Below are 56,931 nucleotides of genomic sequence, written 5' to 3'. Positions count from 1 at the left end.
GACGGACCGCTGGTACGAGGCCGAGGTCCTCGTGCACAACCCGGTGACGAGCTACCGCTTCTTCATCGACGCCCCCGGCGGCTACCTGTGGCTCAACGGCCGCGGGGTGTTCGCCCGCGAGGTGCCCGACACCGCGGACTTCCGCCTCACCGTCTTCGACCCGGCACCGTCCTGGATGACCGACTCGGTCGTCTACCAGATCTTCCCCGACCGCTTCGCCCGCGCGATCGCGGACAAGCCGGTGCCCGAGTGGGCCCAGCCGGCCGAGTGGGGCGACGAGCCGGTCGGCTCCGGGCCCGGCGTCGGCTCCCAGCTCTACGGCGGTGACCTGCCCGGGGTACGCGAGCACCTGGACCACCTCACCGACCTCGGCGTCGGCACCGTGTACCTCACCCCGATCTTCCCGGGGCGGTCCAACCACCGCTACGACGCCACGAGCTTCGACCGGGTCGACCCGCTGCTCGGCGGCGACGAGGCGCTCATCGAGCTCTCCCGCGCCGTGCACGAGCGTGGCATGCACCTCATGGGCGACATCACGACGAACCACACCGGCTCCGGGCACGAGTGGTTCACCGCCGCCCAGGCGGACCGCTCGAGCGAGGAGGCGTCCTACTACTACTGGACCGACGACGCCCCCGGGTACGTCAGCTGGCTCGAGCACGACTCCCTGCCCAAGCTCAACTACGCCACCCCGGCCCTGGCCCGGGCGATGATCGAAGGCCCCGCCTCGGTGATCGGGCGCTGGATCGCCCCGCCGTTCTCCCTGGACGGCTGGCGGGTCGACGTCGCGAACATGACCGGCCGCTTCGGCGACCAGGACGACACCCACGAGGTCGCCCGGACCATCCGGGACACCATGACCGCGATCAACCCCGACGCCGTCCTCGTCGCCGAGCACTTCCACGACTCCGGCGCGGACATGATGGGCGACGGCTGGCACGCGAACATGAACTACTCGGCGTTCACCCGCCCCGTGTGGTCCTGGATCGTCGCCCCCGACAGCCCGGTCCCGGCCATCGGCCTGCCCACGACCCTGCCGCGGCGCTCGGGCACCGCCATGGTCGCCGCCATGCGCGACTTCGACGCCGTCGTGCCGTGGAAGGTGCTGGCCACGCAGTGGAACATGCTCGGCTCGCACGACACCCCGCGGCTGCGCTCGCTGGCGGGCTCGGCGGCGATGGTCGAGGTGGCCGCGACGCTGCTGTTCACCTACCCCGGCACCCCGGTGGTCTTCGCCGGGGACGAGGTGGGCGCCCTCGGCATCAACGGCGAGCACGCCCGGGTCACCATGCCCTGGGACGACCCGGAGCGCTGGGACGCCGCCACCTTCGAGGTGTACCGCCGGCTCATCGCGCTGCGCCGCTCGAGCGAGGCGCTGCGCAGCGGCGGCCTGCGCTGGGTCGTGGTGGCCGACGACGCCGTGGCGTACCTGCGTGAGTCACCCCAGGAGTCGGTCCTCGTCCTCGTCGCCCGCGCCCCCTGGGCCGGCGCGACCCTGCCCGGGACCCTCGTGGCCGACGGGACCGAGGCGAAGAACCTCTACGGCGGCGCCCCGCTCACCGCCACCGACGCCGGCCTCCACCTCCCCGGGGACGGCCCGGGCGTCCAGGTCTGGCGGCTGCGGTAGATCTGCGGCAGGACCGCGGCATGCCCGCGGCAGGGCAGCGCCGCGGTGGTCGATATGGTTGACCCGTGCCACACACCGACGCAAGCCGCACCCACAGCGCCACCGGCTACACCAAGGCCGACCGTGCGCGATGGGTCAAGGAAGCACCCAAGAGCAAGTCCCGCACCCCCTTCGAACGGGACCGGGCGCGCATCGTGCACTCCTCGGCGCTGCGCCGGCTGGGGGCCAAGACCCAGGTGCACGGTCCCGAGTCGGACGACTTCATCCGCACCCGCCTCACGCACACCCTCGAGGTCGCCCAGGTGGGCCGCGAGCTGGGCAAGGCGCTGGGCTGCGACCCGGACGTCGTGGACACCGCGTGCCTGGCCCACGACCTGGGTCACCCCCCGTTCGGACACAACGGCGAGCGGGCCCTGGCCGACCTCGCCAAGGACATCGGCGGCTTCGAGGGCAACGCCCAGACGCTGCGGCTGCTCACCCGGCTGGAGGGCAAGGTCTTCTCCGAGGACGGTCGCGGGGTCGGCCTCAACCTCACCCGCGCGAGCCTGGACGCCTCGGTCAAGTACCCCTGGGCCTACCGTCAGGGCCCGCTGCGCTTGGACGGGCGCCCCACCCACAAGTTCGGCGTCTACGCCGACGACCTGCCGGTCTTCGAGTGGCTCCGCCAGGGCGCGCCCGACGGCGTGAAGTGCCTCGAGGCCCAGGTGATGGACCTGGCGGACGACATCTCCTACTCCGTCCACGACGTCGAGGACGGGATCGTGGGGGGACGGTTCGACCTGTCGGTGCTCGCCGCGGACGAGGAGCGGGCGCGGGTGATCGACGCCGTGCAGACCTGGTACGGGCACCTCGTCTCACCCGAGGGGCTCCGCGAGGGGATCGACCGGCTCGACGCCGCCGGGCTGCTGGTGCAGGGCTTCGACGGCTCGCGCCGGGCGATGGCCACCCTCAAGGACACCACCAGCTCGCTCATCGGCCGGTTCGCCAAGGCCGCCGAGAAGGCGACCCGGGCCCAGTACGGCGACGGCCCGCTGACCCGCTACGCGGCGACCCTCGTGGTCCCCGAGCACACCCTCGCCGAGATCCTCGTGCTCAAGGGCCTCGCCGTGGCGTACATCATGGCTCCCCGCGAGGCCGAGCCGCTCTACATCCACCAGCGCGAGCTCATCGCCGACCTCGTCGAGGTGCTCACCGAGCGGGCCCCGATCGCCCTCGAGCCGTCCTTCGCGGCGGACTGGCGCGAGGCGGGCGACGACGCCCGCCGGCTGCGGATCGTCGTCGACCAGGTCGCCTCGCTCACCGACATCAGCGCCGCCCAGTGGCACGCCCGCCTCGTCCAGCCGGGACGCGTGCGCCGCTGAGCCGCGCGAGTTCCCGGCGCCTCTCAGGACGACGCCATCCACTCGAGCATGCGGCGCTCGACCTCTGCGTTGTCCACATCCTCGATGTGCTGGCTGAGGAACCAGCGGTGCCCGTAGGGGCAGCGCAGCGTGGCCGTGCGGTCTCCGTGGAACTGGTCCGCAGGCGCAGCGACGGATCGTGCGCCGGCCGCGACGGCGCGGGCGTAGGCGACGTCGACGTCGGTGACGTTGACGGTGAACGAGGCATGGGTGGGTCCCTCCGGGTCGGGGGCTGCCGAGCCGAAGTCGGGCATCGCCTCCGCGACGGTGAACGTCGAGGTTCCCAGGCGCACCAGGGAGTGCATCACCTGCCCACCCGCCTCGAGGGTGGAGACCACCTCGGCACCGAAGGCCAGGGAGTAGAAGGTCAGTGCCTCGCGGGAACCAGCGACGGAGATGTTCGTGTGGAGGGTGCTCATGTGTGCGGGGATCGGATCGACCACGGTGTGCTCCTGGGGCGGTGACGGACGAGCTGGCCCTGCCAGTCTCTGTCGGTCGTGCATGGCATTCTTGGAAGAATGCGACACCGTGCTGCGCCGACCGGCGCCTGGTCCCCGAGCGCCGGCGTCGGCGGCATCGTCGACCCGGCGGCCGCTCGACGAGCGTTCACCCTGGAACGCGTGGAGCCCGCACCCGATCTCGCACCCTTCGTCGAATGGCACTGGGTGGTGCGCTGGGACCTCGAGCCCGGGACGGCGTTCGCGCAGACGATCGTCCCGCACCCGTGCGTGAACCTCGTGGTGGAACCGCACCTCTTCGCCGCCCACGGGACGCCTGCCGGACTGTCCACCCGGCACCTGCGCGGGCGTGGGGCCGCCGTTGGGACCAAGTTCCGACCGGCGGGATTCCATGCCTTCTTCGGCCGACCCCTGACTGAGCTGCGGGCCCGGGTGGTCCCGGCGACGGTGATCTTCGACCCGGTGGCAGCGCAGACCGCCGCGCGGCTCGACATCACCGACCACCGCGGCACTGCGGCGGTGCTTGAGGCCGTGACCGCCCTGCTGCGGAGCGCCGACCCCGCCCTCGACCCCCGCGTCGCGGTGCTCAACGCCCTGGTCGCCGACGTCGTGGCAGCGCGCCTGGGGTCCCACCCCACGGTCGAGGACCTCGCCGCCCGGGCCGGGGTGTCGGTCCGCACGCTCCAGCGTGACTTCGCGACGTTCGTCGGGGTGACGCCCAAGTGGGTGCTGCAACGCCATCGGGTGCACCTGGCGGCCGAGCGCATCGCCGCCGATCCCCGCTGCGATCTCGCCGAGCTCGCCACCCAGGTCGGGTACTACGACCAGGCACACCTCACGGCCGACTTCGCCGTCGTCGTCGGCCTCGCTCCGGGAGCGTACGCGCGTCGGTGCGCAGAGCAGATGGCCGGGGCGCCCGGCGCCTCCGCAGGCACCTAGACTCAGGGACGTGGCAGGCCTGATCAAACGTGAAGATGTCGACGCCGTCCGTGACAAGGCGCGAATCGAGGAGATTGTCGGCGAGCAGGTCACCCTGCGCTCCGCCGGCGTCGGATCGATGAAAGGGCTGTGCCCCTTCCACGACGAACGCTCCCCGTCCTTCCACGTCCGCCCGCAGGTGGGCCGCTGGCACTGCTTCGGCTGCAACGAGGGCGGCGACGTCATCTCCTTCGTGCAGAAGATGGACGGGCTCGGCTTCTCCGAGGCCGTGGAGTACCTCGCCGGTCGGGTGGGCATCACCCTGCGCTACGAGGAGGGCGGCGGACCTCGGCGCACCGAGGAGCCGGGCCGGCGCCAGCGCCTGCTCGAGGCGAACCGGATCGCTGCCGCGTACTTCGCCGAGCAGCTGCTCACCCCCGAGGCGGCCGCGGGGCGCGCCTTCCTTGCCGAGCGCAGCTTCGACCGCGGCGACGCGCTGCACTTCGGTGTCGGCTACGCCCCCAACGGCTGGGACAACCTGCTGCGCCACCTGCGCGGCAAGGGGTTCACCGAACCCGAGATCGCGGCGTCGGGCCTGATGAGCGAGGGCAACCGTGGGGTGTACGACCGGTTCCGTGGCCGCCTGGTGTGGCCCATCCGCGACGTGACCGGGGAGACGATCGGTTTCGGTGCGCGCAAGCTCTACGAGGAGGACCAGGGCCCCAAGTACCTCAACACCCCCGAGACCGCCCTGTACAAGAAGTCGCAGGTGCTCTATGGGATCGACCTCGCCAAGCGGGACATCGCCAAGAACAAGCAGATCGTCGTCGTGGAGGGGTACACCGACGTCATGGCCGCGCACCTGTCCGGGGTGACCACCGCCGTGGCGACCTGCGGCACGGCCTTCGGCTCCGACCACGTGCGCTTCACGCGCCGCCTGGTGGGCGACACCAGCTCGGGCGCCGGCGTCCAGCTCGCCGGGGGAGGGTCCTCCGGCGGGGAGATCATCTTCACCTTCGACGGCGACGCGGCCGGTCAGAAGGCCGCCATGCGCGCCTTCGGGGAGGACCAGAAGTTCTACGCCCAGACCTTCGTCGCGGTCGAGCCGAGCGGCATGGACCCGTGCGAGCTGCGTCAGGCGCGCGGCCCGCAGGCCGTCCAGGCGCTCGTGGCGGGCCGTCAGCCGCTCTTCGAGTTCGTCCTCAAGACGACGCTGGCCACCTTCGACCTGGAGACGGCGGAGGGCCGGGTGGCTGCGCTGCGCTCGGCCGCTCCCGTCGTCGCCGGGATCCGCGACACGGCGCTGCGCCCCGAGTACGCGCGCATGCTCGCCGGCTGGCTGGGGATGGACGGAGAGTCCGTGCGCCGCGCCGTGCACGACGCCGGGCGGGCCACCGCGGCCACGGCCCGTCCACCGGCGGGGACCACGGCGGGGACACCGGCGGGCGGCGACCGCGGTCAGCTGCCGGCCGGCCTCGCCGGGGAGGGGTTCGCCCGGCCCGGCCACACCGACCCGATCGCCCGGCTGGAGCGCCAGACGCTCGAGGTGATCCTGCAGTACCCGCAGATGGTCCCGGCGGCCCTCGTCGACGACCTGCCCGGTGACGCGTTCACCGTGCCGGCCTGGCGGGCGGTCCACGAGGCGATCCGGGCGACCGGTGGGTTGGCGTCGGCGGCCGGACGCGGCGACTCCGAGTGGGTGGCGCTGGTCGCGGAGGAGTCGAGCGCGCCCGTGCTCGCGCTCGTCAACGAGCTCGCGGTGGCACCGCTGCCCGAGGACCGCCCGGGAGCGATCGAGGACTACGTCCGCGGGATCGTGCGGGCCTTCCTCGACCTAGGTTTCACCCGCAAGATCGGCAACGCCCGCAGCCGCCTGCAGCGCATCGACCCGGTCGGAGAAGCCGAGGCCTATACCCAGGCATTCACCGAGCTGCTCACCATCGAGCAGCAGCGGCGCGAGCTGCGCGAGCAGGGTGGCGACTAGCAGCGCTCAGCTGCTCGGTGAGTCCTCGGCGCTGATCACGCCGCGCTCGATGAGCTGGCGTCGTGCCTCGATGATCGGCGCGACCGCCTCGGCGCTCCAGATGTTGCCGCCGTTGAGCATCCCTTCCGGCTCGGGGAAGCCCTCCGGGGCGACCCGGATCCCGGCGACCCACATGCGCAGCAGGGCGGGCGTGACGCCGAAGGCGTGCGCGAGCGCCGGGCTGTCGTACACCCCGTGGAAGGGCTGCGGGGGAGTTTCACGGATGCGTTGGGGGGCTCGAGCGACATCGGTCATGGTCTAACTCTCCCAGACAAGACGACGAATGCTGTCATGCGTCCGCGGACGGCTTTCCCCGGACCGGACGTGCCGGCGGTGATCGGTGCCTCCCCGGGCGTCTTCGTGTTGAGGGTCGGCGGGGCGTGGGAGACGATGAGGTGATCGGGATCGCGAGCGGGGCGGGCCTCGTCGAGGCGCCCTCCGAGCCCGCGGAGCCTGCCGCCAGATGAGGAGCCCACCATGATCCCTGCAGCAGATGTCCGCGCGCTCGCCGACACCGTCACCGGTCACGTGGCCGTCCCGGGCGACGCCGACTACGCCGACGGCGCCCTGGCCTTCAACCTGGCCACCCGGCACGCGCCCGACGTGGTCCTGCGGGCGAGCGGCGCCGCGGACGTGGCGGCCGGCGTCCGCTGGGCGGCCGGTCGAGGGCTCCCCGTCGCGGTCCTGGCCACCGGGCACGGCGCGACCGATCCGATCGTCGGCGGGCTGCTCATCAGCACCCGCGACATGCAGGGCGTCGAGGTGGACCCCGTCGCCCGCACCGCCCAGGTGGAGGCGGGAGCGCGGTGGCGCGACCTGCTGGCCGTGAGCGTCCCGCTCGGGCTGATCGGGCTCAACGGATCGAGCACCGACGTGGGCGTCGTGGGGTACACCCTGGGCGGCGGGCTGCCGGTCCTGGGGCGAGCCTTCGGCTTCGCCGCCGACCACGTCCAGAGCTTCGAGGTCGTCACCCCCGACGGCAAGGCCCGCCACGTCGACGCCGAGACGTCCCCGGAGTTGTTCGCGGCGCTGCGCGGGGGGCGGGGCAACTTCGCGATCGTCACGTCCATGGTCTGCGGCCTGGTCCCGCTGGAGGAGTTCTACGGCGGCGGCATCATGTTCCCCGGCGCGGACGCGGCGCAGGTGCTCAGCGCCTTCGACGCGTGGTGGCCCTCCCTGCCCGAGACCGCGTCGCCGTCCCTCGCCCTGCTCCGGCTGCCCGACCTGGAGTTCGTCCCCCAGCCGCTGCGCGGACAGTTCGTGGTGCACCTGCGATTCGCCTTCGCCGGCGGCGCCGACGAGGGAGCGGCCCTGCTCGCACCGATGCGTGAGGTGTCGTCGCCGCTCATGGACATGGTCGGCCCGATGAGCTATCTCGACATCGACATGGTGCACATGGACCCGGTCGACCCGATGCCCTACGAGGAGGGCGGCCTGCTGCTGCGCAGCTTCGACGACGCGGCCCGGAGCCGGCTCCTCGAGGCGGCCGGACCCCAGGTGGAGTCTCCGCTGCTGATGGTCGAGGTGCGCCCGCTCGGCGGCCGGCTGGCCGGCCCCCCACCGTGGGAGGACTCGGTCTCCGGGCGCGACGCCGCGTTCTCGCTCCTGGCGATCGGTCTCATGGCCCCGCCGGTGGCCGACGCCGTGCCTGCGGCGATCCGGGGCCTCATGCAGGCGATGGAGCCCTACGGGACCGGGGGGACGATGGTGAACTTCCACGGCAGGCCGGGGGACGCGGCCGACCGTGCGCGGGCGTGGTCCCCGGAGGTCTACGCCCGGCTCAGCGCGGCCAAGACCAGCTACGACCCGACCAACATGCTGAGGTTCGGCCACGGGATCCCCGTCGGCCCGTAACGGGGTGGATGGCCCCACGACGAAGGCCCCGACCTGCTGACGCAGATCGGGGCCTTCGTGGAGTGCTCCCGCGACTGGACTCGAACCAGTGACAATCCGATTAACAGTCGGATGCTCTGCCAACTGAGCTACGCGGGACTGACCGAGGAAAACTTTATCAGGCTTCCGGAGGTGCTCCGGACGTGGAGCGCAACCGGTCGAGCGCCGCCCGGATGAGCTGGGCCGACCTCGCAGACCCTACGTCGGCTCCGGGGTCCGGCACAACTTGGGTGAACAGGTTGCCCTCGGGGTCGCGGCGCACCGCGACCCGCGCAGACAGCCCGTCCGGGAGGTGCACGGTCTCGGCCAGGACCACCGAGTGCTGCACGCGTTCGCGGAACACCCGGGCGAAGGTGGTGCGCTCGGGGTGGGCCAGGTGCAGCGGCGTCGGCTCCGCAGCGTCGACCCAGCGCACCGTCAGGGCGGACTCCTTCGGGTCCCAGCCGGCGCGGTCGACCCGGCACCAGGGGGCGGACTCCGCCGGCGCGGGCGGGGACTGCGGAGCGGGGACCACGACGAGCATCTGCTGGGTGGCCACCGCCCAGGCGCCGTCGCTGAGCAGCGCGGCGCCCAGCGTGGAGTCGCCGGAGGGCAGCACCAGTGCGCGTCGGACCTCGGGCGGCAGTGAGTCTTTGCGTGCGAACAGTCCCATGCGTCCACCGTAACGGCACGGGGCTGCAGGTCCGGCGCGACCCGACGCGAGAGGCCCCTGCGCCGGCGGGAGCAGAGGCCTCACGGGGTGCCCCGTGCCGGACTTGAACCGGCGACCAGTCGATTATGAGTCGATTGCTCTGACCAGCTGAGCTAACAGGGCGCGCAGCAGAGTGTATCCGGCGGGAGGCGGAAGTGGTCTGCGGGTGGAACGATCGTCCGATGCCGACTCCCTCATCACCCACCGACCACGCCCGCGACCTCCAGGAGTCCGCGGGGTTCCGGCGCGCCGCGCGCGCCGGCTACGCAGTGAGCGGGGTGCTGCACATCCTCATCGGGTGGATTGCGATCCACCTCGCCCTCACGACGGCCTCGGGGTCCTCGTCGGGGGGCGGCTCGGCCGACCAGGAGGGTGCGCTCGCCCAGCTGGGCGAGGCGCCGTGGGGTGCGGCCCTGCTGTGGTTCGCTGTGGCCGCGCTGCTCGCCCTGGCGGCGTGGCAGGCGACCGAGGCGGTCGCGGTCTCGGGTGCGGGCAGTGCAGGCGCGCGGGTCAAGGCGGTCGCCAAGGCCGTGACCTACCTCGCGCTGGCCGTCCTCGCCTGGCAGGTCGCCCGGGGCGTCGGCTCCGGATCTGAGTCGGGGACCGCGACGCTCATGTCGTCCGGGCTGGGCCGGGCGGGTGTGGCGCTGGCCGGCGCGGTCGTCGTCGGCGTGGGTGGCTATCACGTCTACAAGGGCCTGAGCCAGAAGTTCACCGAGGACCTGCAGGGTGGGACCGGGGGCACGCTGGGACGCGGGGTGATCGCCGTCGGCGTCGCCGGGTACGCCGCCAAGGGGGTGGCGCTCATCGTCATGGGGGTGCTCTTCGTCGTGGGCGCGGCCCAGTCCGACCCGGAGAAGGCCGGCGGCCTCGATGTGGCGTTGCGCACCCTGGTGGAGCTGCCCTTCGGCACGGCGGTGCTTCTCGTGGTGGCCGTGGGGTTCGTCGCCTACGGGCTCTACTCCTTCGCGCGGGCCCGGTACGCCCGGATGTGACAGCAGCAGGTCGCGTCATGGAACAATATCCCCATGGCTATCCGAGAGATCCGCGTCATCCCCGACCCCGTCCTGCGCACCCCGTGCGAGGAGATCACGGTGATCGATGACCGGGTCAGGGGTCTCGTCGAGGACCTCGTCGACACCGTCGACCACGACGGCCGCGCCGGACTGGCCGCGAACCAGATCGGCGTCAGCCTGCGCGCCTTCTCCTGGAACATCGACGACGAGGTCGGCTACGTCCTCAACCCGAAGATCGTCGAGCTCTCCGAGGACGAGTACCAGGACGGTGACGAGGGCTGCCTGTCGGTCCCGGACCTGTGGTACCCGACCAAGCGTGCCTGGTACGCGCGGGTGGAGGGGACCGACCTGGACGGCAACAAGGTCGTCGTGGAGGGCACCGAGCTCATGGCGCGCTGCCTCCAGCACGAGGTGGACCACCTCGACGGGTACCTCTACCTCGACCGTCTCGAGCGGGCCACCCGCAAGAAGGCCATGCGGGAGCTGCGCGCGTCCCTCTGAGCGGTCAGCCGGTGGATGGACACGCTGGTCATCGGGTGTGATCTACGGCATGATGTGGCACAGCAGTATCGAATCCGTGAAGCTTGTGAAGTCGCCTGGGTGCAGAGGTCGTTGGGGAAGACGAATCTCTACTCTGGGAGGGACAACATGGCTGGTGCTAGCACCCGCGGTGTATTTTTCGTGCACTCGTCTCCGCGAGCGCTCTGCCCGCACCTCGAGTGGGCAGCGAGCAACGTCCTCGGCACCGCCGTGACGCTCGACTGGATCGAGCAGCCTGCCGCGCCCGGACTCTACCGCGCGGAGTACACCTGGCAGGGGCCTCAGGGCTCAGGATCGCGCCTGGCCTCGGCCCTGCGCGGCTGGACACATCTGCGCTACGAAGTGACCGAGGAGGCCAGCTACGGCTGTGACGGCTCCCGGTGGAGCCACACCCCCGAGCTGGGGATCTTCCACGCCGCGACCGACGCGGCCGGCAACATCGTCGTCCCCGAGGACCGTGTCCGCGCCGCCCTGGACTTCGCCCACGACCCGCGCCGGATGCGCGACGAGCTCGACCTCGCCCTCGGCCAGGCCTGGGACGACGAGCTCGAGCCCTTCCGCTACGCCGGCGCCGGCGCGCCCGTGCGCTGGCTGCACCGCGTCGGCTAGGGGAGCGCCGCAGCATCGGCAGACGACGAAAGGGGTGGACCCGGCCGGGTCCACCCCTTTCCTCGCGCGTCCAGGTCAGGCGTTCGTGACCACCAGGGCCACGTTGTGCCCCCCGAAGCCGAAGGAGTTGTTGATCGCCGCGATGTCCCCGGCCGGCAGCGCGCGCGGGGTGTCCCGGACGAGGTCGAGAGCCAGCTCGGGGTCGGGGTTGGCGACGTTGATCGTCGGCGGGGCCTGGCGGTGGTGCACCGCAAGCACGGTGAACACCGTCTCCAGCGCGCCGGCGCCGCCGAGCAGGTGACCGGTCATGGACTTCGTCGCCGAGAGCGCCACGCGGTCCGCAGCGGCCCCGATGACGGCGCTCACCGAGCGGGCCTCGATGAGGTCGCCGACGACCGTGGAGGTCGCGTGGGCGTTGACGTGCACGACGTCGGCCGCGGTCACCTGGGCGTCCTCCAGAGCCGCACCCATGGCGCGGATCTGCCCGGCGCCGGTGGGCTCGGGGGAGGTGATGTGGTAGCCATCGGCGGTCAGGCCGATGCCAGCGATCTGGGCGTAGACGCGGGCGCCGCGGGCGGCGGCGTGGTCGGCGGCCTCGAGCACGACGACCGCCGCGCCCTCCCCGATGACGAAGCCGTCACGGTCGACGTCGTAGGGGCGCGAGGCGCCCGCCGGGTCGTCGTTGCGCAGGGACAGGGTGCGTGAGGCCGCGAAGGCGGAGATCGGCATGGGGTGCACGGTCGCCTCGGTGCCGCCGGCGATGACGACGTCGGCCCGGCCCGAGCGGATCATCTCGACGCCGTAGGCGATCGCCTCGGCGCCGGAGGCGCAGGCGGAGACGAGGGCGTGGGCGCCGGCGCGCGCGCCGAACTCGAGGGAGACGTACGCGGTGGGGGAGTTGGGCATGAGCATGGGGACCGTCATCGGCAGCACCCGCCGGGCGCCCTTCTCACGCAGGGTGTCCCAGGCGTCCAGGGTGGTCCAGATGCCGCCGATGCCGGAGGACACCACGGAGCCGATGCGGTCGCCGTCGAGCTCGGGGGAGCCCGCGTCGGCCCAGGCCTCGCGGGCGGCGATGATGGCGTACTGCGCCGAGGGGTCCATCCGCTTCATCTCCGGACGAGCGAGCACCTCCTCGGGCTTGACCTTGATGGTCGCCGCGAAGTTGACGGGCATGCCGTAGGTCTCGGCCCAGTCGTTGTCGAGGGTGCGGGCACCCGACTCGCCGGCCAGGGCAGCCGTCCAGGTCGATGCCACGTCGCCGCCGAGCGGCGTGGTGGCACCAAGGCCGGTGACGACGACGTCTCGAACGTTGGTCATGGGAACTCCAGGGGGTCGTGGACGGTGCCCGCGCGGGGCGGGCGGAGCCGGTGGCGTGTCAGGTGCCGCTGGGACGGGACCGGTCGTTCGGTCCCGTCCCAGCGAGGTCAGGCGTGGATCAGGCCTGGGCGCCGGTGATGAAGCTCACCGCGTCGCCGACGGTGGCGAGGTTCTTGACCTCGTCGTCGGGGATGGTGACGGAGAACTTGTCCTCGGCGTGGGTGACGATGGTCATCATCGACAGGGAGTCGATGTCGAGGTCGTCGGTGAAGGACTTCTCCGAGGTGACGGAGTCGGCCGGCAGGCCGGTCTCCTCGGCAACGATCTCGGCGAGGCCTGCGAGGACATCAGCTTCAGTGAAAGCCATGGTGTTTCTCCTTGTGTGTGGTGGTGACTGAGGGGCGGGAAAGAAGAACGTACGGGGGCAACCTACGGCAGGACGACGACCTGGGCGGCATAGACGAGCCCGGCGCCGAACCCGATCTGCAGGGCGAGGTCGCCCGACTTCGCGGTGCCCTCGCGGAGCAGGCGCTCCGCGGCGAGCGGGATCGAGGCGGCCGAGGTGTTGCCGGTGTCGGCGATGTCACGCGCCACGACCACCGTCTCGGGCAGCTTGAGCTGCTTGATGAACTGGTCGATGATGCGCATGTTCGCCTGGTGCGGGATGAACACCTGGATCTGGTCGGCGGTGACACCGGCCGCGTCGAGGGCCTGCTGGGCGATGACGGGCATCTGGAAGGCGGCCCACTTGAAGACGGGCTGGCCCTCCTGGCGCAGGGTCGGCCAGCCGAGCTCGGGGTTCTCCCGGAGGTCGGCCCAGGAGTGCGTCTGGCGGATGGTCTGGGCCTTGGACCCGTCCGAGCCCCAGATGGTCGGGCCGATGCCGGGGAACTCCGAGGGGCCCACGATCGCCGCACCCGCGCCGTCGCCGAGCAGGAACGAGATCGACCGGTCCGTCGGGTCGATGAAGTCGCTCATCTTCTCGGCGCCGATCACCAGCACGTTCCGGGCGGCTCCCGAGCGCACGAGCGCGTCCGCCTGGCCGATCCCGTAGGCGTAGCCGGCGCAGGCCGCCGAGATGTCGTAGGCCGCGGCGGGGGTGGCCCCGATGCGGTCGGCGATGATGGCCGCCGCGGAGGGGGTCTGGTGGAAGTACGTGACCGTCGAGAGGATCACGGCGTCGATGTCTGCGCCGGTCAGCCCGGCGGCGTCGAGCGCCTTGCGGGCCGCGGCCTCGGACAGGTCGAGCAGCGAGGTCTGCGCCCCGGCGCGGCGGCGGGTGATGATGCCGGTCCGCTGGCGGATCCACTCGTCGGAGGAGTCGATCGGGCCGGCGATGTCGTCGTTGGTCACGACGAGCTCGCCGCGCTCCGCGCCGATCCCCAGGATCCGGGAGAACTGCGGGCCGGTCGACTGCTTGAGCTGGATGGTCACTTCGAGTCCTCTTCAGGCGAGCGGGTGGTGGGCAGGGCAGCGGAGTGCCGGGCGACGAGGTCGCGTGCCGCGTCGAGGTCGGCGGGCGACTTGACGGCGACTGTCTCCACGCCGGGCAGGGATCGGCGGGCCAGGCCCACGAGCACCCCGCCGGGGGCGAGCTCGAGCAGCCCGGTCACCCCGAGGCTGATGAGCTGTTCCTGGCACAGGTCCCAGCGCACCGGGGCGACGATCTGGTGCGCGAGGCGGTCCAGGACGTCCCGGCGGTGCCCGTACGCCCCGCCGGCACCGCGGACGTCGATCTGGGCGTAGGTGGCGCCGTCGGCGTTGGACAGCAGCGTCAGGGACGGGTCGGCCGCGGGCCAGCCGAGCGCGACCGGGGCGAAGGAGTCCAGGGCGGGCTGCATGAACGGGGTGTGGAAGGCGCCGGCCACCTGCAGGGCGATGACCCGGGCCTTGGCCGGCGGGGCGGCGGCCAGGGCGGCGAGGCCCTCGAAGGACCCGGCGGCCACGACCTGTCCGGTCGAGTTGACGTTGGCGGGGAAGAGCCCCGCGGCCTCGATCGCGGCGAGGACCTCGGCCGGGTCGCCGCCCACGACGGCGCTCATCCCGGTCGGTTCGGCGGCCGCGGCCTGGGCCATGAACCGGGCCCGGGCGGTGACCAGGCCGACGGCGGCTGCGTCGTCGAACACGCCCGCCACGGCTGCTGCGGCGAACTCTCCGACGGAGTGGCCCGCGGTGACGTCGACCACGCCGGCCGGCGCTGCGCCGTCGAGCACGGCGCGCAGGGCGACGAGGGAGGACGACACGATGAGCGGCTGGGCCACGGCGGTGTCGCGGATCGCGTCGGCGTCGGCGGTCGTGCCGTGGGCCACGAGATCCGTGCCGGACGCCTGGGAGAAGGCGGCCAGCTGGTCGGCGACGCCGGGCAGCTCGATCCAGGGGGCGAGCATTCCGGGGGACTGGGAGCCCTGTCCAGGGCAGACGACGGCAAGCACGGTCTAACTTTGCCCGATCCGATAGGGGAGCAGGCCGTCACGACCCGCACGAAGTGTTTCTCTGGTACTTGTGCACAACCTACAAGACCCTCGTCTCAGCGGCTCGCAGCGAGGCGTCCCACGGCCAGAGCGACCTGGAGCACGAACGACTCCCGGGCGTCCAGAGGGTCCCAACCGGTGAGCTCGGCGACCTTGCGCAGACGATAACGCACGGTGTTGGGGTGCACGTAGAGGTCGCGGGCCGCGGCCTCGAGGGAACGCCCGGTGGCCAGGTAGGCCGACAGGGTCTCCAGCACCGACCCGGTCGCGTCGAAGAGCGGCTTGTACGCCTGGCGGACCAGGGTGCGACGGGCCTCGTGGTCGCCGGTGAGCACCCGTTCGGGGAGGAGCTCGTCGGCCAGCACCGGGCGTGGGGCCTGGGGCCAGGCGGGCGCGGCGCGCAGACCGGCCAGCGCGGCCGCGGCGGAGCGTGGGGCGTCCTCGAGGCTTGCCATCTCCGGGCCGATGATCACCGGTCCGGGGCCGAACCGTGGCAGCAGCGAGGTCGCCACGGCCACGAGGTCGCCCTCCCCGCCGAGCACGAGCACGATGCGGTCGCCCTGGATGCCCACGAGCACGTCCGCGGCTGCGCGCCGGGTGGCGCGGCGCAGCTCGGCCGCGCGCACGTCGTCGAGGGGGGAGGCGGTGGTGCCCACCATGACCAGGACGGAACCGCGCCCGCTCCAGCCCAGCGCCGCCACGCGCGAGCGCAGGGAGTTGTCGCTGTCGCCGCGGATGATCGCGTCGACCACGAGGGCCTCGAGCCGGGCGTCCCACGCGCCGCGGACCTCGGCCGCGCGGGCGTAGACCTCGGCCGCGGAGAAGGCGACCTCACGGGAGTAGCGCAGCACGGCCTCGCGCAGGTCGCGCTCCCCGCCGGGGGCGGCGAGCCGGTCGCTGTGGGTCTCGACCACCTCGACGACGATCCGGACCAGCTGGAGGGTGTGCTGCAAGGAGATGGACCGGGTGAGGTCGGTGGGGGCGGCTGCGAAGATGTCGCTCACCGCGTGCGGGGACGCCGCGGGGTCGGCGTACCAGGTGACGAACGCGGTGATGCCGGACTGGGCGACCAGGCCCACCCAGGACCGGTCCTCGGCCGGGAGGTCGCGGTACCAGGGGAGCTCGTCGTCGAGCCGGCGCAGCGCCGCGGCGGTGAGCAGACCGCTCCCGTCGCGGACCCGCTGCAGCGTGGTGGCGGTGGTGGGTGTCGTCGCCGCGGTGGCATTCGCGTTGTTCCCAGCGGATGGCATTCCCCGAGCATACGTGGTCGATTGTGGGGAACTCACAAAAACGAGGTGGACCTCGGCTTATGACTTTCCGCTCAATGCGGTCGCTGCTGCGGTGCAGAACGTCGCGAGCGGCTATCGTCGGCGTATGGCACTTATGCCCAGACTCCGTCAGCTCATGCGCCGCACCACGTCGGCCTCGACCATCGGCGCGCGCCGACCGACCACGGGAGACCGCCGCGGCGACACCCTCCACGAGGACGCCCTGCGCGCAATGCTGGTCGATGATCCCAACAACATCCGCGCCTTCCAGGCGCTCTCGGAGGTGGTCCGACGCCGAGCCGCGGAGGGCACCCAGGCCGATGACCCGCTCTCCGCCCCGGCGGACGAGCACGCCAAACAACGCGCCGCGGATCTCGCGGTGTGGGCGCTCGCCGAGGAGCTCGCGGGGAACCCGCGGGCCTGGTACCCCCTCATCGAGCTCGCCCGTCTCTCTCTGGTCGACGACCAGGACGCCGCGATCCGTCGCCTGGCCACGGCCGCTGACCGGGACCCGTCCGGGCAGGGGCTCGCCGACTCGATCGCCGTCCTGCGCGAGGCAGGGCTGCCCGTGGAGGCGCTCGGCCTCGGTGTCGGCCACTGGCGGGCCAAGGACCACACCCCTGAGGTCGGACGTCAGGTGGTCCTCGCTGCGCTGGAGGCGGACCGGCTCTTCGACGCCCGCCACCACCTGGCGACCCTGGAGGCCCACCCGGACGCCGAGGCGGTCGCTGCCGTGCGCGCCGAGCTCGAGACCGAGATCGCCCACGTCGAGCAGCAGATCCCCGGGACCTGACCGCGCGCCTGGGCACACCAGGCACACCACGCACACCAGCAAGCATGACGAAGGCCCGGTTCCATTCTCTGGAACCGGGCCTTCGACTGTGCTGCTAGCCGATCAGGAGTCGCCGCCGGCGTTGCCGGAGGTGCCCGCGTTGACGTCGTGCAGCTGGTACATCTCGATCGCCCGTGCCGGGGCGTCGGCGGCCACCTCGCCGCGGCGGGCCAGCTGCTGCAGGACCCGTGCGACGACGGAGGGACCGTCGATCTTGAAGTGGCGGCGTGCGGCGGCGCGGGTGTCGGAGAACCCGAACCCGTCGGCGCCCAGCACCGCGTAGTCACCCGGGATCCACTGGCGGACCTGGTCGGGGACGAGGTGGTCGAAGTCGCTGGTGGCCACGAACGGCCCCGATGCGTCCTTGAGCTTCGCCGTGAGGTAGGCCTCACGCTCGGGCTCGGACGGGTAGAGGAAGTTGTGCTGCTCGGCGGCGAGGCCGTCGCGGCGCAGCTCGTTCCAGCTCGTCACGGACCACACGTCGGCCTGCACGCCCCAGTCCTTGGCGAGCAGCTCCTTGGCCTCGATCGCCCACGGCACACCCACGCCCGAGGCGAGGATCTGCGCCCGGGGGCCCTCGCCGTCGCTCACCGCGACGCGGTGGATCCCGCGCAGGATGCCCTCGACGTCGACGTCGTCCGGCTCGGCCGGCTGAGCCATCGGCTCGTTGTAGACGGTGAGGTAGTACATGACGTTGGGGTCACGTGACTCGTTCTCGCCGTACATGCGCTGCAGGCCGTCGCGGACGATGTGGCTGATCTCGTAGCCGAACGCCGGGTCGTACTGGACGATCGCGGCGTTCGTGCCGGCGAGGATCGGGGAGTGGCCGTCGGCGTGCTGCAGGCCCTCACCGGTCAGCGTGGTGCGGCCGGCGGTCGCGCCTATGATGAACCCACGGGTGAGCTGGTCGCCCGCGGCCCAGAACTGGTCGCCGGTGCGCTGGAACCCGAACATCGAGTAGAAGATGTAGAACGGGACCGTCACCTCGCCGTGCGTGGCGTAGGACGTGCCCACGGCCTGGAACGCGGAGGCCGACCCGGCCTCGTTGATCCCCGTGTGCATGATCTGACCGGACTCGGACTCCTTGTAGGAGAGCATGAGGTCGCGGTCCACGGCGAGGTAGTTCTGGCCGAGGGTGTTGAAGATCTTGGCGCTCGGGAAGATCGAGTCCAGGCCGAAGGTGCGCGCCTCGTCCGGGATGATCGGGACGATGCGGTGACCGAAGTCCTTGTCCTTGATGAGGTCCTTGAGCAGCCGGACGAACGCCTGGGTGGTGGCGATCTCCTGAGCTCCGGAGCCCTTCTTGAGGATGTCGTACTTCGACTCGGCCGGCAGGGTCACCGGGGCGGCGACCGAGCGGCGCTCGGGCACGAACCCGCCCAGCCCGGCCCGGCGGTCCAGCATGTACCGGATCTCCGGTGCGTCGGCGCCCGGGTGGTAGTACGGCGGTGCGTACGGGTCGGCGTCGAGCTCGGCGTCGGTGATCGGGATGTGCAGGGTGTCGCGCAGCGTCTTGAGGTCGGCCGGGCCGACCTTCTTCATCTGGTGCGTGGAGTTGCGCCCGGCGAAGCCGGACCCGAGCCCGTAGCCCTTGATGGTGTGGGCGAGGATGACGGTCGGCTGGCCGGTGTGGGCCGTCGCCGACGCGTAGGCGGCGTAGATCTTGCGGTAGTCGTGCCCGCCGCGCTTGAGTGCCCAGATGTCGTCGTCGGACAGGTTCTCCACGAGCTGCTTCGTCCGCGGGTCGCGACCGAAGAAGTGCTCACGGATGAACGCGCCGTTCTCCGCACGGTAGGTCTGGTAGTCGCCGTCGGGCGTCTCGTTCATGAGGTTGACGAGCGCACGGTCCTTGTCGGCGTTGAGCAGCACGTCCCATTCGCGGCCCCAGATGACCTTGATGACGTTCCAGCCGGCGCCGCGGAACTGCGCCTCGAGCTCCTGGATGATCTTGCCGTTGCCACGGACCGGACCGTCGAGGCGCTGCAGGTTGCAGTTGACGACGAAGGTGAGGTTGTCGAGCTGCTGCTGGGCAGCGAGCTGCAGCATGCCGCGGCTCTCCGGCTCGTCCATCTCGCCGTCGCCGAGGAAGGCCCACACGTTCTGCTGGCTGGTGTCCTTGATGCCGCGGTTGTTCAGGTAGCGGTTGGTCCACGCCTGGTAGATCGCGGACGAGGGGCCGAGGCCCATCGAGACGGTCGGGAACTCCCAGAAGTCCGGCATCTGACGCGGGTGCGGGTAGGACGGCAGCCCGCCGCCGGCGTGGGAGTGCTCCTGGCGGAACCCGTCGAGGTCCTCGGCCGTGAGGCGGCCCTCGAGGAAGGCGCGCGAGTACACACCGGGGGAAGCGTGACCCTGGAAGTAGATGTGGTCGCCACCGCCCGGGTGGTCCTTGCCGCGGAAGAAGTGGTTGAGGCCCACCTCGTACAGCGTCGCCACGGAGGCGTAGGAGGAGATGTGTCCACCGACCCCGATCCCGGGGCGCTGCGCACGCGTGACCATGACGGCCGCGTTCCACCGGTTCCAGCTGCGGTAGCGGCGCTCGAGCACCTCGTCGCCGGGGAAGTACGGCTCCTCGTGCACACCGATGGTGTTCACGTAGGGGGTGGTGATCGACGTCGGGATGGCGACGTTGCGCTCCCGGGCGCGCTTGAGCAGGTTCAGCAGGACGTAGCGGGCGCGAGGGCCACCACGGTCGTCAATCAGCCCGTCGAGGGACTCGACCCATTCTCCGGTCTCGGAGGGGTCGATATCGGGGACCTGGCTCAACAGACCATTGATCAATGGTCGCGTCTCGTCATGCGTAGCCACCAGCAACCTCACATCGTGTTCAGAGCTGGGGCGGTGTGCCCCATTGCTCGCCTGGACCGGTCGTCGAGCGTCTGAGGGCAGCGGGTGTCTCTGCTGCGCGCAAAGGGTTCGTCAACTCCGGTCGTTCCGACCATTCTCAACGCTTGGCCGAGGGGAAAGCCACTCCTCGGCGTCAGGATGGGACGTGACGTTCGTGACATCGTTGGCAGGTCAACGATTCCGGCCACCAGATCCGCGTCCCCGTCCCGCTCCGCGGGCACCCTCCGGGCCCCTGGGCGAGGGGGCGGCGGCGCAGAAAACGGTCCGTGCGGACGACGCGTCGGCGTTTCGCGACCGATTCCGGACGCGACGTAGCGCACAGTGGGCTACGTTTGCCACCATTGATCCATCCGGCGCGGTCAGCGCGACCGGAACCTGCTGTGAAGGGAAGAACATCACCGTGGTAGCGACCGCTGAGCCTCAGGATGCGAACCGCCTTGGCTTCGCCTCTGGGCTCGTTGTCCAGGAGTTCGGGTGGGCCGAGGACGTCGACGACGCCCTCCGGGACGCCATCGAAGAGATCACCGGCACCGATCTGGTGGACGAGGAGTACGACGACGTCACCGACGGTGTCATCGTCTGGTGGCGCGAGGACGACGGCGACCTCACCGACGCCCTCGTCGACGTCCAGACCGTGCTCGACGACGGCGGGGTCATCTGGATCTTCACCCGCAAGCCGGGCCGCGACGGGCACGTGGGCCACAGCGACATCCAGGAAGCCGCCACGACGGCCGGGCTGCACGCGACGACCACGTTCTCGATCGCCGCGGACTGGTCGGCGACCAAGCTCGGCAACCGCGGCCGCGGCAAGTGACCTCGGTTCTTCCCGAGGTGACCCTCGCCGTCGGCGACGCGGCGCCGGACTTCACCCTGCCCGACACCCACGGCACCCCGGTCCGCCTCGCTGACCTGCGGGGCGCGACGGTGCTCGTGGTGTTCGTCCCCTTCGCCTTCTCCGGCAACTGCACGGCCGAGCTGTGCGAGCTGCGGGACAACATCGAGGAGTTCGAGACCGCGGGCGTCAAGCTCGTGGTCGTCTCCTGCGACGCGATGTACTCGCTCAAGGCGTGGGCCGAGCAGGACGGCTACAGCTTCGACCTGCTCTCCGACTTCTGGCCGCACGGCGAGGTCGCCCGCGCCTACGGCGTGTTCGACGCCGAGCGCGGCCTGGCGATCCGCGGCAGCTTCCTCATCGACGCGAGCGGGACCGTGCGGTGGGCCGTGGTCAACCCGCGCGGTCAGCGGCGTGACTTCGCCGGGTACCGGGCGGCGCTGGCCGGGTTGTGACGTCCGCTCGGGACGGCGCTGCGCTGACTGCGGCGGTGCTGACGGCGGCGGTGCTGCTCGCCGGGTGCGCGGGCGGAGCGGATCCGGTGCGGTCGGAGTTCGCCGATCGCACCCCGCTCTCGTCCTGCGGTGAGCTGAGTCTCGGCCAGGGCGAGAGCGTGCCGGCGCCGGCGTGGGACTGCCTGGAAGCGGGGGTCGCGGCCGGGGCCGAGTTCGTGGTGACGACTCCCACGACCGAGGGAGACACCCTCACGTACTACTTCCGAGTGGGCCCCTCGATCGCCGGGGTGGAGATCTTCGTCGACGCAACCCAGGACAATTTCGGGTCGGGGAAGTGGGACCGCCAGCTGTGCACGGGGGAAGACTTCCCGGTCGTCATCGCCGGGTGCGTGGCGACGTTCGTGCCGGTGGAGAGCTGATCGCGCAGCGCATGGCGTCCGGCCTGTGGGATCGTGTGGACCTCCGCTGGTGAGCGGGTAGGCTGACATCCGCTGTCCAGGGCTTGTAGCTCAGTTGGTTAGAGCGCCACGTTTACACCGTGGATGTCGGGGGTTCGAGTCCCTCCGGGCCCACCGTTGAAGAATCGTCGGGATCGCACCACGATCCGCCGCCTGTGGTGGACGCGGGCCGCCAAGTTCGCCACCGCCTAGAGTCTGCACATGCTTTCCCCCCGCCCCCTCCGACGGCCTCAGCGTCGCGACGTCGTCACGGCGGCGCTCTGCTGGGCGGTCGCGGTCGGGGCGCTGCTGGCCGTGTCGCTGGTGGCCGGCGTGGATCCGGAGCTCTCCGACGAGATCCCCGGTCGTGGCACCGGGACCTGGTGGGTGACGGTCGTCGCGCTGACCGGTCAGGCCGTCGCACTGGCCTGGGTGCGTGCGGCGCCGAGGGCGGTGCTGCCGCTCGTCGCGGGGATACCGCTCGCCGTCTCGTGGATCGGGTTGGGCGGGGCCTTCGGCCTGCTGTCGGTGGCCCTCATCGCGGCGACCTATCGTGCCTTCACCGAACGGCCTCAGCGTGTGACGCGCAGCGGCGGACTCTCCGCAGCGGCCCTGACGCTCGCCGCGTACGTCGTCACCGGGGTCCAGGACGCAGAGCTCGCCGTCGGTGTGGTCGTCGCCTGGGCGTTCGCCCAGGCCGCCTTCGTGGTCGGAGCGCCGATGCTCGTGGCGCTGCTTGTCTCCTCCCGGCGTGACATCCAGGAGGCGACGGACCGCGAGGTCCGTGCGCTCGCCCGTGAGCACGACGCCCTGGTGCGGGAGGCGCGGGCGCAGGAACGCACGGCGATGGCCCGCGAGCTCCACGACATCGCCGCGCACCACCTCTCCGGCATCGCGGTCATGGCAGCGGCGATCGAGCGGCAGATCGGCACGGATCCTGAGGTGGCCCGGGAGGGGGTGCGGCAGGTGCGGAGCCAGAGCACCGCGGTGCTGCGCGACCTCCGACGCCTCGTCGGGCTGCTGCGTGAGAGCGATGCGGGGGAGCTCTCGGTCGAGACGCTCGGCGGGATCGTCGAGCTCGTCGCGCAGGCGTCGGCGCACGGTGCACCGGTCGAGCTGGAGACTCGCGCTGGAGAGGAGGGCCGCCCGCTCGGTGCGGGCGTGGGACCGCTCGCCCAGCTCGCCGCGTACCGGCTGGTCCAGGAGTCGCTGGCCAACGCTGCCCAGCACGCGCCCGGTGCCCGGTGCCGGGTGACCGTCGACGACCGTGATCCAGGGTCGGTGCTGGTGACCGTCCACAACGAAGCGGCAGCTACGGCGCCGCTGTCGCGACCCGGCGGAGGGTTTGGTCTCGTCGGCATGCGTGAGCGCGCCGAGCTCACCGGGGCGGACCTGCGGTACGGTCCGACGATCGACGGCGGCTGGGACGTGTCCCTGCGGCTGGGACGAGACACCACGGGAAGCCCTGACGCCACGGGAAGCGAGGACCACGGATGATCCGCATCATCATCGCCGACGACCAGGCGCTCGTGCGTGCGGGGCTGTCGGCGCTGCTCGGTGCCGAGCCGGACATCGAGGTCGTCGGCGTCGCGGCCGACGGCGACGAGGCCGTGCGCCTCGCCCGCGAGCTGCGACCCGACGTGGCCTGCCTCGACATCCGGATGCCCGGGCGCGACGGGATCCGGGCCACCCGCGACCTGTGCGGCCCCGACGTGCCCGACCCGATCCCGGTGCTGGTGCTGACGACCTTCGATCTCGACGACTACGTCTTCGGAGCGCTGGAGGCCGGGGCGTCCGGCTTCCTCCTCAAGGACGCCGACCCGGTGGTCATGGTCGAGGCGGTGCGGTCGATCGCGGCGGGCAACGGGACCCTCGACCAGACGTTGACCCGCCGGGTGCTGCGGGAGTTCGTGGACCGCCGCCGCACCCAGCCGGTCACCGCGCAGCGCGGCTCCGAGCTGCTCACCGCGCGCGAGACCGAGATCCTCCTGCTGCTCGCGCAGGGGATGTCGAACGAGGAAGTGGCCCAGGAACTCGTCGTGGAGGTCTCGACCGTCAAGTCGCACCTAGCGCGGATGATGCCGAAGATCGGGGTGAGGTCACGCCTGCAGGCGGTCGTGTGGGCCTACCAGAACCGCATCGTCACGGTCCCGGACGCGGTCGACGGCCCGCTTGCATCGAAAGACGCAAGCCGTGAGGTTCCCTCGTAAGCGGCTCGATGCCGGCTGCTGCCCGCTCCTAGTGTCGAGAGCGACGGGATCCGCCCCGTCGCTCGCGACTCTCAAGGAGTGCCGTCATGGCCGCCGCAGCAGTCTTCGCCCCGTCGTCCCTCGCCCCTCCCGGCACCCACACGGCCGTCCGGCTCGTGCAGGTCCGCAAGACGTACCCGAACGGACTCGGTGAGACCGAGGCGCTGCGCTCGGTGTCGGTGGCGCTCCAGCCGGGATCGTTCACCGCGGTCATGGGGCCGTCCGGGTCGGGGAAGTCCACCTTCCTCAACTGCGCTGCCGGCCTGGACACACCCACCAGCGGCCAGGTGATCGTCGGCGACGATGACCTCACCGCGATGTCACCCGACGCTCTGACGCGCTTCCGGCGGCGACGCGTCGGCTTCGTCTTCCAGGCCTACAACCTCATCGGGCACCTCACCGTCGCGGAGAACGTGCAGCTCCCGCTGCTGCTCGACGGCCGGCGCCCGGACCCCGTCTGGCAGGACCAGCTGCTGCACGCCGTCGGGCTGCAAGGGATGGAGGACCGGCTGCCCGGTCAGCTGTCCGGAGGCCAGGCCCAGCGGGTCGCGATCGCCCGGGCCCTGGTCACCCGGCCCACGGTGGTCTTCGCCGACGAGCCGACCGGTGCACTCGACTCCCGCACCGGGGAGCAGATCCTCGACGTGCTGCGGGGCACCGCACAGAGCCTCGGGCAGACGCTGGTGCTCGTCACCCACGACGCCCGCGTGGCCGCGGTCGCCGACCAGGTGCTGTTCCTGGCCGACGGGCGCGTGGTGGGGCACCTCGAGTCACCGACCGCCGAGCAGATCACCACGCTCCTCCTGACGCTGGGGCGGTGATGACGATGTGGTCCTTCGCCCGTTCCTCCGCCCGCGCCCACCGAACCAGCATGCTGGGCAGCTTCGTCATCGTCCTGCTCGCCTCCGCGCTGCTGACCGCGACGGGGGTCCTCATGGAGTCCGGGCTGCGCACCAGCCTCGGGTCGAGCCGGCCCGGCGGAGACGGGGTGCTGCTCACCACGGTCGCGGCCTCCTTCGCGGGGACGACGATCTTCGTCGTGGTCCTCATGGTCTCCTCGACCATCGCCGCCGCGCTCCGGCAACGCCGCCGCGAGTTCGCGCTGCTGAGGGCCGTCGGTGCGACCGGCGCCCAGGTGCGAAGCTTGGTCACCGGGGAGGTGCTCCTCGTGTTCGCCGTCGCGGGGCCGCTCGGCGCCGTGCCGGGTCTAGTCGCAGCACGGCTGATGGCCCCGCTGCTCGTGTCGAACGGTATCGTCCCTGCAGGGTATGAGCTCACCCTCTCCCCGCTGCCCGTCCTCGCGACCCTCGCCCTGCTCGTGCCCACCGGGGTGCTGGCTGCGCGGCTTGCCGGCCGGGACGCCGTCCGCACGAGCCCCACCGCGGCGGTGACGCAGAGCGAGGTGGAGCCCTCGGCCCTCGGCAAGGGGCGGCGGATCACGGCGCTCTGGTTCGCCGGGGCCGGCCTCGCCGTCGCCGTGGTCCCGTTCGTCGTTCCCGGCATGATGGGCAGCGCCGCCGGTGCGAGCTCTGCGTTCCTGCTCATCACCGCGGGTGCTCTGGCGGGGCCGGTGGTCGTCTCGTGGGTGGCTGAGCAAGCGGTGCGACTCTCGCGGCCGCTGGGATGGTCGAGCGGGCACCTGGCCATGGCCAACGCCCGCGGGTTCTCCCGGCGCCTCACCACGGCGATCGTGCCGCTCGCGCTGCTGCTGGCGCTCGGGACCGTGCAGTCGGGGGTCGACAAGACCGCCGTCGCGGCGTCCGGCATGCAGCTCGAGGACGGGCTGCACGCGGACCTGGTGGTCGATGTGTCCCGCGGCACGACCCCCGACGAGGTGGCCGCGACCGCGCAGATCCCGGGCGTGGCGGCAGCCATGAGCACAGGCTTCGTGGCGGCCGAGGTGAAGATCGAGGCCGACGACGAGGACATCCCAGCCCTCAGCGCGTTCTCCTGGGAGCGCGCTGCGCTGCGCGTCCTGCCGACCGGCACCACGACCTCCGTGATCGACCCGCAGGTGCGGACCGGCTCACTGGCCGACCTCGACGGCGTCGACACGATCGCTCTCGGGAGCGACGCGACCTTCGGCACCGGCAAGGGGGTCGGCGACACCGTCGAGATGCGGTACGCCAACGGCACAGAGGCCACCGCGACGATCGTCGCCGTGTACGACCGCGCGCTCGGCTTCGGCGACCACCTCATCGGCGAGGGCACGGTGCAGGCGCACGGCGTCGCCACCGTGCCCGATGCCCTCTTCATCAGGGTTGAGCCTGGCGCGACCAGTGACGTCCAAGCCCGCATCGGCGCGATGGGCCTGAGCGTCCAGCCCACCGCGGCCTACATCGAGGAGGCGACGAGCGCTGGCGCCGCTCAGCAGAACCTCTCCGCCGTCCTCCTGCTCGCGCTGCTCGCCTTCGTCGGTCTCGCCGCGGCGAACACCTTGGCCATGCTCACCGCCCAGCGGGGCGGTGAGTTCGCGCTGCTGCGGCGCACCGGCGCCACCGGGCGCCAGCTGAACGTCATGGTCGCCGTCGAGTCGGCCTTCGTGGTGGGGGTGGCGTGGCTGATCGGCACGATCGCGGTGGTGCCAGCACTGGTCGGGGCGAGCTACGGCCTCCTCGGCACCCCGGTGCCGACCGTGGACTGGGCGATGTACGGGGGCCTCGCTGGGGCGGTCGCCGTGATCGCGGTGCTGGCGGTCGTTCCGGTCGCGGTGATCCGGGCTGCGAGTGGTCGGGCGAACCCGTAGACCGACCAGACCGACTACGCCGACGGCTCGCTCAGCCGCGCCGCGAGCGTGTCGCGGGCCTGCTGGGCGATCGGGCGGACCGACTTGTCGCGATCGCTGAAGTGCTGGGCGATGGTCGACTGGTGCTCGGCGGTGCCTTGGGCAGCGAGGGCGCGCAGGGCGGCGGAGCGGACGCGCGGGTTCTCGTCGTTTGCCAGGCGCACCAGCTGGGGTGCGGCGGGGATGTCGCGCTCGAGGACGACCCGGGCGCACATCTCGCGCACGCGCCAGGCGCGGTTGCCCAGCCCGTTGACGATGAGCGGGGCCGCAGAGTTGTCCCAGACGAACAGCAGGGCGCGGGCGCCCCAGAGCTCGGGCCAGTACAGCGGGGGTGCACCATCGAGGATGCCGAGCCCGTGGCGACCACCGGCGTAGAGGAGGAAGTCCTTGCCGGCGTTCTCTCCGCGCAGCAGCGCGATGGCCTTCTGCTCGACGACCTGCTCGCTGTAGTGCGCGATGGCGGCTTGGATGCGCTCGCCGGTGGGCAGGTCGAGGGGGATGTCGGGGTGCGGGTTCAGTTTGTTGTCCATGGCACCGTCCACTCTAGCGGGCCGGGCCCTGAGGGTCCGCCGGGACGACGGCAAAGAGGTCCGCATGCTCGGCCAGCGCAGCGACCCCGGCCTCGGTGGCGGTGTGGTGGCGCGGGGCACCCTTGGCGAACCACGAGTAGTAGTTGCGGGCCAGGATCGCGGAGGTGGTGTCGGGACCGCCGAGCGCCCGGATCTGGGTGGTGGTGAGCTCGCCGTGGGCGGCGAGGATGGCCACGATCGCCAGGCTGCGCTCCTTGTAGACGGTGAGGATGCGGCGTCGGACGACGCCTCCGGCGTTGCGGCTGCCGGTGCGCCCGGTGTGCTCGGTGAGCACCGCGAGCCGCTTCCTGACGTTGGTGCGCACCGCCCGGGCGGGGGCGGGGTGGACGGCGGCGTCCACCTGCCCGACGCCGGCCTCGGTGAACGCGACGAACAGCAGCCCGATCTCCAGGCGCCGGCACAGCCGGACGATGTCGTCGTGGCGCGGGGCCCGGTACCCGCCCTTGGGCAGCGGGATCGCCACGTACACGCCGTCCGCGACGAGCTGGCGGCGAGACGCCTGGAACAGCAGCTCGATGGTGAACCCGGTCTTCAGCTCCACGACGACGAGCTCCTCACCGCGCACGGCGGTCACGTCGCAGTCCTTGACCTCTCCCTTGACCTCGTAGCCGAGACCCTCCAGGAACGCCTTGACCGGTGGGTACAGGTCGGTCTCCTGCAGAGCGCGGACCGCCATGGTGCGCGGCCTCCTTCGACGTCGGGCTGGGTGTGGGCTTCCACGCTACCTGCCTGGCGGAGCCGGTGGACCCGGAGCCCGGTCGATGATCGTCGCGAGGCGGGAGCGGGTGAGGTTCTTCCGGGCGAGGGCCTGGACCACCGGTGACGGGTCGTCCTCGAGGCGCCGGAAGACCGGCAGGCCGGCGACGGGGTCAGCGGCCACGGCGACGCTCCAGGCGTACTCGAGGGTCGTGCGCAGCGACGCCCAGGCGTTGGTGCGGCGGGTCGCCGTGTCCGCGGCGGCGACCAGCGCAGTGGCCCGGCCGCAGGCGTCGAGGGCGACGGCGGCCGCCTCGGGGGCGCGGAGCAGTCGAGGTTCGCAGACCGTGGCGAGGGCCGCCCGCACGAGCCGGGGGTCCCCGGAACGCATCCACGTCGAGAGAGCGGCTGCGACCGGTGACGCGGGGTCCGCCAGCGCGGGGGCCTCGGCTCTGATGAGGTCTGCGGCGAGCTGCAGGCCTCGGGCGACGGCCTCGCGGACCCGCCACCGGTCGTCGCCGGCGCGCGCCGCGAGGATCGCCAGGAGCGAGGTGAAGGCCTCGGACCCGACCTCGGTGCCGGCGATCGCGCGGGCGACGCCCGCGGTGCCGCACATGGCCAGGTACTCGTCGGCGTCGTCGGCCAGCTGGCGCAGGGTGGGGAGGTCCACCTCGGCGGCGCACCGGTCGACGAGGGAGAGGTTGGCGCGCGGGCCGGGCAGCCCCGATCCGGCGAGGAGGTGGACGCGGAGGTCGGGCGGTGCGAGGGACCCGAGGTCAGGGGACGGGAGCATTGCTCGGATCCTAGGTTCGCAGCGCGCCAGACGCCAGGTCCTAGGTCCCGACCGCCGGAAACGCTGCGTGGTTAGTGTCGAGAGGGAGGTGGATCATGTCGCGACCGACGACCAAGGACGAGCTGCTCCGCGCGAACGAGGACGGTCTCCAGGCGGTGTGGGACCTGGCCGCCGAGCTCCCCGAGGGCACCTGGTGGGACGAGCCCGACGACCGCGACCACTGCGTGCGCGACGTCGTCGCGCACCTGCGCGAGTGGCAGCGGATGATGCTCACCTGGTATGCCGACGGGATGGCCGGCCGCCCGCCCGCGATGCCCGCCCCCGGGCACACCTGGCGCACGCTGCCGGCTCTCAACGCGGAGATCTGGGCGCGCTACCAGGACACCACCGAGCAGGAGGTGCGCGAGGGGCTGATCGAGACCCACGCCCGGCTCCGGGCGATCATCGGCTCCCACACCGACGACGAGCTCTTCGAGAAGAAGCACTACCCGTGGACGGGCAGCACCTCGCTCGGGTCCTACTTCGTCTCGGCGACGTCGAGCCACTACGCGTGGGCCGCGACGACGCTCCGCCGCCGGCGCCGACGCCTCACGAGCGCGGCGGCACCGGCAGAGTGAGGATCTCGGCACCGTCGTCGGTGATGGCGATCGTGTGCTCGCTGTGTGCGGTCCGGCAGCCGGTCGCGCTGCGCAGCGTCCACCCGTCGGCATCGGTGACGAGGTCGGCGGTGTCGACCATGACCCACGGCTCCAGCGCGAGGAGCAGGCCGGGGCGCAGCGTGTAGCCCCGTCCGGGCCGTCCGGTGTTGGGCACGTGCGGGTCCTGGTGCATGGTCGAGCCGATGCCGTGCCCGCCGAACTGGGTGTTGACCGGGTACCCGGCCTCACCCAGGACCGTGCCGATGGCGTGGGAGATGTCGCCGATGCGCGCCCCGGGGCGCGCGACGGCGATCCCGGCGGCGAGTGCGTGCTGGGTCGCCTCGATCATCGCGAGGCTCTCCGGGGGGCGTGAGTCGCCCACGACGAAGCTGATGGCCGAGTCTGCGGCGATGCCGCCCGAGGAGACGGCGAGGTCGAGCGTCAGCAGGTCGCCGTCGGCGAGGGTGTAGTCGTGCGGCAGGCCGTGGAGCACGCCGTCGTTGACGGACGTGCAGATGTAGTGGCCGAACGGCCCGCGCCCGAACGACGGAGCGTAGTCGACGTAGCAGGACTGCGCTCCGGCCTCGAGAATCATGGCGCGCGCCCACCGGTCGATGTCCAAGAGGTTCGTGCCCACCGCGCTGCGGGTCTTGAGCGTCTGCAGGATGTGCGCCACGAGGGCGCCGGTCTCCCGTGCTTGAGCCAGCTCGGGGGGGTTGAGGATCTCGATCATGCGGCGCCCTTCGCGTCCTTCCAATAACTATCCCGGCCATACTATCCCGGTACTAGAATTGGGGCCATGGTCAGACTCCCGCTCACTCCCGCAGAGGTCCAGCGCGGACAGCGCCTCGGCGCCCTGTTGCGCCGCGCCCGGGGAGAACGTTCGATGCTCGAGACCGCCCTCGCGGCGCACGTCTCCCCGGAGACCCTCCGCAAGATCGAGACGGGCCGCGTGGCGACCCCCGCCTTCCCGACCATCGCGGCGATCGCCGGCGTCCTCGGCCTCTCCCTCGATGCGGTGTGGGCCGAGATCCACCAGCCCGAGCTTGACGGGGACACCACCGGCTCCGACGGGAGCTCGCGCCTGGCCTCGTAGGCCCCAGCGTCGGGGGAGGAGCCGCACCACTTGCCTTTACCACTCAAACCGGCGCGTTGCAGAGGGACCTTCGGCCCTCAGGAGTGCAGGTTCGCGTGCCTAGATTGGACGGAGACGCCCGTTCTTCAGCGACGAAGCCCCCCGGAGGATTCATGCCCGACTCTGCGATCGACGCCCGCCCCACCCAGGACGGCACCCCACGCCGCTCGTTCCTGAAGTGGTCCGCCGCAGTGGGTGGTGGGGCAGCGACGATCGGGGCCGGTGCGTACTTCGGGGTGCTGCCCGGGATCGGTGAGGAGAACGCGGCGCACGCCACCGGCTCACGGGTCGACCGCACCGTGTGGTCCGCGTGCGTGGTCAACTGCGGTTCGCGCTGCCCGCTGCGATACGAGGTCAAGGACGGCACGATCGTGCGAGTCCTTCCCGACAACACCGGCGACGACGGACTGCTCACCCGCCAGATCCGCGCCTGCGTCCGTGGACGCAACATGCGCCAGCGCATCTACAACCCGGACCGCATCAAGACCCCGCTCAAGAGGGTCGGCCCCCGCGGCAGCGGGCAGTACGAGCCGATCTCCTGGGACGAGGCGCTCGACCTCTTCGCCGACAAGCTCAGGCACACCATCGACACCTTTGGCAACGAGGCGATCTACAAGAACTACGGATCAGGGGTGTGGAACGCTCACCTCGCCTACAGCGGTGGGTGGCCGCGCCTGTTCAACCTGCTCGGCGGGTTCCTCAGCTACTACGGGAACTACAGCTACGCGCAGATCCTCACCGTCACCCAGTACCACTACGGGGCACCGGACGAGCAGATCTCGAACAGCTTCGAGGACAGCGTCACCAACTCCGACATGCTCGTCCTGTGGGGCAACAACCCCCAGGAGACGCGCATGTCCGGGGGCGGCAACACGTTCACCTCGAACGCGGCGATGAAGAACAACAAGCTCAAGATCGTCGTGGTCGACCCCCGTCACTCGGACTCCGCCGCGGTCCTGGCGGACGAGTGGCTCGCCCCCCGGCCCGGCTCGGACGCCGCGCTCGTGGCCGGGATGGCCCACGTCATGATCAGCGAGAACCTGCACGACCAGGCGTTCCTGGACACGTACTGCCAGGGCTTCGACGAGGCCCACATGCCCGACGGCGTCCCGGCGGGGCACTCCTACCACTCCTACGTCATGGGCCTGGGACCGGACGGGATCGAGAAGACCCCCGCCTGGGCGGCGCAGATCACCGGGGTCACCGAACGGCAGATCGTCGGCTTCGCCCGCGACCTCGCCAACGCGAAGGCCGCGAACATCACCCAGGGGTGGGGACCCCAGCGCCACGCCAACGGCGAGAACCAGGCGCGCGCGATCTACACGCTCGCCGCGATGACCGGCAACGTCGGAATCCCCGGCGGCGGCACCGGCGGGCGTGAGGGCTACTACTGGCCGATCACCAGCTGGTTCCCCAACGGGGAGAACCCGGTCAAGACCCAGATCTCGATGTTCGGCTGGACCGACGCCATCGAGCGCGGTCCGGAGCTGACAGCGCTCAAGGACGGCGTCCGCGGCAAGGACAAGCTCGACGTCGGCATCAAGTTCATGCTCCAGTACGGCGGGAACATGCTCGCCAGCCAGCACGCCGACATCAACCGGACGCGCGCGATCCTCACCGACGAGTCCCTGTGCGAGTTCATCTGCGTCGTGGACAACCAGATGACAGCCTCCACCCAGATGGCGGACCTCATCCTGCCCGACACCACGACCGCGGAGCGCTGGGACCTCGTCCCGAGCGAGTACTCCGGGGACATGGCGTACCTGATCATGGCCGAGAAGGCGATCGAACCGCTCTTCGACTCCATGCCCGCGTACGACATGTGCGTCGGGATCGCCCAGCGGATGGGCGTCGAGGAGGAGTTCACCGAGGGGCGCACGCTCGAGGAGTGGGCGCGCTGGATGCAGGGGGAGACGGTGCGTGAGCACCCCGAGTTCCCGACCTTCGACGAGCTGCGCGAGCAGGGTGTCTACCGCTACTACGACCCCAAGGGTCTGACGGTCGCGCTCAAGGACTTCCGCGACGACCCGGAGGCGAACCCGCTCGACACGCCGTCGGGCAAGATCGAGATCTTCTCGAGCGGCCTGTGGGAGCTGGCCAAGACGTGGGAGTTCCCGGACCCGCTGCCCGGCGACGTCATCACCGCCCTGCCCGAGCACGTCGACACCTGGGAAGGGCCGGTCGAGGCCCGCACGAACAAGGAGTTCCCGCTCCAGGTGATCGGGCACCACTTCAAGGGACGGGTCCACTCGACCTACGGGAACCTCACGCTGCTCAAGGAGGCCCACCCCCAGATGGTGTGGATGAACACCATGGATGCCGACGAGCGCGGGATCGCCGAAGGTGACCTCGTCGAGGTCTTCAACAAGCGCGGCCGGATCCGCATCCCGGCGCGGGTGACCCCGCGCATCATGCCCGGGGTGCTCTCGGTCCCGCAGGGCGCGTGGTTCGAGCTCGACGAGGACGGCGTCGACGTCGGTGGCGCGGTCAACACGTTGACCAAGATCCACCCGACGCCGATCTCCAAGGGCAACCCCCAGCACACCGCCCTCGCCCAAGCAGTGAAGGCCTGACGCCGTGCACCTGTCCGCACCCGACGGCCCGGTCGAGGCCCGCGTCGCCGCGCTCGCCTCCGACACCCAGGCGCTCGCAGCGACCCTCGACGACTTCGCCGGCAGCTTCGGAGCCCTGGCCGGGCTGCTGCTGGCCGCTCCCATCCCTGACGTGCTGAGCCGGGTCCGCGCACCCGAGCTGCTGGCGCAGTGGCCGCTGGCCGACCAGCCCGCGTGCCAGCGGGGCATCAGCCTGCTCCTGGAGTCCGCCTCCAGCGCGGAGGACGCTGCGGTGATCGGTCGCGACTTCAACGAGCTGTACGTCGGCCCGCACCGGGCCAAGGTGTCCCCGTACGAGTCGGTGCACCGGTCCGAGGAGGGCCTGCTGTTCAACGAGGAGACCTTGCAGGTGCGCGACGCCTACGCGCGCTTCGGCCTGGTGGCACCGCGGCTCAACAAGGAACCGGACGACCACCTGGGGCTCGAGCTCGGCTTCGTCTCGACGCTGTGCGTCCGCGGCCTGGATGCGATCGAGGCCACGGACGAGGCGGCGCTGCTCCTGACGCTGCACGGCCTCGTCTCCTTCCTCGACGAGCACCTGCTCCTGTGGGCGCCGGCGTGCTTCGCCCGCACCGAGGAGGTCGCGACGACGGCGTTCTACCAAGGGGTGGGCGCGCTCGGCCTGGGGACCTGCGTGGCAGCCGAGGCGATCTTCTAGGCGTCGACCGGGTCCACCTCGCCGGCCTTCTCCACCGCGTCGTCGTCCTCCCCGCCCTGGAACTGGCTGAGGTACAGCGCGTGGTAGGCGCCCCGGCGGTCGAGGAGCTCGGCGTGGGACCCCTGCTCGACGATGCGTCCGGCCTCCATGACGAGGATCGTGTGCGCGTCCCTGATGGTCGAGAGGCGGTGCGCGATGACGAACGACGTGCGGTCGGTGCGCAGCGCGGCCATCGCGTGCTGGACGAGCAGCTCGGTGCGGGTGTCGACCGAGCTGGTCGCCTCGTCGAGGATGAGCAGCGACGGCTGGGCGATGAACGCCCGGGCGATCGTGATGAGCTGGCGCTCACCGGCCGAGATGGACCCACCCTCAGCGTCCACGACCGTGTCGTAGCCGGCCGGGAGCTGACGGACGAACCGGTCGACCATGGTCGCCTGTGCGGCCTCGACGACCTCGTCGTCGGTGGCGTCCAGGCGCCCGTAGCGGATGTTCTCCCGGATGGTGCCTTCGAACAGCCAGGAGTCCTGCAGGACCATCCCCACCTGGGAGCGCAGGTCGCTGCGGGTGAGGTCACGGACGTCGACGCCGTCGACGAGGATGCGCCCGCCGTCGAGCTCGTAGAACCGCATGATGAGGTTGACCAGGGTGGTCTTGCCCGCCCCGGTGTGGCCGACGATCGCGATGGTGTGGCCCGGCTGCGCGGCCAGGGACAGCCCCTCGATGAGCGGCTCGTCCGGGCTGTAGCTGAAGGACACGTTGTCCAGCTCCACGTGACCGTCGCGACGGGTCGGCAGGCTGGAGACGGCGATCTCCGGCTCCTCCTCCTCGGCGTCGAGCAGCTCGAAGGTCCGCTCGGCCGAGGCGATCCCGGACTGGAGCATGTTGGCGATCGAGGCGATCTCGGAGATGGGCTGGGTGAACTCGCGGGAGTACTGGATGAACGCGGTCGCGTCACCGAGGGTCATCTGCCCCGACGCGACGCGCAGGCCGCCGGCGACGGCGACGAGCACGTAGGAGAGGTAGGACACGAAGGTCATCGCCGGCATGATCATCCCGGAGACGAACTGGGCGCCGAACGCCGCCGAGTAGAGCTTGTCGTTGCGCTCGTCGAACTCGGCGAGCATCTCCTCGTCGCGCCCGTAGGCCCGCACGAGCTCGAGCCCGGACAACGACTCCTCGACGTGGCCGTTGAGCGACCCGGTGTACTTCCACTGCGCGGCGAAGAGCTTCTGCGACCGCACCCCGATCACCCCGGCGATGATCCCGGACAGCGGCAGGGCGACCAGGGCGATGAGAGCGAGCTGCCACGACACGACGAACATCATCACGGTGATGCCCAGCACCGTCATCACCGACTGCACGAGCTGGGAGAAGGCCTGCTGCAGGGCGCTCTGGATGTTGTCGACGTCGTTGGTCACCCGGGACATGAGGTCACCGCGCTGGTGGGAGTCGAAGTAGCGCAGCGGGAGGCGGTTGATCTTGCGCTCGATGTCCTCGCGCAGCTCGAAGACCACCCGCATGACGAGCTTGTTGAGCAGGAACCCCTGCGCCCACATGAGGAAGGACGCGACGATGTACAGCGCGAGCACGGCGAGGATGAGGTCCCGCAGCCGAAGGAAGTCGATGCCCTGACCGGGCACGACCTCGGCGGCGGTGAGCATGTCCGCCCACCGGTCGTTCCCCTCGGCGCGTGCCTGCGCGACGACCGTCTCGAGCGGGACCCCCGCCGGCAGGGACATGCCGAGGGCGCCGGTGAAGATGACGTCCATCGCCCGGCCCAGCACCCGCGGGGCGATGACGGTGAACACGACGGAGATCATCACCAGCACGATGACGAACGACATGAGCGCACGCTCAGGGCGCAGCAGCCCGATCAGGCGCTTGGCCGACGGCCAGAAGTGCTGAGCCTTGCGGGCGGGCGGACCGCCCCCGAACATGCCGCCGTCCGCCTCGGTCGGCTCGTAGAGGACCTCGGTCTCCTCGGCCGTGTCGCTCGTGTCGTTGGTGACCTTGGTGTCTTTGCTCCTGCGGCCCATCAGGCCACCCCTTCCACGCTCAGCTGAGACTCGACGATCTCGCGGTAGGTCTCGCTCGACTCGAGCAGCTCCTCGTGCGTCCCCGTCCCGGCGACCACGCCGCCGTCGAGCACGATGATGCGGTCCGCCGAGCGGATCGTGGAGATGCGCTGGGCGACGATGATGACTGTCGCGTCCCCTGTCGCGTCGGCGAGGGCCGCGCGCAGGTTCGCATCCGTGGTGACGTCCAGGGCCGAGAACGAGTCGTCGAAGAGGTAGACGAGCGGTCGGGCGGCGAGGGCGCGGGCGATGCACAGACGCTGGCGCTGACCGCCGGAGACGTTCGTGCCGCCCTGGGCGATCTTCTCCTCGAGGGCGCCAGGCTTGGCGCGGACGAAGTCCTCGGCCTGCGCCACCCGCAGGGCCTGCCACATCTCCTCCTCGGTCGCGTCGGGGCGCCCGAACGCCAGGTTGGAGGCCACCGTGCCGGAGAAGAGGTAGGGCTTCTGCGGGACCAGGCCCACGATGCCCGCGAGCTGGTGCCGGCCGAGGTCGGCGACGGGGACCCCGCCGATGGCCACGGTCCCGGACTGGGCCTCGAACAGGCGCGGGATCAGCCCGAGCAGCGTCGTCTTGCCCGCGCCCGTCGACCCGACGATCGCTGTCGTGCGCCCGCGCTCGGCGACGAAGCTCACCCCGGACAGGACCGGCAGCTCGGCCCCCGGATAGCCGAAGGTCACGTCGCGGAACTCGACCTCACCCGACGTCGGCGTCGCCGCGCTGCCCTCGGCCGGGGCCCGCATGGACGGGACGGCGTCGAAGACCTCCTCGACCCGCTCGGCCGAGACGACGGCGCGCGGCACGGCCATGACCATGAAGATCCCCATCATGACTGCCACCAGGATCTGCAGCAGGTACTGCAGGAACGCGGTGAGCGCACCGACCTGGATCTGGCCGGCGTCGACGCGGTGCCCCCCGAACCACAGCACGGCGGCGGTGGCCAGGTGCAGCACCATCATGATCACCGGGAACATGAGGACGAAGATGTTGCCCACCCGCACCGAGACGCGCGTGATCGCGAGGTTGGCCGCGGTGTAGCGCTCGGACTCGAGCGGCTCCCGGACGAAGGCGCGGATCACCCGGATCCCGGTGATCTGCTCGCGCAGCACGCCGTTGATGGTGTCGATGCGGTCCTGCATCTGGCGGAACAGCGGCAGCAGCCTCACCACGAGCACCGACACGACCACGAGCAGCAGCGGCACCGAGACCCACAGGAGCCACGACAGGCCCGGGTCCTCGCGCAGGGCCATGATGATGCCGCCGATGCACATGATCGGTGTCGAGACCATGAAGTTCAGGGCCAGCAGCACGACCATCTGCACCTGCTGGACATCGTTGGTGTTGCGGGTGATGAGCGTCGCGGTGCCGAAGCGGCTCACGTCGAGGGTGCCCAGGGAGTCGATCTTGCGGTAGACGTCGCGGCGCAGGTCCCGGCCCACGGCCATCGCGGTGCGGGCACCGAAGTAGATGGCGCCGATCGCGGCGGCGACCTGCACGAGGCAGACGCCGATCATCCGCCACCCGGTGGCCCAGATGAAGTCCGTGTCGCCCAGGGCGACGCCCTGGTCGATGATGCGCGCGTTGAGGCTGGGCAGGTACAGCGCGGCCATGGTCGCGATCAGCTGGAGGACGAGGACCGCGACGATCCACGTCCGGTACGGGCGCGCGTAGCGGAGCGAGAGGTGCAGGAGCTTCACGGGGCTGCTTTCTGACGGCGGTGAGACGGCGGTGACGAGGGCCGTGGTCGAGCGTATCCGCAGGGTGTGACACACGGGAGGGATTTACCCCCAGACGGCCATCCGCACCCCGAGCGTCACCATGACGACGGCGATGATCGCGTCGAGGACCTGCCAGGACCGCGGCCGGGCGAAGACCGGGCGTAGCACCCGGGCGCCGAAGCCGAGCGCGAAGAACCACACGAAGCTCGCGGTGATGGCGCCCCCCACCCACCACCACCGCTCGTCCGCGCCCTGCCGGTTGGCGACGGAGCCGAGGAAGACGACGGTGTCGAGGTAGACGTGCGGGTTGAGCCAGGTCAGGGCGAGCACCGTGGGCAGCGCGACGCCGAGCGGGACGCGGGAGGGTGCGGAGTCGGGGGCGAGGGCCGCCGGGCGCATCGCCGACCGCGCCGCCAGGACGCCGTAGGTGAGGAGGAAGACGGCCCCGAGCACGCGCACCACCGTCAGGGCGAGGGGGGCGGACTCGACGACGGCCCCGACCCCGATCGCGCCCGCGGTGATGAGCGCGGCGTCGGAGACCGCGCAGACGAGCACCACGGGCAGCACGGTGCGGCGCCGGTCGGCGATGCCCAGGCGCAGCACGTAGGCGTTCTGGCTGCCGATCGCGACGATGAGGGCGAGGCCGGTCGCCAGGCCGGTGAGGGCGGGGACGAGGGTGGTCGTGAGGGTCACGTGCCCACGGTAGGGGCGTCGCCGTCTGCAGTACAGTGAATGTTCCTTGCCTTGATGAAGGAATCTTCATGACCGCCTTCCAGCTCGACCACCTCCAGACCCTCGCGGCCCTCGTCGACGAGGGCTCCTTCGACGCCGCCGCGCGCCGCCTGCACCTGACCCCCTCCGCGGTCTCCCAGCGGGTGCGCGCGATGGAACAGGTGGCCGGGACGACGCTCGTGCAGCGCACCGCCCCGGTGCGCACCACCCCGGCCGGCGACGTGGTCCTGCGCTACGCCCGGCAGGTCCTGCTGCTCGCCCGGGACGCCGAGGCCGAGCTCGGGCTCCAGGCCCAGGACCGAGGACGGACGTCGATGGCGATCGCGGTCAACGCCGACAGCCTCGCGACCTGGTTCCTCGAGGCGCTCGCCGCGGTGCCCCGCGATCTGGAGGTGGTCTTCGACATCCGGCGCGAGGACCAGGACCACAGTGCAGCCCTGCTGCGCACCGGGACCGTCATGGCCGCCGTGACCGCGACCGGCGACGCCGTCCAGGGCTGCACCTCGCGGCCCCTGGGCGTCATGCGGTACCGGGCGGTGTGCAGCCCCGAGCTGCTGACCCGGGATGGCGGCGGCCCCGACCTGGCCCGGCTGGGCGAGGCGCCGATGGTCGTCTTCGACCGCCAGGACGACCTCCAGGACCGGTTCCTGCGCGAGGTCGGCGCGGTGGACGCCCGACCGCCCAGGCACTACGTGCCGACCTCGGACGGGTACGCGCGGGCCGTGGTCACCGGCCTGGGCTGGGGTCTGCTGCCCGAGCAGCAGTGCCTGGACCACCTCGCCTCCGGCGCGCTCGTCGAGCTGGCTCCGAGCGCCCCGGTGGACGTCCTGCTCTTCTGGCAGCGGTGGAGCCTGGCGTCGCCGCTGCTCGACGCGGTGACCCGGGTGGTCGAGGCCGCGGCCCGGGACCATCTGGTCGCCCCGCACGCCCCGCGCTCGGGACCTGCGCGCCGTCGGGGGTGATTCTTCCGGTTGACAGCCCCGGAGAGTGCGCGGATTCTCGAAAAGGAGGGTCCTGACCTGCCTGTCGCACCGGGGAGTCACGATGTCACGTATCGCCGGCTGGATCGCCCATCCCTTCGCCAAGTGGGTCGTCATCGCCTTCTGGGTGGTCATGGCCGCGGTCCTGAGCCCGCTCGCCGGCAAGCTCACCGCAGCGCAGGAGAACGACGCGAAGTCGTGGCTCCCGGCGAGCGCCGAGTCGACCGAGGTGCTCGAGATCGCGAGCAGCTTCACCTCCCCGAACACCATCCCCGCCGTCATCGTCTACGTGCGCGAGACCGGGCTCACCCCGCAGGACGTGGCCGAGGTGTCCGCCGACGTCGCGACCTTCAGCGCCCTCGACACCCTCGACGGTGAGGTCACCGGCCCGATCCTGTCCGAGGACGGGCTGGCTGCCCAGGTCGTCGTGCCGCTCGACCTGGGCTCGGAGGGCTGGAACCTGGCGGCCGACGCCGTCGCGGACCTGCGGGCGACGGCCGAGGAGGGCGCCGACGGCATGGAGGTCCACGTGACCGGACCGGCCGGGCAGGCCGCCGACTCCTCCAAGGCCTTCGAAGGGATCGAGTCGACGCTGCTCTACGCGGCCGCCGGGGTCGTCGTCGTCATCCTGCTGCTCACCTACCGCAGCCCCGTGCTGTGGCTGCTGCCGCTGATCACCGCGGGCGTCGCGCTGACCGTCTCCCAGGCGGTCATCTACCTCATCGCCGACAACACCACCCTCACCGTCAACGCCCAGAGCGCCGGCATCCTCACCGTGCTCGTCTTCGGCGCCGGGACGGACTACGCCCTCCTGCTCGTCGCCCGGTACCGGGAAGAGCTGCGCCGGCACGAGGACCGCCACGAGGCGATGTCCCTCGCCCTGCACCGCGCGGCACCGGCGATCATCGCGAGCGGGGCGACCGTGACGGTCGGGATGCTCTGCCTGATGTTCGCGCAGATGCGGTCCACCAGCGGGCTCGGACCGGTCGCCGCGATCGGGATCGTCGTGGCGCTGCTGGTCACCCTCACCCTGCTGCCGGCGCTCCTGGTCGCCTTCGGTCGCTGGGTGTTCTGGCCCAAGGTGCCCCACCTGGGCGACGACCAGCCCAGCGAGCACGGGATGTGGGCCCGGGTGGGTCAGCGGATCTCTCGCGCGCCGCGCCGCACCTGGGTGGTCACCTCCGTCATCCTGGGGGTCCTGAGCATCGGGATCGTCACGCTCGACGCGAACGGACTGACCAGCGCGGAGTCCTTCCGCGGCGAGCAGCCCTCCATCGTCGGCGAGCAGGCGCTCGCCGAGCACTTCCCGGCCGGCGCCGGCTCTCCGGTGGTGGTCGTGTCCGACGCCGCCCAGGCCGATGCCGTCCGCGAGGCCTTCGTCGGCGTCGAGGGGATCGAGGAGGGCTCCGTCACCGAGCCCGTGATCGTCGGCGACTACGCGTACCTGGAGGGCACGCTCACCTCTGAGCCGGACAGCCAGGAGGCCTTCGACACGATCGACCGCACCCGGGAGGCGGTCCACGCGGTCCCGGACGCCGACGCCCTCGTCGGAGGCGGCACCGCGCTCATCCTCGACGTCAAGCGGGCCTCGGCAGACGACAACCGGCTCATCATCCCGATCATCCTGGCCACCGTCTTCCTCATCCTCTGCCTGCTGCTGCGGGCGATCACCGCGCCGCTCATCCTCGTGGGGACCGTGGTGCTGTCCTTCGCCGCCGCGATGGGAGTCAGCGCGCTGGTGTTCCGGTACGTCTTCGGCTTCGACGGCGCCGACCCGTCCCTGCTGCTCTTCGTCTTCGTGTTCCTCGTCGCCCTGGGCATCGACTACAACATCTTCCTCATGACGCGTGTGCGGGAAGAGTCGTTGGCGTTCGGCACCCGGCGCGGTGCGCTCATCGGGCTCGCCGCGACCGGGGCCGTCATCACCTCGGCCGGCCTCGTCCTCGCCGGGACCTTCGCCGTCCTGGCGACGCTCCCGCTCGTCGCCTTCGCCGAGCTGGGCTTCGCGGTCGCCTTCGGGGTGCTGCTCGACACCATCGTGGTCCGTTCGGTGCTGGTGACCGCGCTCAACCTCGACGTCGGGCGGCACATGTGGTGGCCGAGCGAGCTCGGGCGCAAGGAGGACGTGCCCCAGGAGCCGGCGACCCCGGTCGCGGTGTGATCAGGTCTCCGCTCCGTGCGGGAGAATCCCGGCCGCAGCGTCCATGCTGCGTCCCACGACCGACCCGTCCTGGTCGGTGCCGGGATCGGCATTGATCATCGCCACCACGACCGACCCGGTACTCACGGTCGCGGTCGCGGCGCACTGGAATCCGACTCCCCAGCCCTGCGAGATCACCCGGCTGCCGCAGCCTGAGCCGGCCAGGAACACGCCGAGACCGGCGAACGGGTGCTCGGGCTGAGCGGAGAGCATCCGCCGTGCCGTCGCCGGTCGTAGCACCGTGACCGGCGACCCGTCCACGGCTGCGAGAAGATCGGAGAGGAGCCTGGCGAGGTCGGAAGGCGTCGACCACAGTCCTGCCGCTGCGAGGTACGGGTAGTGCGTCCGGCCGGCTGGGACCGTCACACCAGCGCTGTCGTGACCCGCCGCAGCCTCAGTCAAGGTGCGCACGCTGAGCCGGCCCGACGGCGTCTGGTCGGCCCCGGCCGCCCCGTCCGGACGATCCCAGAACAGTGTGTGCTCGAGCCCGAGGGGGCCGAGCACCCATCGGTCCAGCACAGCTGCGAAGGCCTCCCCGGTGACCGTCTCGATGATGTGCTCGATGACGCAGTACCCGGCGTCGGAGTAGGCGAATTCGCCAGGTGGGCGCATCGCCCGGACCGGTCCGGGGTGCCCCGCGGTGTCCCCGCGCAGCAGGTCGAGCACGGGCGGGGAGTCAGCGGCCGGCTCGAAGCTGCCCTCCGGGTCGACTATGCCGGAAGTGTGAGAGAGCAGATGCGCCAGGGTGACCGGCGGACCGCCGGTACCGTCCAGCTGCCAGCCGCGAAGATACGCACCGATGTCTGCGTCGAGGTCGAGCACACCGGCATCGACCAGACGGAGCACTCCGGTGGCGGTGACCATCTTCGACATCGAGCAGGCATGGAAGAGCGTCTCCTCGTGCGCGTCGGCGCCCGTGCGCGCATCGGTGATGCCGGAGGTCACGGCCCGCGACCAGGCCCCGGTCTCCACTGCGATCCCGAGCGCTGGGGTCGTGCTGGCGGCCAGGGCCGAGGCGACGACCGCCGCCAGGGCCCCATCCGGTGCAGCATCGGCGGTGACGAAGGCACGGTTCATCCCACGAGCCTAGGTGTGTCGCGCGAACCTGTCTGGGACTGAGGGCCCCGCAGCACCGCGACCGCTGCAAGACTGGCTGGGTGAACACCGCCGCACTGTCCTCAGCGGGCAGGGACACGACGCCGGCTCGGCTTGTCGTCACCTGGTCGAGCGCGGGGGCCTCCCCAGGGCATGCCGACGACCTGCTGCGCCGCGTCGTCGGCCAGTTCTGCGGCGCGGACCCGGCCGGGGTCCGCCTCACGCGGCTGTGCCCCGGCTGCGGGAGCAGCGCGCACGGACGGCCCCGAGCCACCGTGGCGGGCGGCGCCGGACCGCACGTCAGCCTGAGCCGGGCGGGCGAGCTCGTCTGTGTCGCGGTGACCGACGCCGGACCGGTCGGGGTGGACGTCGAACGCGCCGGGGCGGCCGCGTTCGGGGACTTCGCGACCGTCGGGCTGCACGCCCGTGAAGACTCGAGGGGACCCGAGGACCAGACGATCACCTGGGTGCGCAAAGAGTCCCTCGTCAAGGCCACCGGCGACGGGCTGACCGTGGACCTGCGGCGGATCCGGCTCACCGAGCCGGCGGCGCCCCCTCGACTGCTCGCCTGGGAGGCCCCGCGCCCACCCGGTGTCCCGGTGTGGATGCACGACGTCGCCGGCCCCACGGGCCACGTCCTCGCGGTGACGGTCCTGGCCGAGGTGGACCCGCAGGTCAGCGTGCTGGCGGCAGCGCAGGCAGGGCCCGGGCGTCCAGCCACGCGGTGAACAGCGGGCCCAGGCTGGCCCCCGAGACCTCCTCGGCGAGGGACACGAAGTCCTCGCTCGTCACCGACCGGTAGGCGAACCGGGCGACCCACTCGCGCAGCACCCGGAAGAAGGCCTCGTCGCCGATCGTGAGGCGCAGCGCGTGCAGGGTGAGCGCGCCCCGCTTGTAGACCCGGTCGTCGAACATGTCGTCGGGTCCGGGGTCGCCCAGCAGCAGGTCCTGGGGGAGCGCGGCCAAGCGCTCCCAGTGCTCGCTCGCCTGGAGGGCGGTCGCCGGCCCGCCGGACTCCTGGGACCACAGCCACTCCGCGTAGCAGGCGAAACCCTCGTGCAGCCAGATGTCACGCCAGTGCGTGAGGGTGAGGGAGTTGCCGAACCACTGGTGGGAGAGCTCGTGGGCGACGAGGCGCTGGGAGTCCCAGCCGGTCGTGAGGAAGTTGGCGCCGAAGATCGACAGGCCCTGGGCCTCGAGCGGGATCTCCAGGACGTCCTCGGTCACCACGACCGTGTACTCGGGGAAGGGGTAGGGCCCGAACAGCCGCGCGAAGGTCGTGAGCATCTCGCCCTGGCGGGCGAAGGTGGACTCCACGCCGGCGGCCAGCGCGGGTGGGAAGACCGTGCGCAGGCGCACTCCCGGGGCACCGGGCACCGTGCCCGACGGCGCAGGTTCGGCCACGCGCTCCACGTACCGCCCGATCTGCACGGTGGCCAGATACGTGGCCATCGGCTCGTCCTGCTCGTAGGTCCACGTCGTCGCGCTGGCCCTGCGCCGGGTCCCGGTGAGCACCCCGTTCGCCACGACGTGGTACTCCGAGGCGGTGGTCAGCGCCACCCGGTACGTCGCCTTGGTCGAGGGCCGGTCGTTGCACGGGAACCACGACGGCGCCCCGTGCGGCTGGGAGGCGACGATCACGCCGTCGGCCAGCTCTTCCCAGCCGGCCTCGCCGTCCGGGCCGGGCACCGGCCGCGGGGACCCGGTGTAGGTGACCTGCACCGTGAACTCCTGGTCGGCGACCACCGGGGTGCGGGTCTTGACCACGAGCCGGCCCGGGCGCTGGGTGTACTTGGCGGCCGGGGCGCCGTCGACGGTCAGCTTGGTGACCCGCAGACCGAAGAGGTCGAGCGTGAAGCGGCTGAGCGGGACGAGGGCGACGATGCGCAGCGTCGCCACGGCGGCCAGGGCGTTCGTCTCGACCTTGTAGTCCACGGCGAGGTCGTAGGCGAGCACGTCGAAGGTCAGGTCCCCGTGGCCGGGGAGGTAGGGGTCTCCGGCGTCCTGGGCGAGGGCAGCGCTCACCCTCGGGCACCGGGCGCGCTGGCCTTGTCCTCGTCGTCGACCCAGGGGCCGATCGGGTTCCCGATCCACCGGGTCTTGTCAGGCACGGACTCGCCTCTCATCACCAACGACACCGGACCCACAGTAGCGTGCCGCCCGAGGGTGGCCGCCGGCAGGATGACGCCGTTCGGTCCCAGGGTCGACCCTTCACGGAGCACGACCGTGTCCAGGCTCAACGTCCTGTCGTGGAAGAGGTGGGTCTGGACCACGCAGCCCTGGTTGACGGTCACCCCGTCGCGCAGCTCGACGAGGTCGGCCTCGGGCAGCCAGTACGTCTCGCACCACACCCCGCGCCCGATCCGCGCACCGAGGGACCGCAGCCACAGATTGAGCACAGGCGTCCCGACCGCGATGCGGGCGAAGAACGGGGCGGCGACCACCTCGACGAAGGTGTCGGCGAGCTCGTTGCGCCACACGAAGGAGCTCCACAGCGGGTGGTCGGTCGCCCGGACCCGGCCCACCAGGGCCCACTTCGCGGCGGTGGTGATCGCCGCGGCGACCGCCCCGACCACGAGCAGCAGCGCACCCGAGACGAGCCCGGCGACCCACCAGCCGCCGACCCACGACTCGGTGCCCGCCACGAGCAGCAGCACGGTGATCACGGCCAGGCACAGCGCGGCGTGCACCATGACCGGGACGAGCCGGCACACCTCGATGAGCGCCCGGGCGACCCGCAGCCGGGTCGGGGGGGCGTAGGTGCGGGACACGTCGGCCACGGCCGCGACCCGGCGCAGGCGGGTGGGCGGGCTGCCCAGCCACGACGTGCCCGACTTCGCCTTGGTGCGGCGCGGTGCTGCGGACAGGACGGCCACGAGCCCGCCCTTGGGCACCTTGCGCCCGGGGGCCGTCATGCCGGAGTTCCCGACGAAGGCGTGCTTGCCGATCTTCACCGTCTCGATCCGCAGCCAGCCGTTGCCCAGCTCGTACATGCCGAGCATCGTGTCGTCGGCGAGGAACGCTCCGTCGTTGACGGTGGTCAGGCACGGGATGAGCAGCACCGTCGAGGCCTCCGCGTCCCGGCCGACCTGGGCGCCGAGCGCTCGCAGCCAGGTGGGTGTGAGCGAGCTCGAGTACAGCGGGAACAACCACGTGCGGGCCTCGTCCAGGACCCGCAGGATGGACCAGGCCTGCCACGCACGCAGCCCCTGGACGGGGTGGATGCCGCTGGTCAGCCCGATCGAGAGGAGCCGCACGAGCGCCCAGATCCCGATCGCGAGGATCATCACGGCGGCGATCGTGGCGAGCGGGAGCAGGACGAGCGCGCGGCCCGCTGCGGCTCCGGTCGAGCCGGCCTGGGTCACGGTGCCCACGACGAGGGCGCCCACGGCGGCGACCGCGAGCCCGGGCAGCGCGGCGATCAGGGCGGACATGGCGGCGTAGGCCCACACCCAGCCGCGCCGGCGCGGTGGTCGCTGCGTCTGCCACGGCCCGCGGGCGGTGCCTGAGCGGCGTGCGGGCGCGCCCGACCAGAACTCGTCGTCGCCGGCGGCGGCCAGGACGGCGGAGCCGGGGGCGATCTCGGTGCGGTCACCCACCCGAGCGCCTCCCACGAGGGTGCTGCGGGCACCGACCCGGGCGCCGGCGCCGATGGTGATGGCACCGATGTGCAGCACGTCGCCGTCGAGCCAGTGCCCGCCCAGGTCGACCTCCGGTTCCACCGAGCAACCGTCGCCGAGGGTGAGCAGACCGGTGACCGGGGGGATCGTGTGCAGGTCGACGTCGGAGCCGACCGTGGCGCCCAGGGCCCGGGCGTAGTAAGGCATCCATGCGGCGCCCGAGAGGTTCGCTGCCCCGAGCTCGTCGACGAGGCGCTCCGCGAGCCACAGCCGCAGGTGCACCCGACCGCCCCGCGGGTACTCCCCGGGCCCGACGCCGGCGAGCAGCACCCGTGCGCCCAGCGCCGCGAGCGTCATCCGCCCGAGCGGGAAGATCAGGGCCAGCCAGCCCACGCCGATCGCCCACCAGGAGGCCACCGGCAGCCAGTCCGCGTCCCACACCCCGGCCACGACGGTGCTGACGGCCGCGATCCAGACGAGCCAGCGCAGCCCGCTGATCGTGCGCAGCACGAGGGAGGAGGCGACCTGACCCACCTGGGTCCGGCGCGGGACGGGGTAGACCTCGGTGTTCTGGCGCCCGGTCGGTGCGCTCATCTCGTCGAGGCCGGTGGCCAGGGCCGCGACCGTCGGGTTCTCGTAGACGTCCGCGACGGTGGCCTCGGGGAAGCGGGCCCGCAGCCGGGAGACGAGCTGGGCGGCGGTGAGGCTGCCGCCGCCGAGGGCGAAGAAGTCCTCCTGGCCGGAGGTGACCACGGCGCCGAGGATCTCCAGCCACAGCTCCTGGAGCCAGGCTGCGGTGCCGGTGAGGGCGGGTGCGGCTGCAGGCCCGCCGGTCGGGCGCACGGCGGGCAGCGGCCAGGGGAGCGCGTCGCGGTCGATCTTCCCCGACGTCCGGGTGGGCAGCGTCTCGACCTGCGCGAGACGCGGGACCAGGGCCGCCGGCATCGACGCACGCAGCAGGTCCATCGCGGCGGTCGCGGAGAACTCCGGCGTCGTGGTGATGTACCCGACGAGGATCTTGTTGCCGGAGCCGGTGCTGCGGATCGCGGCCGCGGCACCCTCGACGCCGGGCAGGGAGAGCAGCGCGCTGTCGACCTCACCGAGCTCGACGCGCCGCCCACCCAGCTTGATCTGGTCGTCCACGCGGCCCACGAACAGCAGACCGGTCCCGTCGAAGCTGACGATGTCCCCGCTGCGGTAGGCGCGGTCCCACCCGAGGGTGGGCATGGCGGCGTACTTCTCGGCGTCCTTGGCCGGGTCGAGGTAGCGGGCCAGCCCGACGCCGCCGATGATGAGCTCCCCGGGGTCCCCGGGCGGCACGGGCACCCCGGCCGGGTCGACGACGGCGAGGTCCCAGCCGTCGAGCGGGAGCCCGATCCGCACCGGCGGCTCGGTGGTCAGCCGGGCGGCGCAGGCCACGACGGTCGCCTCGGTGGGGCCGTAGGTGTTCCACAGCTCCCGGCCCGAGGTGGCCAGGCGCGCGCCGATCTCGGGCGGGCAGGCCTCTCCACCGAGGATGACCAGGCGGACGGCGTCGAGCGCGCCGGGCGGCCAGAGCGCGACGAGGGTGGGCACGGTCGAGACGACGGTGATGTCGTTGGCGATCATCCACGGACCCAGGTCCATCCCGCTCTTGACGAGGGACCGGGGTGCGGGGACCAGGCACGCGCCGTAGCGCCAGGCGAGCCACATCTCCTCGCAGCTCGCGTCGAAGGCGACCGAGAGCCCGGCCATCACCCGGTCACCCGGGCCGAGCGGGGCGTCCTGCAGGAAGATCAGGGCCTCGGCGTCGACGAAGGCCGCGGCCGAGCGGTGCGAGACGGCGACCCCCTTGGGGGTCCCGGTGGACCCGGAGGTGAAGATGATCCACGCGTCGTCGGTCAGGTCGGGGCCGGTCACATCGTCGGTGCCGTCGGTGCCGTCGGTGCCCGGGGTGGCCCCCCGGCCCGGTGCGGCCGGGCGGCGCGCGGCGATGACGAGGTCGTTGCCGATCACCGCGGCGACGTCGGCCTCCGCGAAGACGGTGCGGGCGCGCTCGTCGGGGTCGTCGGCATCGACCGGGACGTAGGCGGCGCCGACCACGAGGACGGCCATGATCGCGATGTACAGCTCGGTCGTCCCCGAGGCGATGCGGACACCGACCCGGTCACCGACGCCCACCCCGGCGGCCGCCAGCTCGCCTGCCAGTTCGTCGGCGACGTCGGCGAACTCGGCGTAGGTGAGCACCTGCGCGCCGTTGTTGAGCGCCGGGGCGTCGGGGAAGTCCTCGACGGTCTGGGTGAAGATGTCCACGAGGGTGCGCGGGGCGGGCGCGGACGCCGAGCGCAGCAGCGGGGACAGGGCGTCGGGGACAGGAGAGGGACCGCCGGCGGTATTCACGGACAGACAGTGCCCCTCGTCGATGAACCGCTCGTGAACACCCGGTGTACTCCCGGGGCGAGCGTCGCCCGCGTCGAGCGTGTGGCATCAAGGATCCCATGGGAGCACCCGCCACGTCGCCGCGCACGACGAGGCCCTGTCCAACGGCGAGAAAGATCGGTAGGCTTACTAACTAAAGATCCGCTGAGACGAGTGAGGAACCATGGCCCAGCAACAGTTCGCCACGTCCACGATCGACCGAGGTGCCGCGATCGTGCTCGCCGCCGGGGCGGACGACGCCTCGCGCCGCCTGCTCGTCAGCCCGCTCGGTGACAGCACGGTCGCCGAGCTCGCCGTCGCCACCGTCCGGAAGATGTTCAGCCCCGACGCCATCATCGTGGTCGTCGCCGCGGGGGACACCTCCCTGCGCGCCCTGCTCGGGGACGACCTCACCTACGTCGAGCAGGCTGAACCGCTGGGCACCGGGCACGCGGTCGGCGTCGCCCGGACCGCAGTCCCGGCCGGCACCGACGTCGTCCTCGTCGCCTACGCCGACACCCCGCTGCTGCGGGTGGACTCCCTGCGTGGGGTTGTCAACCGCCACCAGCTCAAGGGTGCGGACTTCTCGCTGCTCACGGCCGTCGTCGACCAGCCCCTGCCCTACGGGCGGATCGAGCGCGACGAGGACGGCCGGGTCCGCGCGATCGTCGAGGCCGAAGATCTCGCGGGTGCCGGGGCCGCCATCCACGAGATCAACGTCGGTGCCTACGTCGCCGCGCCGTCGGACCTCTTCGACCAGATCGACGCGCTCGCGGCGACCGGGGAGCACCGTCTCACCCACATCGCGCAACGCTTCCTCGACGCCGACGGCACGATCGTCTCCTACCAGATCTACGACACCGACGAGGTCCAGGGCATCAACTCCGAGGCCGAGCTCGCCCTCGCCGCGGACATCGTCCTCAAGCGCCTCTTCATCCCGACGAAGAACACCGACACGTCCATCGTCTTCGGCACCGGCGGTTGGCGCGCCGTGATCGGTGAGGGGTACACGCTGGGGAACCTGCGCCGGCTGTGCCAGGCGATCGCCAACGAGGCCACCCGCAAGGGGATCGACCACCAGGGCGTCGTCATCGGCGGCGACCGCCGGTTCCTCTCCCGCGAGTCCGCCGAGGCGGCCGCCGAGGTCTTCGCCGGCAACAACATCTCCGTCCTGCTGCTGCCCGACGACGTCCCGACGCCGCTCGTCACCTTCGCCGCGCCGTACACCGGCTCCGCCTACGGCATCATCATCACGTCCTCGCACAACCCCCCGGAGTGGAACGGCGTCAAGGTGTTCCGCGCCGACGGCTCCCTGCCCCTGGACGACGAGACCGACCGCTTCCAGGACGAGGCGAACGCGCTGCGCGTCGACGAGGTCATCACCCTCGACCTCCACCTCGCCCGCAGGGCAGGCATGGTCGTCGAGCGTGCGCTCACCGAGCCGTACATCGACGCGATCGAGAAGATCATCGACGTCGAGGCCGTCCGCGGCCGTGACCTGCGCGTCGTCGTCGATCCGATGTACGGCACGTCCCAGCTCACCCTGGGAACCATCCTCAACGACATGCGGGTGCGCGCGGAGTTCATCCACGGTGCCCACAACCCGCTCTTCGGCGGCCACGCACCAGCCCCTGACCTGCAGCGCCTGAGCAGCCTCATCGGGATGATCAGCCAGGGCAAAGGCACCTACGACCTGGGCATGGCGACCGACGGCGACTCCGACCGGATCGGGATCGTCGACGAGACCGGGGAGTACATCTCCACCAACGACCTGCTGCTGCTGCTCTTCTGGTACCTGCACGAGGTCCGCGGCGAGAAGGGCGGCGTCGTCCGCAACATCGCCACCACCCACCTGCTCGACCGCCTCGCCCGGCACTTCGGCGAGGAGTCTCGCGAGGTCAAGGTCGGCTTCAAGCACGTGACAGCGGGCATGGAGGAGATCGGCGCGGTGCTCGGCGGAGAGTCCTCGGGCGGTCTGACCATCCGAGGCTGGATCCTGGGCAAGGACGGGATCTTCGCCTGCGCCCTCGTGGTCGAGATGCTTGCCGTGACCGGCAAGCGCATCTCCGAGCTGCGCGAGATGATCTACGCGATCACCGGCCGGCTGTACACGCTGGAGGCCGGGGTCCCCTCGACCCCCGAGATGCGCCTGGCGGTGCCCCGCAGCCTCGCCGCGGACCCGCTGACCGCGGTCGGGCCGTACGCGGTGGTCGGGATCGACCACACCGACGGCACGAAGATCCTGCTCGAGAACGACAACTGGGCGCTGCTGCGCTTCTCCGGGACCGAGCCGGTGCTGCGCATGTTCGTCGAGGCCGACTCGCCCGCGAAGGCCCAGGAGCTCCTCGACTGGCTCAAGGGCTTCGTCACCGCCTGAGCCCCGACCCCACCACCCACCAACCCACCACCCACCAGCAAAGGACCGGCCACACCCATGAAATACGGCTACTTCGACACCGCCGTCGACGAGTACGTCATCACCCGACCCGACGTCCCGGTGTCGTGGACGAACTACCTCGGCACCAAGAACCTGTGCACCGTGATCTCCCACACCGGAGGCGGGTACTCCTACTACAAGAGCGCCCAGCAGGGACGCATCACCCGGTTCCGCCCCAACGGCGTCCCCCTCGACCGCCCCGGCCACTACGTCTACCTGCGCGACGACGCGGACGGCGACTACTGGTCGGTCTCCTGGCAGCCGGTCGGCAAGCCGATCGACGGCCCGGGAGCGGCGACGTACACGACCAGCCACGGCCTGGGCTACACCCGCTTCGAGTCCTCCTACAAGGGCATCGACGCGAGCCAGACCGTCTTCATCCCGCTCGACGACGACGTCGAGCTCTGGGACACCCGGGTGACCAACACCTCTGAAGAGGTCCGCCAGATCACGGTCGGGTCCTACGTGGAGTTCAGCTTCCACACGATCACCATCGACAACCAGAACCTGCAGATGTCGCTCTACTCCTCGGGGACCAGCTACGCCGACGGGGTCATCGAGTACGACTTCTTCTACGAACCGTGGACCTTCCACTTCTTCACCTCCTCCCAGGAGCCGTCCTCCTACGACACCCTGCGGGACACCTTCATCGGCCCCTACCGCAGCGAGTCCAACCCGATCGCGATCGAGCGTGGCAGAGGTTCCAACACCTCCGCGACCACGCAGAACCACTGCGGGTCGCTCCAGCACACGATCACCCTCGCGCCGGGGGAGACCAAGCGCCTCGTCTACATGCTCGGCTACGGCTCGCGGGACGCCGTCGGGCGCGCCATCCAGGCCAAGTACTCCGACCTGGCTACGGTCGACGCCGAGCGCGCCCGGCTGAGCGGATACTGGCAGGCCAAGCAGGCCAAGCTGGCGATCAAGACCCCGCACGAGGGCATGAACACGATGATCAACGCCTGGACGCTGCTCCAGGCCGAGACGTGCGTGCAATGGTCACGCTTCGCGTCCTTCGTCGAGGTGGGCGGGCGCAGCGGCCTCGGCTACCGCGACACCGCCCAGGACGTCATGAGCGTCATCCACACCAACCCGGCCAAGACCCGGCAGCGGATCGTGGAGCTGCTGCGCGCCCAGGTGTCCGCCGGCTACGGCCTGCACCTCTTCGACCCGGTCGTCTTCGACCCCGACGCACCGGCGCTCCCCGACATCCCGTCGCCGACGATCGTGCCGACCCCGTCCATGGACGACCTCATCCACGGCCTCGAGGACACGTGCTCCGACGACCACCTGTGGCTCGTCTCCTCGATCGTGGAGTTCGTCAAGGAGACCGGCGACATCGCTTTCCTGGACGAGGTCATCCCGTACGCCGACGGCAAGCCCGCCACGGTCTACGACCACCTCAAGGCCGCGCTCGACTTCTCCGCCGCCCAGATCGGCCCGAACGGCGTGGCCCTGGGCCTGCGGGCGGACTGGAACGACTGCCTCAACCTCGGTGGCGGGGAGACCTCGCTCGTGACCTTCCTGCACGCCTGGGCGATCCAGGCCTTCCTCGAGCTCGCCCGCCCGCTGGGACGCACCGAGGACGTCGCCCGCTACGAGGCCGAGCTGGCCCGGATCGCCGACGTCGCCGACACCCAGCTCTGGGACGGCGACTGGTGGATCCGCGGGTACACCCGCGACGGTGTGAAGATCGGCTCGAGCGACAACGACGAGGGCAAGATCTTCCTCGAGCACCAGGCGTGGCCCGTCATCGCGGGCATCACCAGCCAGGAGCGCGGCGAGGCGTCGATGGACTCCGTCCGCACGCTGCTCGGATCGGAGTACGGCAGCCACCTCAACTGGCCCGCCTTCACCAAGGTCGACGACACCATCGGGTTCGTCACCCGGGTGTATCCCGGGATCAAGGAGAACGCCGCGATCTTCTCCCACCCCAACGCGTGGCCGATCATCGCCGAGGCGATGCTGGGACGCGGCGACGAGGCCGTCGCGTTCTACGACTCCGTGCTGCCCTACCACCAGAACGACAACATCGAGGTCCGGGGCGCGGAACCGTACGCCTACGTGCAGTTCCTCTACGGCCGTGACCACGAGTGGTACGGCAAGGCGCAGAACCCGTGGCTGACCGGGACCGCGGGGTGGATGTACACCGCGGCCACCAAGTACATCCTCGGGGTGCGCCTGAGCCTCGACGGGCTGATCGTAGACCCGTCCATCCCCAGGGCCTGGGACGGCTTCGAGGTGCGCCGGGAATGGCGCGGCGCGGTGTACCTGATCGAGGTGCGCAACCCCGGCCACGTGTCCTCGGGGGTCGTCGCGGTGACGGTCGACGGCGTCGACCACCCCGCCGGCGAGCCGATCCCGGCCCGCCCCGCGGGGTCCGAGGTCACGGTCGTGGTGACGCTCGGCTGACGCCCGCGGGTGGTGCGCGGGCGTCGTCGGGCAGCGTGCCTGCGCGACGACGCCCTCCCGCGTGTCTACCGGTTCCCGTCGAGGGGGACGGTATGTAATGGTATGCACGACCGGCGTCGCCACCACGGTGCCCATGAGCCAGGGAGTCAGCCTGATGTCGAAGAACGTCTCGAAGAACGTCTCGAAGAACGTCTCGAAGAACGGCGACGCCGAGTCGGCCGCCCGCAAGCTCCCCAAGCTCTCCACCGAGCTCTACGAGGCCGAGCTCTTCCGGCTGCAGGCCGAGCTCGTCGAGCTCCAGGAGTGGGTCAGGGCCACCGGGACCCGGGTCGTGGTGATCTTCGAGGGGCGCGACGCCGCGGGCAAGGGCTCCGCGATCAAGCGCGTCACCCAGTACCTCAACTCCCGCCACGTGCGGGTCTCGGCGCTGCCCGCACCGACCGAGCGGGAGAAGTCCCAGTGGTACTTCCAGCGCTACATCGCCCACCTGCCGGCCGCCGGGGAGATCGTGCTCTTCGACCGCAGCTGGTACAACCGGGCCGGGGTCGAGCAGGTCATGGGGTTCTGCACGCCCGCCGAGCACAAGCGGTTCATGGCCCAGTGCCCGGTCTTCGAGCAGCTGCTCATCGACGACGGCATCCTGCTGCGCAAGTACTGGTTCTCGGTCTCGGACGAGGAGCAGCAGAAGCGCTTCGCCTCCCGCAAGGAAGACCCGATGCGCCGGTGGAAGCTGTCCCCGATGGACCTCGAGTCGATCAGCCGCTGGGAGGACTACTCCCGGGCCAAGGACGACATGTTCACCCACACCGACACCCCGAGCTCGCCGTGGTACGTCGTGGAGAGCGACGACAAGAAGCGCTCGCGGATCAACATGATCTCCCACCTGCTCTCCTCGATCCCCTACGAGAACGTCATCCACCCCCCGATCGAGCTGCCCGAGCGGCCCCCCTCGACCGGCTACCGCCGCACCGACCGCAGCCTGCAGACCTACGTGCCCGACCACGCCTCGAGCCTGGTCGGCTAGTCTGCGACCGTGACCCACGCACCCACCCACGCACCCACCCTCGCCCGCGTCGTCGCCCTGCTCGAGGCCCGCTACCCGCCCGCGACCGCGCAGGACTGGGACGCCGTCGGGCTGGTCACCGGCGACCCGGCCGCGCCGGTGCGCAAGGTGCTCTTCGCCGTCGACCCGGTGGCCGCAGTGATCGCCGAGGCGACCGCCTGGGGCGCGGACCTGCTGGTCACCCATCACCCATTGCTGCTGCGCGGGGTGCACGCGGTCGCGGCCGGCACGCTCAAGGGTCAGGCCGTGCACACCCTCATCACCTCCGGCTGCGCGCTCTTCGCCGCGCACACGAACGCCGACGCGGCCGAGCGCGGGGTGGCGCACGCCCTCGCCGACGTCCTCGGGCTCGTGGACTGCACCCCGCTCGAGCCCACGCCCGGCGCCCCTGGAACCGGGCTGGGACGGGTGGGCCGCCTCGCCGCCCCGACGACGCTGGGCGCCTTCGCCGACCAGGTCGCAGCCGCGTTGCCGCAGACCGCCCAGGGGATCCGGGTCGCGGGCGACCTCGACGCCCAGGTGTCCACGGTCGCGGTGCTCGGCGGGTCGGGGGACTCCCTCCTCGGGGCCGCCCGGGACCGCGGGGTGGACGTGTATGTGACCTCCGACCTCAAGCACCACGCCGTCTCCGACGCCCGCGAGCAGGCCGCCCTCGACGCGGTCCGGGACGGGCGACCGGCCCAGGACGGGCGCCCGTTCCTCATCGACACCGCGCACTTTGCCAGCGAATGGCCGTGGTTGGCCTACGCCGCCGCGGACCTCGTGCACGACCTGGCGTCACAGAGCACTACGGTTGAGACCCGGGTCAGTACTGTGAGGACCGATCCCTGGACCGCGCGTGTCGCGTGGTCAGCACCGCCCCCCACCGTGAAAGGACACCACCTGTGACCAAGGCACCCGTCGAGGACCAGCGTCGACTTCTGGATGTCCAAGTGCTCGACACCCGTCTCCAGCAGCTCGCACACCGGCGCAAGAACACCCCGGAGCAGGCTCGGGTCGCCGAGATCGACGCCCAGCTGGCTGACCTCAACACCGCTCTGGTCGCCTCCCGCACCGCCGCGAACGACCTGCGCCGTGAGCTGGTCAAGGCCGAGTCCGACGTCGAGCAGGTCCGCACCCGCGCGGACCGCGACCGGACCCGCCTCGACTCCGGCGCGGTCGGCGCCAAGGACGCCCAGGCGCTGGTGCACGAGCTCGAGTCGCTCGGGCGCCGCCAGGGCCTGCTCGAGGAGGTCGAGCTGGAGGTCATGGAGCGTCTCGAGGCGCACGAGGACACCCTCGCCAAGCTCGACGAGGCCAACCAGAAGTCCCTGGACACCCGGGCCGCGGCCGTCGCCGCGCTCGACGCCGTCTACGCCGAGATCGACGCCGAGGCTGCCGGGGTGGCGAGCGAGCGTGCGGCCGCCGTGGCCGGCCTCGATGCCGCCCTCGTCGCCCTCTACGAGAAGGTCCGCGCCCGCCTGGGCGGTCAGGGCGCCGCCGCGCTGCGCGCCGGGCGCTGCGACGGCTGCCGCCTGGACCTCGACCAGACGGCCATCGAGGCCATCCGCGCACAGCCGGCCGACGAGGTCGTCCGCTGCGACGACTGCGGCCGCATCCTCGTCCGCATCCCCGAGAAGCGCACCTCGGAGTAGGCCGCCGGGCGGGCCCCGACCCGGTCCTGACCCTGGTCCTGACCCGCGCGGGCCGGTTGGTCTGGCTTGGCCGATCGCCCCTGACGGGGTCGTCTATCTTGCGTGGGGTCGTCTATCCAGATGGACGACCCCACGCAGAACAGACGACCCCGTCGTCGTCTCTCCGTGGGACCGGCTCCCGGGCTGCCGTCGCGTCGACAGGGCCGGCGGTCAGGCGACGACGAGCTCCAGGGTCGACGCGCCGTTCGTGCCCTCGATGAGGGTGGCGTCCAGGAGCACCGTGCCGACGAGCTCGCGGGCGGCCCCAGCGACGTCCTCGGCCGTGCGGGGCTCGGCGCCGGCGCGGGTGAGCAGGTGCCGGGTAAGCACGCCCCGGGTGTGCTTGGCGTTGTGCGAGACGACCGAGCGCCGGCCGTCGAGCTCGCGCAGCACCCGCACGCTCACCCAGTCGGTCCCCTTCGCGGGCCTCCACGCGGCCAGGTAGGCCGCCGAGCGGCAGTCGACGACGACGTCCCCGGCCGCGCGGGGGCCGAGGACCGTCTCCAGCAGCGGTCGCCAGGTCGGGGCGAGCGGGCCGACGCCGGGCAGGGTGGTGCCCATGGACAACCGGTAGGCGGGCACGACGTCGGCGGGGCTGACCGCGCCCCACAGGGCGGAGACGGTCCGCACGCTCGCCGCGGCGAGCGCGGCCTGGGCGGGGGAGAGGTCGTCGAGGCCGGCCGCGGTGTAGAGCACCCCGGTGTAGACCTGCCCGGCGGGGGCTGCAGGCTCGGTG

48 protein-coding genes and 3 tRNA genes (2 of these 51 cut by a window edge) are annotated in these 56,931 nt (G+C 71.5%); 29 read left to right on the top strand and 22 right to left on the bottom strand.

Features of this window, described 5'->3' with window-relative positions:
* Together ACWA15_RS12180 and ACWA15_RS12175 are read left to right on the top strand one after the other, a co-directional pair.
* On the top strand, positions 1–1,627 hold the 3' portion of the coding sequence (locus ACWA15_RS12180; RefSeq protein ID WP_464055553.1) for a glycoside hydrolase family 13 protein. It extends 245 nt beyond the left edge of the window; only the last 1,627 of its 1,872 coding nucleotides appear in the window; its start codon lies off the left edge, out of view; the stop codon is at positions 1,625–1,627.
* Between the two features lie 65 nt (positions 1,628–1,692).
* Positions 1,693–2,988 carry a deoxyguanosinetriphosphate triphosphohydrolase gene (locus ACWA15_RS12175; RefSeq protein WP_464055551.1) on the top strand — a complete coding sequence of 432 codons (1,296 nt, stop codon included), beginning with the start codon at positions 1,693–1,695 and terminating at the stop codon, positions 2,986–2,988.
* A 23-nt stretch (positions 2,989–3,011) separates the two neighbouring features.
* Here ACWA15_RS12175 and ACWA15_RS12170 read toward each other — a convergent pair whose 3' ends face one another.
* Positions 3,012–3,446, bottom strand: a complete 435-nt coding sequence (locus tag ACWA15_RS12170; protein WP_464055550.1) for a VOC family protein — start codon at positions 3,444–3,446, stop codon at positions 3,012–3,014.
* A 99-nt stretch (positions 3,447–3,545) separates the two neighbouring features.
* Here ACWA15_RS12170 and ACWA15_RS12165 point away from each other — a divergent pair, with 99 nt between their 5' ends.
* On the top strand, positions 3,546–4,424 hold the full coding sequence (locus tag ACWA15_RS12165; protein WP_464055549.1) for an AraC family transcriptional regulator: 879 nt from the start codon (positions 3,546–3,548) through the stop codon (positions 4,422–4,424).
* A gap of 10 nt (positions 4,425–4,434) precedes the next feature.
* The gene (gene dnaG, locus ACWA15_RS12160) at positions 4,435–6,387 is read left to right on the top strand and encodes a DNA primase (RefSeq protein ID WP_464055548.1); all 1,953 of its coding nucleotides are present in this window, start codon (positions 4,435–4,437) and stop codon (positions 6,385–6,387) included.
* Between the two features lie 6 nt (positions 6,388–6,393).
* Here the strand turns inward: dnaG and ACWA15_RS12155 are convergent, their stop codons facing one another.
* The gene (locus tag ACWA15_RS12155) at positions 6,394–6,681 is read right to left on the bottom strand and encodes a hypothetical protein (RefSeq protein ID WP_464055547.1); all 288 of its coding nucleotides are present in this window, start codon (positions 6,679–6,681) and stop codon (positions 6,394–6,396) included.
* A gap of 222 nt (positions 6,682–6,903) precedes the next feature.
* On the opposite strand from ACWA15_RS12155, the gene ACWA15_RS12150 reads away from it, so the two are divergent.
* Complete coding sequence (locus ACWA15_RS12150; RefSeq protein WP_464055546.1) at positions 6,904–8,280, top strand: FAD-binding oxidoreductase; 1,377 nt, start codon at positions 6,904–6,906, stop codon at positions 8,278–8,280.
* 65 nt (positions 8,281–8,345) lie between these two features.
* On the opposite strand, the gene ACWA15_RS12145 is transcribed toward ACWA15_RS12150, so the two are convergent.
* From ACWA15_RS12145 to ACWA15_RS12135, 3 genes are all read right to left on the bottom strand, one after another.
* Positions 8,346–8,418, bottom strand: a tRNA-Asn gene (locus ACWA15_RS12145).
* A gap of 19 nt (positions 8,419–8,437) precedes the next feature.
* The gene (locus ACWA15_RS12140) at positions 8,438–8,971 is read right to left on the bottom strand and encodes a hypothetical protein (protein WP_464055544.1); all 534 of its coding nucleotides are present in this window, start codon (positions 8,969–8,971) and stop codon (positions 8,438–8,440) included.
* Between the two features lie 88 nt (positions 8,972–9,059).
* Positions 9,060–9,133, bottom strand: a tRNA-Ile gene (locus ACWA15_RS12135).
* Between the two features lie 59 nt (positions 9,134–9,192).
* Here ACWA15_RS12135 and ACWA15_RS12130 point away from each other — a divergent pair.
* The 3 genes from ACWA15_RS12130 to ACWA15_RS12120 all read left to right on the top strand — a co-directional run bounded on the left by ACWA15_RS12130 (position 9,193) and on the right by ACWA15_RS12120 (position 11,175).
* Positions 9,193–10,005: a DUF1206 domain-containing protein gene (locus ACWA15_RS12130; protein ID WP_464055543.1), complete on the top strand. Its 813-nt coding sequence runs from the start codon at positions 9,193–9,195 to the stop codon at positions 10,003–10,005.
* 33 nt (positions 10,006–10,038) lie between these two features.
* Positions 10,039–10,527, top strand: a complete 489-nt coding sequence (gene def, locus ACWA15_RS12125; RefSeq protein WP_464055541.1) for a peptide deformylase — start codon at positions 10,039–10,041, stop codon at positions 10,525–10,527.
* A 147-nt stretch (positions 10,528–10,674) separates the two neighbouring features.
* The gene (locus ACWA15_RS12120) at positions 10,675–11,175 is read left to right on the top strand and encodes a DUF3145 domain-containing protein (protein ID WP_464055539.1); all 501 of its coding nucleotides are present in this window, start codon (positions 10,675–10,677) and stop codon (positions 11,173–11,175) included.
* 75 nt (positions 11,176–11,250) lie between these two features.
* Here ACWA15_RS12120 and ACWA15_RS12115 read toward each other — a convergent pair whose 3' ends face one another.
* The 5 genes from ACWA15_RS12115 to ACWA15_RS12095 form a co-directional block, all read right to left on the bottom strand.
* On the bottom strand, positions 11,251–12,495 hold the full coding sequence (locus ACWA15_RS12115; protein WP_464055538.1) for a beta-ketoacyl-[acyl-carrier-protein] synthase family protein: 1,245 nt from the start codon (positions 12,493–12,495) through the stop codon (positions 11,251–11,253).
* A 118-nt stretch (positions 12,496–12,613) separates the two neighbouring features.
* Positions 12,614–12,862 carry an acyl carrier protein gene (locus ACWA15_RS12110; protein WP_093184177.1) on the bottom strand — a complete coding sequence of 83 codons (249 nt, stop codon included), beginning with the start codon at positions 12,860–12,862 and terminating at the stop codon, positions 12,614–12,616.
* Positions 12,863–12,924: 62 nt separating this feature from the next.
* Positions 12,925–13,929: a beta-ketoacyl-ACP synthase III gene (locus tag ACWA15_RS12105; RefSeq protein ID WP_464055536.1), complete on the bottom strand. Its 1,005-nt coding sequence runs from the start codon at positions 13,927–13,929 to the stop codon at positions 12,925–12,927.
* Positions 13,926–14,927, bottom strand: a complete 1,002-nt coding sequence (locus ACWA15_RS12100; RefSeq protein WP_464055535.1) for an ACP S-malonyltransferase — start codon at positions 14,925–14,927, stop codon at positions 13,926–13,928. Before ACWA15_RS12100 ends, ACWA15_RS12105 begins: the two co-directional genes overlap by 4 nt.
* A gap of 95 nt (positions 14,928–15,022) precedes the next feature.
* Positions 15,023–16,216, bottom strand: coding sequence for a PucR family transcriptional regulator (locus ACWA15_RS12095; RefSeq protein WP_464055534.1), 1,194 nt, complete (start codon positions 16,214–16,216; stop codon positions 15,023–15,025).
* A 154-nt stretch (positions 16,217–16,370) separates the two neighbouring features.
* Here ACWA15_RS12095 and ACWA15_RS12090 point away from each other — a divergent pair, with 154 nt between their 5' ends.
* Positions 16,371–17,027, top strand: a complete 657-nt coding sequence (locus ACWA15_RS12090; protein ID WP_464055533.1) for a hypothetical protein — start codon at positions 16,371–16,373, stop codon at positions 17,025–17,027.
* Positions 17,028–17,129: 102 nt separating this feature from the next.
* On the opposite strand, the gene aceE is transcribed toward ACWA15_RS12090, so the two are convergent.
* Positions 17,130–19,874, bottom strand: a complete 2,745-nt coding sequence (gene aceE, locus ACWA15_RS12085; RefSeq protein WP_464055532.1) for a pyruvate dehydrogenase (acetyl-transferring), homodimeric type — start codon at positions 19,872–19,874, stop codon at positions 17,130–17,132.
* Positions 19,875–20,313: 439 nt separating this feature from the next.
* Here aceE and ACWA15_RS12080 point away from each other — a divergent pair, with 439 nt between their 5' ends.
* The 8 genes from ACWA15_RS12080 (at position 20,314) to ACWA15_RS12045 (ending at position 26,632) form a co-directional block, all read left to right on the top strand.
* Positions 20,314–20,727: a DUF3052 domain-containing protein gene (locus ACWA15_RS12080; protein ID WP_464055531.1), complete on the top strand. Its 414-nt coding sequence runs from the start codon at positions 20,314–20,316 to the stop codon at positions 20,725–20,727.
* Positions 20,724–21,200: a peroxiredoxin gene (locus ACWA15_RS12075; protein ID WP_464055530.1), complete on the top strand. Its 477-nt coding sequence runs from the start codon at positions 20,724–20,726 to the stop codon at positions 21,198–21,200. The genes ACWA15_RS12080 and ACWA15_RS12075 overlap by 4 nt, the downstream gene beginning before the upstream one ends.
* Positions 21,197–21,619, top strand: a complete 423-nt coding sequence (locus tag ACWA15_RS12070) for a hypothetical protein (RefSeq protein WP_464055528.1) — start codon at positions 21,197–21,199, stop codon at positions 21,617–21,619. Before ACWA15_RS12075 ends, ACWA15_RS12070 begins: the two co-directional genes overlap by 4 nt.
* Before the next feature lie 79 nt (positions 21,620–21,698).
* Positions 21,699–21,772 (top strand) — tRNA-Val (locus tag ACWA15_RS12065).
* A gap of 87 nt (positions 21,773–21,859) precedes the next feature.
* Positions 21,860–23,134 (top strand): histidine kinase, encoded by a 1,275-nt coding sequence (locus ACWA15_RS12060; RefSeq protein ID WP_464055527.1) that lies wholly within the window; start codon positions 21,860–21,862, stop codon positions 23,132–23,134.
* Positions 23,131–23,847: a response regulator gene (locus tag ACWA15_RS12055; protein WP_464055525.1), complete on the top strand. Its 717-nt coding sequence runs from the start codon at positions 23,131–23,133 to the stop codon at positions 23,845–23,847. Before ACWA15_RS12060 ends, ACWA15_RS12055 begins: the two co-directional genes overlap by 4 nt.
* 86 nt (positions 23,848–23,933) lie before the next feature.
* Positions 23,934–24,707 carry an ABC transporter ATP-binding protein gene (locus ACWA15_RS12050; protein WP_464055524.1) on the top strand — a complete coding sequence of 258 codons (774 nt, stop codon included), beginning with the start codon at positions 23,934–23,936 and terminating at the stop codon, positions 24,705–24,707.
* Entirely contained in the window at positions 24,707–26,632 is a 1,926-nt protein-coding gene (locus tag ACWA15_RS12045) for an FtsX-like permease family protein (RefSeq protein WP_464059493.1), read from the top strand. The genes ACWA15_RS12050 and ACWA15_RS12045 overlap by 1 nt, the downstream gene beginning before the upstream one ends.
* 14 nt (positions 26,633–26,646) lie before the next feature.
* On the opposite strand, the gene ACWA15_RS12040 is transcribed toward ACWA15_RS12045, so the two are convergent.
* Genes ACWA15_RS12040 through ACWA15_RS12030 form a run of 3 tightly spaced genes read right to left on the bottom strand, consistent with a single transcriptional unit; the run spans position 26,647 to position 28,750 of the window.
* Positions 26,647–27,201, bottom strand: a complete 555-nt coding sequence (locus tag ACWA15_RS12040; protein ID WP_464055523.1) for a HEAT repeat domain-containing protein — start codon at positions 27,199–27,201, stop codon at positions 26,647–26,649.
* A 13-nt stretch (positions 27,202–27,214) separates the two neighbouring features.
* Complete coding sequence (locus ACWA15_RS12035) at positions 27,215–27,937, bottom strand: DUF2161 family putative PD-(D/E)XK-type phosphodiesterase (RefSeq protein WP_464055522.1); 723 nt, start codon at positions 27,935–27,937, stop codon at positions 27,215–27,217.
* Between the two features lie 45 nt (positions 27,938–27,982).
* Positions 27,983–28,750 (bottom strand): hypothetical protein, encoded by a 768-nt coding sequence (locus tag ACWA15_RS12030; RefSeq protein WP_464055521.1) that lies wholly within the window; start codon positions 28,748–28,750, stop codon positions 27,983–27,985.
* 95 nt (positions 28,751–28,845) lie between these two features.
* Between ACWA15_RS12030 and ACWA15_RS12025 the strand changes: the two genes are divergently transcribed.
* Positions 28,846–29,367 carry a ClbS/DfsB family four-helix bundle protein gene (locus ACWA15_RS12025; RefSeq protein ID WP_464055520.1) on the top strand — a complete coding sequence of 174 codons (522 nt, stop codon included), beginning with the start codon at positions 28,846–28,848 and terminating at the stop codon, positions 29,365–29,367.
* On the opposite strand, the gene map is transcribed toward ACWA15_RS12025, so the two are convergent.
* Positions 29,339–30,121 (bottom strand): type I methionyl aminopeptidase, encoded by a 783-nt coding sequence (gene map / locus ACWA15_RS12020; protein WP_464055519.1) that lies wholly within the window; start codon positions 30,119–30,121, stop codon positions 29,339–29,341. The genes ACWA15_RS12025 and map overlap by 29 nt on opposite strands.
* A 66-nt stretch (positions 30,122–30,187) precedes the next feature.
* Between map and ACWA15_RS12015 the strand changes: the two genes are divergently transcribed.
* The 3 genes from ACWA15_RS12015 to ACWA15_RS12005 all read left to right on the top strand — a co-directional run bounded on the left by ACWA15_RS12015 (position 30,188) and on the right by ACWA15_RS12005 (position 33,793).
* A complete protein-coding gene (locus ACWA15_RS12015; protein WP_464055517.1) occupies positions 30,188–30,484 on the top strand; it encodes a helix-turn-helix domain-containing protein in 297 nt (98 codons plus the stop codon).
* A 152-nt stretch (positions 30,485–30,636) separates the two neighbouring features.
* Positions 30,637–33,096, top strand: a complete 2,460-nt coding sequence (locus tag ACWA15_RS12010) for a DMSO/selenate family reductase complex A subunit (RefSeq protein WP_464055515.1) — start codon at positions 30,637–30,639, stop codon at positions 33,094–33,096.
* Between the two features lie 4 nt (positions 33,097–33,100).
* Positions 33,101–33,793, top strand: coding sequence for a TorD/DmsD family molecular chaperone (locus ACWA15_RS12005; protein WP_464055514.1), 693 nt, complete (start codon positions 33,101–33,103; stop codon positions 33,791–33,793).
* Here ACWA15_RS12005 and ACWA15_RS12000 read toward each other — a convergent pair.
* The 3 genes from ACWA15_RS12000 to ACWA15_RS11990 form a co-directional block, all read right to left on the bottom strand.
* Complete coding sequence (locus ACWA15_RS12000; RefSeq protein ID WP_464055513.1) at positions 33,790–35,829, bottom strand: ABC transporter ATP-binding protein; 2,040 nt, start codon at positions 35,827–35,829, stop codon at positions 33,790–33,792. The two genes, ACWA15_RS12005 and ACWA15_RS12000, sit on opposite strands and share 4 nt — an antisense overlap.
* The gene (locus ACWA15_RS11995; protein WP_464055511.1) at positions 35,829–37,565 is read right to left on the bottom strand and encodes an ABC transporter ATP-binding protein; all 1,737 of its coding nucleotides are present in this window, start codon (positions 37,563–37,565) and stop codon (positions 35,829–35,831) included. Before ACWA15_RS11995 ends, ACWA15_RS12000 begins: the two co-directional genes overlap by 1 nt.
* An 84-nt stretch (positions 37,566–37,649) precedes the next feature.
* On the bottom strand, positions 37,650–38,279 hold the full coding sequence (locus ACWA15_RS11990) for a LysE/ArgO family amino acid transporter (protein ID WP_464055509.1): 630 nt from the start codon (positions 38,277–38,279) through the stop codon (positions 37,650–37,652).
* Between the two features lie 68 nt (positions 38,280–38,347).
* Between ACWA15_RS11990 and ACWA15_RS11985 the strand changes: the two genes are divergently transcribed.
* Positions 38,348–39,280 (top strand): LysR family transcriptional regulator ArgP, encoded by a 933-nt coding sequence (locus tag ACWA15_RS11985; protein WP_464055508.1) that lies wholly within the window; start codon positions 38,348–38,350, stop codon positions 39,278–39,280.
* Between the two features lie 82 nt (positions 39,281–39,362).
* Positions 39,363–41,459: an MMPL family transporter gene (locus ACWA15_RS11980; RefSeq protein WP_464055507.1), complete on the top strand. Its 2,097-nt coding sequence runs from the start codon at positions 39,363–39,365 to the stop codon at positions 41,457–41,459.
* Here ACWA15_RS11980 and ACWA15_RS11975 read toward each other — a convergent pair whose 3' ends face one another.
* Positions 41,460–42,575: a serine hydrolase domain-containing protein gene (locus ACWA15_RS11975; RefSeq protein ID WP_464055506.1), complete on the bottom strand. Its 1,116-nt coding sequence runs from the start codon at positions 42,573–42,575 to the stop codon at positions 41,460–41,462. It lies immediately after the preceding gene.
* Positions 42,576–42,655: 80 nt separating this feature from the next.
* Here ACWA15_RS11975 and ACWA15_RS11970 point away from each other — a divergent pair, with 80 nt between their 5' ends.
* Positions 42,656–43,321 carry a 4'-phosphopantetheinyl transferase family protein gene (locus ACWA15_RS11970; protein ID WP_464055505.1) on the top strand — a complete coding sequence of 222 codons (666 nt, stop codon included), beginning with the start codon at positions 42,656–42,658 and terminating at the stop codon, positions 43,319–43,321.
* Here ACWA15_RS11970 and ACWA15_RS11965 read toward each other — a convergent pair.
* Both ACWA15_RS11965 and ACWA15_RS11960 read right to left on the bottom strand, forming a co-directional pair.
* Positions 43,269–44,618 (bottom strand): M1 family metallopeptidase, encoded by a 1,350-nt coding sequence (locus ACWA15_RS11965; RefSeq protein ID WP_464055504.1) that lies wholly within the window; start codon positions 44,616–44,618, stop codon positions 43,269–43,271. The two genes, ACWA15_RS11970 and ACWA15_RS11965, sit on opposite strands and share 53 nt — an antisense overlap.
* Positions 44,615–48,592 carry a Pls/PosA family non-ribosomal peptide synthetase gene (locus ACWA15_RS11960; protein WP_464055503.1) on the bottom strand — a complete coding sequence of 1,326 codons (3,978 nt, stop codon included), beginning with the start codon at positions 48,590–48,592 and terminating at the stop codon, positions 44,615–44,617. The genes ACWA15_RS11965 and ACWA15_RS11960 overlap by 4 nt, the downstream gene beginning before the upstream one ends.
* Positions 48,593–48,794: 202 nt before the next feature.
* Here ACWA15_RS11960 and ACWA15_RS11955 point away from each other — a divergent pair, with 202 nt between their 5' ends.
* From ACWA15_RS11955 to ACWA15_RS11935, 5 genes are all read left to right on the top strand, one after another.
* Complete coding sequence (locus tag ACWA15_RS11955) at positions 48,795–50,987, top strand: NTP transferase domain-containing protein (RefSeq protein ID WP_464055502.1); 2,193 nt, start codon at positions 48,795–48,797, stop codon at positions 50,985–50,987.
* 57 nt (positions 50,988–51,044) lie between these two features.
* On the top strand, positions 51,045–53,459 hold the full coding sequence (locus ACWA15_RS11950) for a glycoside hydrolase family 94 protein (protein WP_464055500.1): 2,415 nt from the start codon (positions 51,045–51,047) through the stop codon (positions 53,457–53,459).
* Between the two features lie 154 nt (positions 53,460–53,613).
* The gene (gene ppk2 / locus ACWA15_RS11945; RefSeq protein ID WP_464055499.1) at positions 53,614–54,483 is read left to right on the top strand and encodes a polyphosphate kinase 2; all 870 of its coding nucleotides are present in this window, start codon (positions 53,614–53,616) and stop codon (positions 54,481–54,483) included.
* Between the two features lie 9 nt (positions 54,484–54,492).
* Entirely contained in the window at positions 54,493–55,410 is a 918-nt protein-coding gene (locus ACWA15_RS11940) for a Nif3-like dinuclear metal center hexameric protein (RefSeq protein ID WP_464055497.1), read from the top strand.
* Positions 55,407–56,156, top strand: coding sequence for a zinc ribbon domain-containing protein (locus ACWA15_RS11935; protein WP_464055495.1), 750 nt, complete (start codon positions 55,407–55,409; stop codon positions 56,154–56,156). The genes ACWA15_RS11940 and ACWA15_RS11935 overlap by 4 nt, the downstream gene beginning before the upstream one ends.
* A 210-nt stretch (positions 56,157–56,366) precedes the next feature.
* On the opposite strand, the gene ACWA15_RS11930 is transcribed toward ACWA15_RS11935, so the two are convergent.
* On the bottom strand, positions 56,367–56,931 hold the 3' portion of the coding sequence (locus tag ACWA15_RS11930) for a YaaA family protein (RefSeq protein ID WP_464055494.1). Its footprint extends 212 nt past the window's final position; the window shows 565 of its 777 coding nt (coding positions 213–777); its start codon lies beyond the right edge, outside the window; the stop codon is at positions 56,367–56,369.

This window comes from Sanguibacter sp. TS_SC_8 (assembly GCF_055361235.1).
The sequence above is the reverse complement of the archived record's forward strand: the minus strand, read 5'-3'. Positions and strand labels throughout refer to the sequence as shown.

Excerpts from the sequence above, each read along its gene's own strand:
- ACWA15_RS12010 (WP_464055515.1), top strand. The coding sequence starts at position 30,637 with ATGCCCGACTCTGCGATCGACGCCCGCCCCACCCAGGACGGCACCCCA.
- ACWA15_RS11985 (WP_464055508.1), top strand. The coding sequence starts at position 38,348 with ATGACCGCCTTCCAGCTCGACCACCTCCAGACCCTCGCGGCCCTCGTC.
- ACWA15_RS12035 (WP_464055522.1), bottom strand. The coding sequence starts at position 27,937 with ATGGCGGTCCGCGCTCTGCAGGAGACCGACCTGTACCCACCGGTCAAG.
- ACWA15_RS12120 (WP_464055539.1), top strand. The coding sequence starts at position 10,675 with ATGGCTGGTGCTAGCACCCGCGGTGTATTTTTCGTGCACTCGTCTCCG.
- ACWA15_RS11980 (WP_464055507.1), top strand. The coding sequence starts at position 39,363 with ATGTCACGTATCGCCGGCTGGATCGCCCATCCCTTCGCCAAGTGGGTC.
- ACWA15_RS12155 (WP_464055547.1), bottom strand. The coding sequence starts at position 6,681 with ATGACCGATGTCGCTCGAGCCCCCCAACGCATCCGTGAAACTCCCCCG.
- ACWA15_RS11975 (WP_464055506.1), bottom strand. The coding sequence starts at position 42,575 with ATGAACCGTGCCTTCGTCACCGCCGATGCTGCACCGGATGGGGCCCTG.
- ACWA15_RS12090 (WP_464055533.1), top strand. The coding sequence starts at position 16,371 with ATGCGCCGCACCACGTCGGCCTCGACCATCGGCGCGCGCCGACCGACC.
- ACWA15_RS11955 (WP_464055502.1), top strand. The coding sequence starts at position 48,795 with ATGGCCCAGCAACAGTTCGCCACGTCCACGATCGACCGAGGTGCCGCG.
- map (WP_464055519.1), bottom strand. The coding sequence starts at position 30,121 with ATGATCGAGATCCTCAACCCCCCCGAGCTGGCTCAAGCACGGGAGACC.
- ACWA15_RS12150 (WP_464055546.1), top strand. The coding sequence starts at position 6,904 with ATGATCCCTGCAGCAGATGTCCGCGCGCTCGCCGACACCGTCACCGGT.
- ACWA15_RS12170 (WP_464055550.1), bottom strand. The coding sequence starts at position 3,446 with ATGAGCACCCTCCACACGAACATCTCCGTCGCTGGTTCCCGCGAGGCA.
- ACWA15_RS12115 (WP_464055538.1), bottom strand. The coding sequence starts at position 12,495 with ATGACCAACGTTCGAGACGTCGTCGTCACCGGCCTTGGTGCCACCACG.
- ACWA15_RS12050 (WP_464055524.1), top strand. The coding sequence starts at position 23,934 with ATGGCCGCCGCAGCAGTCTTCGCCCCGTCGTCCCTCGCCCCTCCCGGC.
- ACWA15_RS12045 (WP_464059493.1), top strand. The coding sequence starts at position 24,707 with ATGACGATGTGGTCCTTCGCCCGTTCCTCCGCCCGCGCCCACCGAACC.
- ACWA15_RS12165 (WP_464055549.1), top strand. The coding sequence starts at position 3,546 with ATGCGACACCGTGCTGCGCCGACCGGCGCCTGGTCCCCGAGCGCCGGC.
- ACWA15_RS12140 (WP_464055544.1), bottom strand. The coding sequence starts at position 8,971 with ATGGGACTGTTCGCACGCAAAGACTCACTGCCGCCCGAGGTCCGACGC.
- ACWA15_RS12130 (WP_464055543.1), top strand. The coding sequence starts at position 9,193 with ATGCCGACTCCCTCATCACCCACCGACCACGCCCGCGACCTCCAGGAG.
- def (WP_464055541.1), top strand. The coding sequence starts at position 10,039 with ATGGCTATCCGAGAGATCCGCGTCATCCCCGACCCCGTCCTGCGCACC.
- ACWA15_RS12095 (WP_464055534.1), bottom strand. The coding sequence starts at position 16,216 with ATGCCATCCGCTGGGAACAACGCGAATGCCACCGCGGCGACGACACCC.
- ACWA15_RS12000 (WP_464055513.1), bottom strand. The coding sequence starts at position 35,829 with ATGGGCCGCAGGAGCAAAGACACCAAGGTCACCAACGACACGAGCGAC.
- ACWA15_RS12025 (WP_464055520.1), top strand. The coding sequence starts at position 28,846 with ATGTCGCGACCGACGACCAAGGACGAGCTGCTCCGCGCGAACGAGGAC.
- ACWA15_RS12015 (WP_464055517.1), top strand. The coding sequence starts at position 30,188 with ATGGTCAGACTCCCGCTCACTCCCGCAGAGGTCCAGCGCGGACAGCGC.
- ACWA15_RS12030 (WP_464055521.1), bottom strand. The coding sequence starts at position 28,750 with ATGCTCCCGTCCCCTGACCTCGGGTCCCTCGCACCGCCCGACCTCCGC.
- ppk2 (WP_464055499.1), top strand. The coding sequence starts at position 53,614 with ATGTCGAAGAACGTCTCGAAGAACGTCTCGAAGAACGTCTCGAAGAAC.
- ACWA15_RS11950 (WP_464055500.1), top strand. The coding sequence starts at position 51,045 with ATGAAATACGGCTACTTCGACACCGCCGTCGACGAGTACGTCATCACC.
- ACWA15_RS12040 (WP_464055523.1), bottom strand. The coding sequence starts at position 27,201 with ATGGACAACAAACTGAACCCGCACCCCGACATCCCCCTCGACCTGCCC.
- ACWA15_RS12060 (WP_464055527.1), top strand. The coding sequence starts at position 21,860 with ATGCTTTCCCCCCGCCCCCTCCGACGGCCTCAGCGTCGCGACGTCGTC.
- ACWA15_RS12110 (WP_093184177.1), bottom strand. The coding sequence starts at position 12,862 with ATGGCTTTCACTGAAGCTGATGTCCTCGCAGGCCTCGCCGAGATCGTT.
- ACWA15_RS12055 (WP_464055525.1), top strand. The coding sequence starts at position 23,131 with ATGATCCGCATCATCATCGCCGACGACCAGGCGCTCGTGCGTGCGGGG.